Source organism: Nocardiopsis prasina DSM 43845 (genome assembly GCF_000341265.1).
Taxonomy (GTDB): Bacteria; Actinomycetota; Actinomycetes; order Streptosporangiales; family Streptosporangiaceae; genus Nocardiopsis; species Nocardiopsis prasina.
The window spans coordinates 11,277-68,468 of record NZ_ANAE01000151.1 but is presented as its reverse complement, the minus strand read 5'-3'; the positions used below and the strand labels follow the sequence as shown (position 1 = coordinate 68,468).

At 70.6% G+C, this 57,192-nt stretch carries 47 protein-coding genes, 3 tRNA genes and 1 pseudogene (1 of these 51 cut by a window edge); 23 read left to right on the top strand and 28 right to left on the bottom strand.

All coding sequences use genetic code 11. The annotated features are described in order from the left end of the window. The 3 genes from D452_RS0117405 to D452_RS0117395 all read left to right on the top strand — a co-directional run. Positions 1-270, top strand: the 3' end of a protein-coding gene (locus D452_RS0117405; RefSeq protein WP_017545424.1) for an NAD(P)-dependent oxidoreductase. The gene continues 669 nt to the left of window position 1, outside the view; only the last 270 of its 939 coding nucleotides appear in the window; its start codon lies beyond the left edge, outside the window; its stop codon occupies positions 268-270. A 4-nt stretch (positions 271-274) separates the two neighbouring features. Beyond that, positions 275-1,738 carry a GntP family transporter gene (locus D452_RS0117400; protein ID WP_017545423.1) on the top strand — a complete coding sequence of 488 codons (1,464 nt, stop codon included), beginning with the start codon at positions 275-277 and terminating at the stop codon, positions 1,736-1,738. Between the two features lie 94 nt (positions 1,739-1,832). Then, positions 1,833-2,627 carry an SDR family NAD(P)-dependent oxidoreductase gene (locus tag D452_RS0117395; protein WP_017545422.1) on the top strand — a complete coding sequence of 265 codons (795 nt, stop codon included), beginning with the start codon at positions 1,833-1,835 and terminating at the stop codon, positions 2,625-2,627. Positions 2,628-2,649: 22 nt separating this feature from the next. On the opposite strand, the gene D452_RS0117390 is transcribed toward D452_RS0117395, so the two are convergent. Continuing rightward, on the bottom strand, positions 2,650-3,414 hold the full coding sequence (locus D452_RS0117390; protein WP_017545421.1) for an enoyl-CoA hydratase/isomerase family protein: 765 nt from the start codon (positions 3,412-3,414) through the stop codon (positions 2,650-2,652). Positions 3,415-3,601: 187 nt separating this feature from the next. On the opposite strand from D452_RS0117390, the gene D452_RS0117385 reads away from it, so the two are divergent. After that, positions 3,602-3,943, top strand: coding sequence for a UBP-type zinc finger domain-containing protein (locus tag D452_RS0117385; RefSeq protein WP_017545420.1), 342 nt, complete (start codon positions 3,602-3,604; stop codon positions 3,941-3,943). Positions 3,944-4,001: 58 nt separating this feature from the next. On the opposite strand, the gene D452_RS28490 is transcribed toward D452_RS0117385, so the two are convergent. Then, positions 4,002-4,658, bottom strand: a complete 657-nt coding sequence (locus tag D452_RS28490) for a PadR family transcriptional regulator (protein WP_083927547.1) — start codon at positions 4,656-4,658, stop codon at positions 4,002-4,004. A 276-nt stretch (positions 4,659-4,934) separates the two neighbouring features. Between D452_RS28490 and D452_RS0117375 the strand changes: the two genes are divergently transcribed. Next, entirely contained in the window at positions 4,935-6,176 is a 1,242-nt protein-coding gene (locus D452_RS0117375) for a cytochrome P450 (protein WP_017545418.1), read from the top strand. 61 nt (positions 6,177-6,237) lie between these two features. Here the strand turns inward: D452_RS0117375 and D452_RS0117370 are convergent, their stop codons facing one another. From D452_RS0117370 to D452_RS0117340, 8 genes and pseudogenes are all read right to left on the bottom strand, one after another. Further along, on the bottom strand, positions 6,238-7,524 hold the full coding sequence (locus tag D452_RS0117370; protein ID WP_017545417.1) for a cytochrome P450: 1,287 nt from the start codon (positions 7,522-7,524) through the stop codon (positions 6,238-6,240). Beyond that, positions 7,521-8,135, bottom strand: coding sequence for a GTP-binding protein (locus tag D452_RS0117365; RefSeq protein ID WP_017545416.1), 615 nt, complete (start codon positions 8,133-8,135; stop codon positions 7,521-7,523). Before D452_RS0117365 ends, D452_RS0117370 begins: the two co-directional genes overlap by 4 nt. Positions 8,136-8,172: 37 nt before the next feature. Then, complete coding sequence (locus D452_RS0117360; RefSeq protein WP_017545415.1) at positions 8,173-8,574, bottom strand: DUF742 domain-containing protein; 402 nt, start codon at positions 8,572-8,574, stop codon at positions 8,173-8,175. A gap of 4 nt (positions 8,575-8,578) precedes the next feature. Further along, positions 8,579-8,977, bottom strand: a pseudogene (locus D452_RS29730) (roadblock/LC7 domain-containing protein); the annotation flags it as partial. Positions 8,978-9,072: 95 nt separating this feature from the next. Beyond that, positions 9,073-11,061 carry an ATP-binding protein gene (locus tag D452_RS31735; protein ID WP_026129414.1) on the bottom strand — a complete coding sequence of 663 codons (1,989 nt, stop codon included), beginning with the start codon at positions 11,059-11,061 and terminating at the stop codon, positions 9,073-9,075. A gap of 337 nt (positions 11,062-11,398) precedes the next feature. Continuing rightward, positions 11,399-11,776, bottom strand: coding sequence for a hypothetical protein (locus tag D452_RS0117350; RefSeq protein ID WP_017545414.1), 378 nt, complete (start codon positions 11,774-11,776; stop codon positions 11,399-11,401). Further along, complete coding sequence (locus D452_RS0117345) at positions 11,773-12,843, bottom strand: serine hydrolase domain-containing protein (protein WP_017545413.1); 1,071 nt, start codon at positions 12,841-12,843, stop codon at positions 11,773-11,775. Before D452_RS0117345 ends, D452_RS0117350 begins: the two co-directional genes overlap by 4 nt. A 29-nt stretch (positions 12,844-12,872) precedes the next feature. After that, the gene (locus D452_RS0117340; protein ID WP_017545412.1) at positions 12,873-13,424 is read right to left on the bottom strand and encodes an ArsR/SmtB family transcription factor; all 552 of its coding nucleotides are present in this window, start codon (positions 13,422-13,424) and stop codon (positions 12,873-12,875) included. 213 nt (positions 13,425-13,637) lie between these two features. On the opposite strand from D452_RS0117340, the gene D452_RS0117335 reads away from it, so the two are divergent. Beyond that, a complete protein-coding gene (locus D452_RS0117335; protein ID WP_017545411.1) occupies positions 13,638-14,144 on the top strand; it encodes a DUF7144 family membrane protein in 507 nt (168 codons plus the stop codon). 312 nt (positions 14,145-14,456) lie between these two features. Then, the gene (locus D452_RS0117330; RefSeq protein WP_083927546.1) at positions 14,457-15,584 is read left to right on the top strand and encodes a hypothetical protein; all 1,128 of its coding nucleotides are present in this window, start codon (positions 14,457-14,459) and stop codon (positions 15,582-15,584) included. Positions 15,585-16,029: 445 nt separating this feature from the next. On the opposite strand, the gene D452_RS0117325 is transcribed toward D452_RS0117330, so the two are convergent. Continuing rightward, positions 16,030-16,476 (bottom strand): carboxymuconolactone decarboxylase family protein, encoded by a 447-nt coding sequence (locus D452_RS0117325; RefSeq protein WP_017545409.1) that lies wholly within the window; start codon positions 16,474-16,476, stop codon positions 16,030-16,032. A 97-nt stretch (positions 16,477-16,573) separates the two neighbouring features. Between D452_RS0117325 and D452_RS0117320 the strand changes: the two genes are divergently transcribed. Continuing rightward, the gene (locus D452_RS0117320; protein ID WP_017545408.1) at positions 16,574-17,968 is read left to right on the top strand and encodes an MATE family efflux transporter; all 1,395 of its coding nucleotides are present in this window, start codon (positions 16,574-16,576) and stop codon (positions 17,966-17,968) included. A 3-nt stretch (positions 17,969-17,971) separates the two neighbouring features. On the opposite strand, the gene D452_RS0117315 is transcribed toward D452_RS0117320, so the two are convergent. Next, positions 17,972-19,444 carry an FAD-dependent oxidoreductase gene (locus D452_RS0117315; protein WP_017545407.1) on the bottom strand — a complete coding sequence of 491 codons (1,473 nt, stop codon included), beginning with the start codon at positions 19,442-19,444 and terminating at the stop codon, positions 17,972-17,974. A 101-nt stretch (positions 19,445-19,545) separates the two neighbouring features. On the opposite strand from D452_RS0117315, the gene D452_RS0117310 reads away from it, so the two are divergent. Next, positions 19,546-20,121, top strand: a complete 576-nt coding sequence (locus tag D452_RS0117310) for a TetR/AcrR family transcriptional regulator (protein WP_017545406.1) — start codon at positions 19,546-19,548, stop codon at positions 20,119-20,121. A 22-nt stretch (positions 20,122-20,143) separates the two neighbouring features. Here the strand turns inward: D452_RS0117310 and D452_RS0117305 are convergent, their stop codons facing one another. Further along, positions 20,144-20,857, bottom strand: a complete 714-nt coding sequence (locus tag D452_RS0117305) for a response regulator transcription factor (protein ID WP_017545405.1) — start codon at positions 20,855-20,857, stop codon at positions 20,144-20,146. Then, entirely contained in the window at positions 20,857-22,095 is a 1,239-nt protein-coding gene (locus D452_RS0117300; protein ID WP_017545404.1) for a sensor histidine kinase, read from the bottom strand. The genes D452_RS0117305 and D452_RS0117300 overlap by 1 nt, the downstream gene beginning before the upstream one ends. A gap of 169 nt (positions 22,096-22,264) precedes the next feature. On the opposite strand from D452_RS0117300, the gene D452_RS0117295 reads away from it, so the two are divergent. The 4 genes from D452_RS0117295 to D452_RS0117280 all read left to right on the top strand — a co-directional run bounded on the left by D452_RS0117295 (position 22,265) and on the right by D452_RS0117280 (position 27,002). Next, positions 22,265-23,041 carry an ABC transporter ATP-binding protein gene (locus tag D452_RS0117295; RefSeq protein ID WP_017545403.1) on the top strand — a complete coding sequence of 259 codons (777 nt, stop codon included), beginning with the start codon at positions 22,265-22,267 and terminating at the stop codon, positions 23,039-23,041. Beyond that, entirely contained in the window at positions 23,026-24,684 is a 1,659-nt protein-coding gene (locus D452_RS0117290) for a hypothetical protein (protein ID WP_017545402.1), read from the top strand. The genes D452_RS0117295 and D452_RS0117290 overlap by 16 nt, the downstream gene beginning before the upstream one ends. Positions 24,685-25,348: 664 nt before the next feature. Further along, a complete protein-coding gene (locus D452_RS0117285; RefSeq protein WP_017545401.1) occupies positions 25,349-26,311 on the top strand; it encodes an SDR family NAD(P)-dependent oxidoreductase in 963 nt (320 codons plus the stop codon). A gap of 112 nt (positions 26,312-26,423) precedes the next feature. Then, entirely contained in the window at positions 26,424-27,002 is a 579-nt protein-coding gene (locus tag D452_RS0117280; protein ID WP_017545400.1) for a TetR/AcrR family transcriptional regulator, read from the top strand. Between the two features lie 7 nt (positions 27,003-27,009). Here the strand turns inward: D452_RS0117280 and D452_RS0117275 are convergent, their stop codons facing one another. Beyond that, positions 27,010-27,651 (bottom strand): TetR/AcrR family transcriptional regulator C-terminal domain-containing protein, encoded by a 642-nt coding sequence (locus D452_RS0117275; RefSeq protein WP_017545399.1) that lies wholly within the window; start codon positions 27,649-27,651, stop codon positions 27,010-27,012. Positions 27,652-27,852: 201 nt separating this feature from the next. Here D452_RS0117275 and D452_RS0117270 point away from each other — a divergent pair, with 201 nt between their 5' ends. Next, complete coding sequence (locus tag D452_RS0117270) at positions 27,853-29,028, top strand: acyl-CoA dehydrogenase family protein (protein ID WP_017545398.1); 1,176 nt, start codon at positions 27,853-27,855, stop codon at positions 29,026-29,028. Positions 29,029-29,184: 156 nt separating this feature from the next. Here the strand turns inward: D452_RS0117270 and D452_RS0117265 are convergent, their stop codons facing one another. The 3 genes from D452_RS0117265 to manA all read right to left on the bottom strand — a co-directional run bounded on the left by D452_RS0117265 (position 29,185) and on the right by manA (position 31,456). Continuing rightward, a complete protein-coding gene (locus D452_RS0117265) occupies positions 29,185-29,559 on the bottom strand; it encodes an FKBP-type peptidyl-prolyl cis-trans isomerase (RefSeq protein ID WP_017545397.1) in 375 nt (124 codons plus the stop codon). A gap of 244 nt (positions 29,560-29,803) precedes the next feature. Continuing rightward, complete coding sequence (locus D452_RS0117260) at positions 29,804-30,187, bottom strand: VOC family protein (protein WP_026129412.1); 384 nt, start codon at positions 30,185-30,187, stop codon at positions 29,804-29,806. 69 nt (positions 30,188-30,256) lie between these two features. Beyond that, positions 30,257-31,456 (bottom strand): mannose-6-phosphate isomerase, class I, encoded by a 1,200-nt coding sequence (manA, locus tag D452_RS0117255; RefSeq protein WP_017545395.1) that lies wholly within the window; start codon positions 31,454-31,456, stop codon positions 30,257-30,259. 513 nt (positions 31,457-31,969) lie between these two features. Between manA and D452_RS0117250 the strand changes: the two genes are divergently transcribed. After that, positions 31,970-32,467, top strand: a complete 498-nt coding sequence (locus tag D452_RS0117250) for a GNAT family N-acetyltransferase (protein WP_017545394.1) — start codon at positions 31,970-31,972, stop codon at positions 32,465-32,467. A gap of 31 nt (positions 32,468-32,498) precedes the next feature. Here D452_RS0117250 and D452_RS0117245 read toward each other — a convergent pair whose 3' ends face one another. Beyond that, entirely contained in the window at positions 32,499-33,050 is a 552-nt protein-coding gene (locus D452_RS0117245; protein WP_026129411.1) for a TetR/AcrR family transcriptional regulator, read from the bottom strand. Between the two features lie 194 nt (positions 33,051-33,244). Here D452_RS0117245 and D452_RS28485 point away from each other — a divergent pair, with 194 nt between their 5' ends. Continuing rightward, positions 33,245-34,921, top strand: coding sequence for an MFS transporter (locus D452_RS28485; protein WP_017545392.1), 1,677 nt, complete (start codon positions 33,245-33,247; stop codon positions 34,919-34,921). A gap of 71 nt (positions 34,922-34,992) precedes the next feature. On the opposite strand, the gene D452_RS0117235 is transcribed toward D452_RS28485, so the two are convergent. Continuing rightward, positions 34,993-36,186: a molybdopterin molybdotransferase MoeA gene (locus D452_RS0117235; RefSeq protein WP_017545391.1), complete on the bottom strand. Its 1,194-nt coding sequence runs from the start codon at positions 36,184-36,186 to the stop codon at positions 34,993-34,995. A 201-nt stretch (positions 36,187-36,387) separates the two neighbouring features. Between D452_RS0117235 and D452_RS0117230 the strand changes: the two genes are divergently transcribed. From D452_RS0117230 to D452_RS0117220, 3 genes are all read left to right on the top strand, one after another. Continuing rightward, positions 36,388-36,460: transfer RNA gene (locus D452_RS0117230), tRNA-Gly, on the top strand. A gap of 40 nt (positions 36,461-36,500) precedes the next feature. Beyond that, a tRNA-Cys gene (locus D452_RS0117225) sits at positions 36,501-36,571 on the top strand. Between the two features lie 13 nt (positions 36,572-36,584). Continuing rightward, positions 36,585-36,658 (top strand) — tRNA-Val (locus tag D452_RS0117220). Positions 36,659-37,180: 522 nt separating this feature from the next. Here the strand turns inward: D452_RS0117220 and D452_RS28480 are convergent. Continuing rightward, the gene (locus tag D452_RS28480) at positions 37,181-37,879 is read right to left on the bottom strand and encodes a response regulator transcription factor (RefSeq protein ID WP_040694097.1); all 699 of its coding nucleotides are present in this window, start codon (positions 37,877-37,879) and stop codon (positions 37,181-37,183) included. A 259-nt stretch (positions 37,880-38,138) separates the two neighbouring features. After that, complete coding sequence (locus D452_RS0117210; protein ID WP_017545389.1) at positions 38,139-39,011, bottom strand: NmrA family NAD(P)-binding protein; 873 nt, start codon at positions 39,009-39,011, stop codon at positions 38,139-38,141. A gap of 410 nt (positions 39,012-39,421) precedes the next feature. On the opposite strand from D452_RS0117210, the gene D452_RS0117205 reads away from it, so the two are divergent. Then, positions 39,422-40,906: an FAD-binding protein gene (locus tag D452_RS0117205; RefSeq protein WP_083927545.1), complete on the top strand. Its 1,485-nt coding sequence runs from the start codon at positions 39,422-39,424 to the stop codon at positions 40,904-40,906. 3 nt (positions 40,907-40,909) lie between these two features. Further along, entirely contained in the window at positions 40,910-42,712 is a 1,803-nt protein-coding gene (locus D452_RS0117200) for a gamma-glutamyltransferase family protein (RefSeq protein WP_017545387.1), read from the top strand. Between the two features lie 126 nt (positions 42,713-42,838). Here D452_RS0117200 and D452_RS0117195 read toward each other — a convergent pair whose 3' ends face one another. Then, positions 42,839-43,771, bottom strand: coding sequence for an SAM-dependent methyltransferase (locus D452_RS0117195; RefSeq protein ID WP_199560531.1), 933 nt, complete (start codon positions 43,769-43,771; stop codon positions 42,839-42,841). Positions 43,772-44,224: 453 nt separating this feature from the next. On the opposite strand from D452_RS0117195, the gene D452_RS0117190 reads away from it, so the two are divergent. Both D452_RS0117190 and rfbB read left to right on the top strand, forming a co-directional pair. Then, the gene (locus D452_RS0117190; protein ID WP_026129409.1) at positions 44,225-45,289 is read left to right on the top strand and encodes a glucose-1-phosphate thymidylyltransferase; all 1,065 of its coding nucleotides are present in this window, start codon (positions 44,225-44,227) and stop codon (positions 45,287-45,289) included. A gap of 71 nt (positions 45,290-45,360) precedes the next feature. Continuing rightward, entirely contained in the window at positions 45,361-46,338 is a 978-nt protein-coding gene (gene rfbB, locus D452_RS0117185; protein ID WP_017545384.1) for a dTDP-glucose 4,6-dehydratase, read from the top strand. 74 nt (positions 46,339-46,412) lie between these two features. Here rfbB and D452_RS28475 read toward each other — a convergent pair whose 3' ends face one another. The 5 genes from D452_RS28475 to D452_RS31435 all read right to left on the bottom strand — a co-directional run bounded on the left by D452_RS28475 (position 46,413) and on the right by D452_RS31435 (position 57,178). Then, positions 46,413-47,798 carry an FAD-dependent oxidoreductase gene (locus D452_RS28475; protein ID WP_040694094.1) on the bottom strand — a complete coding sequence of 462 codons (1,386 nt, stop codon included), beginning with the start codon at positions 47,796-47,798 and terminating at the stop codon, positions 46,413-46,415. Next, positions 47,791-52,203 carry a non-ribosomal peptide synthetase gene (locus D452_RS0117175; RefSeq protein WP_017545382.1) on the bottom strand — a complete coding sequence of 1,471 codons (4,413 nt, stop codon included), beginning with the start codon at positions 52,201-52,203 and terminating at the stop codon, positions 47,791-47,793. Before D452_RS0117175 ends, D452_RS28475 begins: the two co-directional genes overlap by 8 nt. Beyond that, positions 52,200-54,008, bottom strand: coding sequence for an amino acid adenylation domain-containing protein (locus D452_RS0117170; protein WP_017545381.1), 1,809 nt, complete (start codon positions 54,006-54,008; stop codon positions 52,200-52,202). Before D452_RS0117170 ends, D452_RS0117175 begins: the two co-directional genes overlap by 4 nt. Positions 54,009-54,051: 43 nt before the next feature. After that, complete coding sequence (locus tag D452_RS0117165; protein ID WP_017545380.1) at positions 54,052-56,355, bottom strand: ATP-binding cassette domain-containing protein; 2,304 nt, start codon at positions 56,353-56,355, stop codon at positions 54,052-54,054. Between the two features lie 97 nt (positions 56,356-56,452). Next, the gene (locus D452_RS31435; protein ID WP_017545379.1) at positions 56,453-57,178 is read right to left on the bottom strand and encodes an FAD-dependent monooxygenase; all 726 of its coding nucleotides are present in this window, start codon (positions 57,176-57,178) and stop codon (positions 56,453-56,455) included. Positions 57,179-57,192: the final 14 nt, after the last annotated feature.

Here is a 57,192-nt window from a genome sequence, read left to right as displayed (position 1 = left end):
GGCGCGGCCGGCTCGTTCATGCTGGGCAACCGCGGGCCGCGCATGCTCCAGGCCTACGAGGAGGAGGGCGCCGAGGTGCTCAGCCGGCTCGACATCTTCGTCAAGGACATGGGCATCGTGACCTCCGCGAGCCGCTCCGCCGGACTGGCGACTCCGCTGGCGGCCACCGCCGAGCAGCTGTACCTGCTGGGACAGGGACAGGGCCTGGGCGCCGCCGACGACTCCGCCGTGATCCGTGTCGTGGCACCCGAACCCACCAGCAAGGAGTAGTCGCATGGGCGCCCTCACCCTTCTGGGCATCGCGGCGGGCGGCATCGCCCTGCTGCTGGTGCTGATCATCCGCTTCAAGGTCCACGCCTTCGTGGCCCTGCTCCTGGTGAGCATCCTCGTCGGCTTGGTCTCGGGCATGCCGCTGGTCACCGTTCCGGCCACCGGCGACGCACCCGAACAGCTCGGCATCATCGCCACGATCACCGCCGGCATGGGCGGGACCCTGGGGTCGGTGGCGCTGCTCGTCGCCCTGGGCGCCATGCTCGGCCGCATGATCGAGGTGTCCGGCGGCGCCGAGAGCCTGGCCGGGCGCTTCACCGGCTGGCTGGGACCCAAACGGGTCTCGGCGGCCCTCACCGGGGCCGCGCTGATCCTCGCCGTCCCCGTGTTCTTCGACGTCGGCTTCATCATCCTCGTGCCGATCATCTACGGGTTCGCGAAGGCCGCCGGGGTCGATCCGGTGAGGTTCGGCCTGCCGGTGGCCGGGATCATGCTTGCGGTCCATGTCTCCGTGCCGCCCCACCCGGGGATCGTCGGCGGGGCCGCGCTGCTTGAGGGCGACATCGGTTGGATCCTGATTCTGGGCCTGATCGTGTGCGCGCCGCTGGCCGTGATCGCGCACTACGTGTCCAAGCGGCTCACCCGCCGCGAGATCCCCATGCTGGCCGCGACCCGCGCGCAGTTCGAGGAGTTCGGCGGCGCGGGAGAGGGCGGTTCGGGGCCGGAGGGCTCCGGCGACACCGGGGGCGGCGCGTCCGGCGGTTCCACCGGCACGTCGGACCGGACCGAGACGCCGCCCAGCGTCTGGACCATCCTCGGGCTCATCCTCACGCCGCTGGCGTTCATCATGGTCGGCACGACCTCGGCGACGGTCCTACCCGAGGACCACCCGCTGCTGCCCGTGCTGTCGTTCGTGGGCGCCCCGGTCTTCGCGCTGCTCGTCGCGCTGGTGCTCGCCTACTTCCTGCTCGGGGTACGGCGCGGGTGGTCCACCTCCCACATCGGTGAGGTCATGGAGGCCGCGCTGCCTCCCGTGGCCATCGTCGTCCTGGTCACCGGGGCGGGCGGAGTGTTCGCCAGCGTGCTCACCGAGAGCGGTGTGGGCGAGGCGCTCGCCAACACACTCGCCGGGACCGGCCTGCCCATCCTGCTGCTGGGCTTCGTGCTCTCGCTGGCACTGCGCGCCTCGCAGGGGTCGGCGACGGTCGCGATCCTGACCACCTCCGGTCTGCTCGCCGACATGACGTTGGGCGGGGACCTCTCCTCGATCCAGGTGGCGCTCATCGCGCTGGCCATCGCCTTCGGCGCGCTCGGGCTGTCGCACGTCAACGACTCCGGTTTCTGGGTGGTGACCCGCTACCTGGGGTTGTCGGTCTCGGACGGCCTGCGGACGTGGACCGTCCTGACCACGGTGTTGGGCGTGTCGGGCTTCCTGTTCGTCAGTCTGCTGTGGCTGGTGCTCGGCTGACCCTTGCGCCCGGCGCCCGCGGTGGGGGCCGACCCTGACGACACACCCCGGACGGGGCGGACCTGGTCCGCCCCGTCCTTCTAGTGTGGGTCCCATGCGCATCGATCTGTCTGGGAGTACCGCACTGGTCACCGGGTCGACCCAGGGGATCGGGATGGCCGTCGCCGCCGCGCTCGCGGACGCTGGGGCCCGCGTCGCGATCAACGGTCGCCGCCCGGAGAGGGTGGCCGAGGCGATCGGCTCACTGAGGGACCGCGTCCCGGAGCGGGAGCTGGTCGCCGCCCCGGGCGACGTCACCACCGAGCGCGGCGCGGCGGCCGTGCTCTCCGCCGCCGCCGAGGTGGACGTCCTGGTCAACAGCCTGGGCCTGTTCGGAAGCGCCCCGGCGCTGGAGATCAGCGACGAGGAGTGGCGGCGCTACTTCGACACCAACGTGCTCTCCGCCGTACGGCTGATCCGCGCCACCCTGCCCGGCATGATCCGTCGCGGTTGGGGACGCGTGCTCAACATCGCCAGTGACTCGGCGCTGGCGATCCCCGCCGAGATGATCCACTACGGCGCCTCGAAGACCGCGCTGCTCGCCGTCACACGGGGCTTCGCCAAGGAGGCGGCCGGGTCCGGGGTGACCGTCAACTCGGTGGTCGCCGGACCCACCCACACCCGCGGGGTGGAGGACTTCGTGTACGAACTGGTCGACCGTGACCTGCCGTGGGACGAGGCCCAGCACGAGTTCATGATCCGGCACCGTCCGATGTCGCTGCTCCAACGCCTGATCGAGCCCGAGGAGATCGCCAACATGGTGGCCTACCTGAGCTCCCCGCTGGCCTCGGCGACGACCGGCGCCGCCGTCCGGGTGGACGGCGGCTACGTCGACTCCATAGTTCCCTGAGCCGGGCGGGGCCCGGCCCGGTTCACTCCCCTGTGAAGACCGGACGCGTGCGGTCGAGGGACGCGGTGATCCCGACCGCGTTGTCCCTGGTCTCGAGCAGCCTCGTCTGTTCGATGATCTCCCGTTCCAGGGCGGAGGGGAGTTCGCTGAGCAGGCCCGCGCGGAGGGTGGCCTTCATGGAGCGCACCGCGAGCGGGGCGGACTCGGCGATCCGTCGCGCCTGGCGCACGGCCTCCTCTCGCAGGTGCTCCTCGTCCACGAGGTGGTCGGCCAGGCCGATGGCGTGGGCCTCGGTACCGGTGATCCGGCGCGCCGTGTAGAGCATGTCGGCGGCCTTCTGCCGACCCACGATGCGGGGCAGGGAGACGCTCAGGCCGAACCCCTGGTGCAGGCCCAACAGGCCGAAGTTGGCATGGAACCGGGAGGAGGCCGCGGCCACGCGGAAGTCGGCCGCGCACGCCAGACCGAGCCCGCCGCCCACCGCCGCGCCCTGGACGGCGGCGATCACGGGGACCGGCAGTGAGTACAGGCGCAGCCCCTGGCCGTAGATGGCGCTGAGCGTGCGGACCGGGGAGTCGCCGACCCCGCCGGAGGCGAAGTCCACCCCGGCGCAGAAGTTCCTGCCCTCCGAGCAGAGCACGAGCGCCCGGCATCCCCCGGCGGCCAGCTCCTCCGCGGCGTCGGCCAGTGCGGTGAGGACGTCGAGGTCGAAGTGGTTGTTCGGTGGGCGGTGGATCTCCAGGACACCGACGTGACCGTCGACGCCTACGGACAGCTCCTCGCTCATGGAGTGCCTTCCAGGTAGTGCGGGCCCGGGCTTCGGGTCCGTTGTTCGGGGCGACCGGCGACGAGGGTATCGGGAGTGCGCGTCACCGGCAGCGGGAGGGCACGCTGACCGCTGTCCCCGTCTCCGGAGTGGGTCGTGCCGCGCGTTGTTCATCGTCCGGGACGGTTCCAGTGGTTAGCGTGACGTCATGAGCAACGAGATCGACCCGACCGCGCCGCCCAGCGGCACCGGCTGCCAGGAGTGTCTCGCCGGGGGTGGCTGGTGGGTGCACCTGCGCCGGTGCGCGGCCTGCGGACACGTGGGCTGCTGCGACAGCTCTCCGTCCCAGCACGGCACTCGTCACTTCGAGGCCACCGGCCACCCGATCATGCAGAGCTTCGAGCCGGGTGAGGACTGGTTCTACGACTTCCGCACCCAACAGGTCAGCGAGGGCCCGGAGCTGACGGCGCCGACCTCGCACCCCCTGGACCAGACGGTGCCCGGCCCGGCCGACCGGTTGCCGTCCGACTGGCAGAGGCACGTCAACTAGCCGGGCGCGACCACGGGCGACCGGGTGCGGTCCGACGGCGGCGAGGGGACCTCGGCGGTCATGACGAGGGGCCGACCCCGGCGCCCGGTGCCCGTGCGGACCGGCCGCCGTCGTCCCGGCCCCCGTCGTCCTCGACCCGCTCGTTGCGCACCCGGACCCTGTCGTCGCGGCGGCGTTCGAGGATGGCCAGGGTGGCGGCGCCCCAGCGCAGGTTCTCCTGTTCGTGTGAGCGTCCGCGCTGGAGGGTGAGGTAGGGGCCGACCCGGTCGGCCTCGCGCAGGAAGCGCTCCTCGTCGCGACCGTCGAGCATGCGGGCCGCGATGCGGTCGTAGCGTTCGAGCTTGGCGCGGCTGAGCTCCATGCGCTCCTCGACGGCGCCGATCACCGCGTCCATGTCGGTCTCGTCCACGGCCTGGAGCCGGACGAGCAGGTCGTCACGGATCGCGGTCGGCCGGGCGGGCCGCTGGCTGAAGGAGCGCAGCGCCTCGCGTCCGGCCTCGGTGACGGTGAACAGCCGCTTGTCGGGCCTGCGGTCCTGCCGCACGACCCGGGCACTGAGCAGGCCCTCCCCCTCCAGGCGTTCGAGTTCGCGGTAGAGCTGCTGCGGGGTGGCCGACCAGAAGTTCGCGACCCCCGCGTCGAACCGTTTGGCCAGGTCGTAGCCGGAGGCTTCCCCCTCCAGCAGCGCCGCCAGGACCGCCTCTCCCAATGCCATTGGGACAAATTAGCACCCTGACCCCAAAACCGACGTGGAGGCGGCGGCACGGCCGGGTCCCCACCAACACGGAATCTCGTACGGGCACGCCCCACGCCCGACACGGACAACCGAATCTCCGCTCTTCGGACGCGTTTCGGACATCAGAAAAGCGGACCTCTCTCTCCTTTCGCCTGGAAATCGTGTCTCGGCCAGGTCAGGGGGTGGATTCGTGCCGGAACCCCTACCTACTGTGAGGATTCCTCTGGCCTCCGCCACCGCTGGGAGCGTGACCACTTGTCCAACGCACACGGCATCCCCGACCTCCTCTCCCCCGCGTTCGCCGACGACCCCTACAGCGCCTACTCCCTGCTGCGTGATCACGAGCCCCTGCTGTGGCACGAACCCACCTCCAGCTACGTCCTCTCCCGATACGAGGACGTGCGGCGGGTCTTCCAGGACCGCGAGCGCGCCTTCTCCACGGACAACTACGGCTGGCAGCTGGAGCCGGTGCACGGCCGGACCATCCTCCAGCTGGACGGGCGCGAACACGCGACCCGTCGGGCCCTCGTCGCGCCCGCGTTCCGGGGCCGCGAACTCCAGGACCGCTTCCTGCCGGTGATCGAGCGCAACAGCCGCGCCCTCATCGACGCGTTCCGGGACGAGGGCCGGGTCGACCTCGTCTCCCAGTACGCGACCCGGTTCCCGATCAACGTCATCGTGGACATGCTCGGCCTGGACCAGGGCCACCACGACCGCTTCCACGACTGGTACTCGGCGATCATCGCCTTCCTCGGCAACCTCGCCCAGGACCCGCGGGTCACCGAGGACGGGCTCCGCACGAGGGACGAGTTCGCGGAGTACATGCTCCCGATCATCGCCGAACGCAGGGAACGGCCCGGAGACGACCTGCTCTCCCGCCTGTGCCAGGCCGAGGTCGACGGCACCCGGATGACCGACGAGGAGGTCAAGGCCTTTTGCAGCCTCCTCCTGGCGGCGGGCGGGGAGACCACGGACAAGGCGCTGGCCAGCCTGTTCGCCAACCTGATCACCCACCCGGAGCAGCTGGAGGCGGTCCGCGCGGACCGTTCCCTGATCCCGCGCGCCTTCGTGGAGTCGCTGCGCCTCACCCCGCCCGTGCAGATGATCATGCGCCAGGCCAGCCGTGACGTGGAGGTCGGCGGTGGAACGGTGCCCGCGGGAGCCACGGTCACCTGCCTGATCGGGGCGGCCAACCGCGACCCCGACCGGTACGCCGACCCGGACCGTTTCGACATCTCCCGCCCGGAGCTGTCCGGGGCCACGTCCTTCTCGGCCGCCGCCGACCACCTGGCCTTCGCGCTCGGCCGCCACTTCTGTGTGGGGGCGCTGCTGGCCGAGGCCGAGGTGCGGGTGGCGGTCAACGACCTGCTCGACGCCATGCCGAACGTGCGACTGGCAACAGGAGCCACTCTGGTCGAGCAGGGCCTGTTCACCAGGGGCCTGAGAGAACTGCCCCTGGAGTTCTCACCGGCTCCCGGCCCCCGGACCGTCCCCTGACTCCCGGCCCCGACCCGCGCACGACAGCCGCCGACCGTGTCCACCGGTGTCGACCGGCGGGCTACACCACCTGGCGCCGACACCGGCCGACGATCGGGCTGTACAGGGCGGGGAGTTCGTAGAGTCCGCGCATCCACACCGAGGGCCGCCACCGCAACTGGTCCGGTGACACTCCCATCCGCACGTCCGGCAGCCGGTCCAGGAGGGTCTCCACAGCGGCGCGGGCGATCACCTCCGCCACCTCGGGCGCGGGGAACGGGCAGCCGTGTTCCCCGTGCCCGAACGACATCTGCGCCCGGTTGCTGCCGAAGATTCCCAGGTCACCGGTATTGAGGCGGGGATCGGTGTTGGCCGCGGCCATCCCCAGCACCAGGAGGTCGCCGCGCCTGATCCGGCGCCCGCCCAGCTCACAGGCCTGCACCGCCCACCGCCCGATGAAGTTCTGCGTGGGGGTGTTCTTCCACAGCACCTCGTTGAGCGCCTCACCGGAACTGCTGCGGCCGCCCTGGAGCGTGAGTGAGAAGTGGTCGTCCAGCAGCATGAGCCGCAGCGTGTTCCCGATCCAGTTGCCAGTGGGGGCCTGGGCCGCCGACATGATCACCAACAGGTCGATGACCACCTCGTCGTCGGTGAGCCCGGCCGGGTGCAGGAGCAGCCGCGAGGGGATGTCGTCACGCGGGTGGGCCCTGCGTTCGCTGACGATGCGCCGCATGCGCTCCTGGACCCGGTGGTGGGCCTGCCCCGCGTCGGCGGTGACGTCGAGGGAGACGAGGATGTCGCGCACCAGGTCGGGGACCTCCTGCTGGGGCAGGCCGTACAGCCGGGCGATCACCCCCGCCGGGATGTGGTGGGCGTACTGGCTGACGAGGTCGGCCTCACCGTCCCCGGCGAAGTGGTCGATCAGGTCGTCCGAGACCTGCTCGCACAGGGTGCGCAGGTCGGCGCGGTCCGTGGCGTCCAGGGCGTCACCGATGGCCCCCGCGCGCCGCTGGTGCTCGGCACCCTCGGCGAACATAACCGAGGGGGTCCACATCACGTACGGCATCAGCGGCCAGGCGTCGTCGATGTGGTCCCACATGTTCCAGCGCCGGCAGTCCCGGGCGAACCACTCGGGCCGGTCGGAGACGTGGTGCAGCTCCCGGTAGCCGAGGACGAACCACGCGGGGATGTCACCGTCGAGGAGGATGGGGGCGACGGGGCCGTAGTGACGGCGCATCTCCTCGTAGAGGGGCACCGGGTCGCAGGCGATGTCGGGCCCGTAGAAGCGCATGGCGTGCTCGTGGTCGGGCGACAGGGGTGCGGGCCTCCTGGGGACGACGGTCCCCGGGGCTCCGACGTTGTTGTTCACGATGACCTCTCCGGTGCGGACTCGGGCGGGCGGTACCGGGACAGATGGCGGACGAGGGAGATCAGGACGTCGCGGCTGGACTCGCGGCTGCGGGCGTCGCACTCCAGCAGGGGGACGTCGTTGGACAGGTCCAGGGCGTTGCGCACGTCGTGCAGGCTCGGCCCCGGGGCGAACCGGTTGACCGCGACGACGAACGGGGTGTGGTGGTGTTCGAGCCGGTCGATGGCGTACCAGGAGTCCTCCACCCGGGCGGTGTCGACGAGGACGACCGCGCCGAGGCTGCCGGTGAAGATCTGCTCCCAGAGGAACCAGAAGCGCTTCTGGCCCGGGGCTCCGAAGAGGTACAGGACCCGGGTGGCGTCGATGGTGATCCGGCCGAAGTCGAAGGCGGCCGTCGTGGTGCGCTTGTCCCGGACCCCGCTGAGGTCGTCGACCCCGTCGCTGGCCTGGGTCATGACCTCCTCGGTGCTCAGGGGGCGCATCTCGCTCACCGATCCGACCAGGGTCGTCTTCCCCACGCCGAAGCCGCCGACGATGACGATCTTCAGCGCCTGGCTCGCGGTGCTGGCCAGCGGGGGGCGTCCCGGGGCCGGCGCGGTGGTCGCGTCCACCGGCGCCGGGGGTGTGGAGACCGTCGGTACGTGTGCGTCAGAGTCGTTGAAGGGCAATGAGCACCTGCTTCAGGGTCTCGGGATCGTGCCGGGGTCCTCCTCGCGCGGGGAAGGACCGAACGGGCACGGGGTGCCGGGCGGCCACCGCTCCCGTGTCGAGCAGGTCGGTGAGCAGCACCTTGACGACGCTCACCGGGGCCCTGAGTTCAGCGGAGAGCTCCACCACGGCGGTGGGCCGGGCGCACAGCCGGAGGATGCTGGCGTGTTCTGACTGCATGTCGGGGGCGGGGCCGGACTCCGCGACGACGAGGGTGACGGCGTCCATGGCGGGATCGTCGGCGTCGCCGCGCCCCGAGGTGACCGTGTAGAACCGGTCCGGTACCTCGGATCCGGAGGGGGCGCCCTGGGCGGCGGTACCGCGACGGGGGTCCGTGTTCATCGGGACGGGTCCACCTCGTGGNNNNGGCGGTGAGGTCCCCGCCGATCTGGTCGACGAGCTGGTTCATGTGGCGGGCGACCACCCCCACCTTCGCCTCGAATCCCGCGATGACGGCCAGGTGGGCGCCCTCGCCCGCGCCCATGATGAGCAGGAGCCCTCCGCCGTACTCCAGCATGGCCTGGCCCGACCCGGTGCCGTCGCCGAACTCGGCCGAGGCGCTCAGGGACAGGCTCTGGACGCCGGCGGAGATGGCGGCGAGCTGGTCGGCGCGGTCCACGTCCAGTTCCCGGGTGTGGCACATCTTGAGGCCGTCCCTGGACAGCACCAGGACGTGGCGGATGCCCGGTGTCCTGTGTCGCAGGTCCTCCAGCAGCCAGTCGAGACTGGCGTCCGTGGTCGTCATGGGGGTAGTGGGGCGGTCGTCCGGCCGCGGCGCCGGGTGCCCCTCCCTCCGTTCCTCTTCGTCGGGTGTGTCGTGGTGCGGGGCGGAGGCGGTGTTCACCGACCGTCCTCCCAGAGGGTGCCCGGTCCGTTCACCTGGTCGTCGTCCTCGTCGTCGTCGCGAAAGGCGGCGAGCCGGCTGGGGAGTTCCCTGCGCGTGTCGGGGTCGAAGTCACGGCGCATGGAGGGAAAGAGCTGTTCCGGGTTCTCCCGCACCGCCTGGGCCAGGGTGAGGCCCCGGAACCGCTGCGGCAGGTCGAAGACCGGCTCGGGCCCGGCGTCCCCGTCGGATCGGGTCGCGGGCCCGGTGCCCCGCGCGGACCCGGTGACGGGCTCGTCGGCGACGTCTGCGAGGGGATCGGCCTTGGCCGCGGCTCGGCGGCCGCCGTCCCGCCTGGCCAACGGCGGGCGGGAGGGAGTGGGTTCGGCCCGGGTCCACGGCCTGGAGGAGGCGGAGGGCGCACCGGCCACCGGGATTCCGGACGAGGGAGTGCCGGTGGCCGGGGTGTCCCCGGCCAGGACGTCGACGCCCGGGTCACTCGGGGCGGGGTCCCCAGCGGTGAACGCGGGCGGTGCCGGGGGCTGGGGCTCCTGGTCGAGTGCGGACGCGTCGACGGCGGGGGCGCCGGGGCCGGGAGTCCGGGTCGCGGCGGCCCGCTCCGCCAGCTCTGCCTCCCTCGCGAGCTCCTCGTCCCTCTCCTTCTGGAGTCGGGGAGGCAGCGGCATCTCGTACGCGGTGATGAGGTTGGGCGGGATGAGCACGACCACCCCGGTGCCGCCCCGCGCCGAGGGCCGGAAGCTCACCTGGAGGTCGTACTTGTCCGCCAGGGCTCCCACCACGGCCAGCCCCATGCGCAGGCCCGGGAGCGTGGCCAGGGTGCGGGGCTCCTCGATGTAGTTCTCCGCCGCCCGGCGCTCCCGCTGGCGCAGGCCCCGGCCGCTGTCCTCGACGGTGACGGTGACCCCGCTGTCCTCCTCCTGGGCGTAGACGTTGACGTCGGTGCCGTTCGCGGAGAAGTTGGCCGCGTTGTCCATGAGTTCGGCGAGCACCTGGATGACCCCCTCCGCCGCGTAGCCGACCACCGCCGAACGGTGCGTGTAGTGCAGGCGGACCCGGCGGTAGGCGGTGATGCGGCCCTGGGCGCCGCGCAGGATGCTCTCCATGCCGATGGGGCGGTTCCAGCGTCGCCCGGAGCGGCCTCGGGCGAGGGTGACGAACGCGTCCGCGAGGCGGCCGGTGCGGGAGACGTTGTGGTCGACCAGCAGGAGGTCGTTGAAGACGTCCGAGCGGTCGCCGTAGCGGAACTCCAGGTCGCGGAGCTGGGCGAGCAGGGTGGTGAGGTGCGCCTGGACGCGCCCGCCGATGTTGGCTGCCGAGATCAGCGCGGTGGCGCTGCGGCGTTCGGCGGTCACCAGTTCCTCGATCACGCGGGTGCGCAGGTGGGCCACGGCCGGGTGGACCTCCCGGAGCTCCTGGGCGAGGACCTCCTCGGCGATGGTGCGGTCCTGGCGGACGCGGTGCACGATGAACGGCAGGGTGGTGTCGGCCAGGTCGGTGACCTCGTTCTCGATCTCCGTGCGCGCCGTACGGGCCTCGGTGGCCCGGCGCTCGGCGTCGGCGAGCTGGGTCGTGAGGGCGTGCGCGAGCCGGTCGACCGTGGGGTGGGTGGGCCGGGGGTGGTCGGCGAGCACGCGCTGGAGGGGCCGCCCCTCACGGGCGGCGTGGGAGAGGGCTGGCAGGAGGGCGTCGACGACCCGCCCCGTCTCCTCCTCCAGGGTGCGCGCCCCCGCGCTGACCCTGGTGCCGTGGGCTCGGGTGATGCGCGCGACGGCCGCGTGGTGGGCGGCGGTGGCCACGGCGGCGCACAGCAGCAGTGCGACCACGCCGCCGAGGAGGGCGATGACCGGTCGGGCCGGTTCGGGGGTCTCGATCACCGCCCACGACCATGCCGGAGCGGCCACGGCGGAGGCAACCAGGAGGGCGACGAGTGCCTGTTGGCCGGGGCGCGGGTGCGGGCGTTTCCGGTCGGACAGGTGTACTGCCATGTAGGGGTTCCTCGCGGCTTTCCGTGCGGATGGCGGATTCGTTGCCGTTGCACCCGCCCGTGTCACGTGCGGTCTGGATTACACCCCGAAAGACCCGAAGCGTGGGCTCGGGGGCGGATGGATTTCACGTTAGACCACCCCCCTGGGAGTGCGGGGAGTTTTCCACAAGCGGGCCCCCTGGCAGGGAGAAGACCGGCGGCGCGCCCGCCGGACAATGTCACTTTGATGGACATTTCGGCATTGCCGGTGTTTTCCGAAAAGGGGGCTTTCACGGCTTTTATCGATTCCTCGTCTCGGAAACCGAGGAGGGCGACCGCCGAAGAAGGGTTCTGGCCCCTCAGAGGGTCAGGAAGAGGACCAGGGCGACGGTCAGGCCCACGACGAGCAGGGCCCCGATCCAGCGCCCGCGGCCTCCGCCGCCCTCCGACCTCCAGGGCAGGACCCGCCAGCGGACGGCTCCCGCGCCCAGGGCCGTCGCGGTCAGGACGGCGTTGACCCACCACAGGGCCGCCGGAACGTACAGCCATCCCACGGCGAGCAGGGTGTACGCCGTGGCCAGGACCACGAACGCGGACCTCCGGACCACGGTCCAGCGGTCAGGGAAGGCGTGGTCGCCCTCCCGGCTTCGCGCGGACCGCACCATCTCCCAGGTCAGGGTGGTGGCGCAGACCGTCAGCACCGCCCACACGGTGAGGTTGACCAGGGTGTCGTTCACGCCTTCTCCAGCAGCAGGTCGAGGGCGACGGAGTCCACGGCGACGGCGCTGTCCGCCAGCACGAGGACCGCGCGCCCGCCCTCGCGGTCCAGGGCGACCATGGCCGCGAATCCACCGGTCATGCCGTTGTGCCAGGTCACCTCGGTGCCGTCGTGGTCGGTGACGAACCAGCCCAGGCCGATCCCGCTCCCCCGCCCGTCGTCCCAGCGCGGCTCCAGGGCCTCCACGCCGGGTACCTCCCCCTCCAGCAGGGCGCGGACGAGGAGTCCCATGTCGCCGCCGGTGGAGTACACCCCGCCCATGGGCGCCCAGGCGGCGTTGGCCGAGGGAGAGAAGGGGCGACCGTTGGTGCCGTACCCCACGGCCGCCTCAGCGGGTACGTCGTCGGGAGCGGCTGGGACGACCGTGCTCTCCATCCCGAGCGGGACGAGCACGCGCTGGCGGAGGAGCGTCTCGTAGTCGGTTCCGGCGGACGCCGCCAGGGCCTGGCCCAGCAGGGCGGCGCCGAGGTTGGAGTAGGCGAACTCACCCCGGTCCGTGAGGTCGGCCCCGGCGGCACTGTCGAGCAGGGTGTCGAGGTCGCCGGTGTAGGGGTCGCGGTTGCGCAGGTTGTCCAGGAGCATGGTGACCGAGTTCGCCGCGCCCGGCGGGTTCCTGGGGAGCCCGGACCGGTGGGAGGAGAGCTCGGCGAGCGTGACCGTCGAGGCGGGGGCGCCCTTCAGGTCGAGCAGGGCACCGAGTTCGGTGTCCTCCTCCACCTCGCCGCGCTCGATCGCCTCGGCCAGCAGGAGCCCGGTCAGGGACTTGGAGACGGAACCGATCTCGTAGAGGGTCGTCTCGTCCGCGCCGAAGTAGGCCTCCCGGACGCTGTCGCCGTCGACCTCCACGACGGCCGCCGTCGCGCGGGGGCCGTCCTCCAGTAGGGGGAGGGCGCGTTCGGCCAGACCGGTGTCGCCGGTGACCTCCGCCGACAGGTCCGGGGGCGCGGGCCGCACGACGAACCCGGCGGCCAGGACGGCGACGGCCACGACCACCGCCGTCACCCCGGTCCGCGTGTCTCTCCGCATGCGTGCCCCCTCGTTCCTCGTTTCGTTGCTCAGCCCCGTGCGGCGGTGAGGATCACCAACAGCGGGACCAGTCGCTCCGGCGGGATGACGTAACGGCCGCGTTTGCGGGTGACCAGCCAGCCCGCCGCGACCAGCAGGTTGACGTGGTGGTAGATCTGGCCGCTGGTGCCGAACTCCGCGCGTTCCTTCAGCTCGGCGACGGTGGAGACTCCGGAGTGGACCGCGTGCAGGATGCTGAGCCGGACCGGGTGGCCGAGGGCGTCCAGGTTCCCGGCCAGCACGGACCAGTCGAGGTTCTCGATGTCCTCGACGGATCTGCCGTACTGCCACTGGACCGGCTCCGGTGCGCCCTCGACCGGGACGACGCCCGCGAAGACGACCGAGCCGTCGTCGGGGGCGCGCTCCTTGAGGGCCTCCAGGACGAAGAAGTGTCCGGCGTAGGTGTTCTCGGCGGGCCCGGCCTTCGCGGGGTCCGGCCGCTCCAGCTCGGCGACCCGGGCCTCCAGGTCGGCGAGGCGTTGCTCCGTGCTGGCGTGGGGGGCGGGTTCCGCGGTTGGTTCTGCCACGCGCCCACGGTACATGATTCTACGTTGTTACGTAAAAACGAAACTTTCCCGGATGTGTCGGAGTCCCGGCGAGGCCCCCGCCCGGCTTTGCCCGATCCGGGGGAACAGGTTCCGTGCCACTTACGCACCGTCGTCGATGATGAGGGGGCGGAGTCGGTATCCGCCTGCTCGTGACACCAGAGAGGTCGCCCCCGTCAGTACTCCTGGGCGACCGGCAGAGGAGCACCCATGCGGACACAGGCCAACGGTTGGCAGTACTTCGTCGCGACGCTGCTCATCGTCACCGGAGTCATCAACGTGATCCAGGGCCTCGCGGCGATCTTCACCCCGGGCTTCTTCGTCGCCACGGAGACCCAGATGCTCATCCTGGAGTACGGCGCCTGGGGCGTCCTGCTCGGACTCTGGGGTGTGGTGCTGGTCGCCGCCGGTCTGGCGGTCCTGTCCGGCAGCGCCTGGGCTCGGGTCCTCGCCATCGTCCTGTCCGCGCTGAACGCCGTCGCCCAACTGGCCTTCCTGATCGCGATGCCGCTGTGGTCGGTGGTGGTCATCGCCCTCGACATCCTGGTCATCTACGGTCTGACCGCCGGGTGGCCCATCGCGGTCGGCGACGACGACTCCGAGCGCTCCCGCGAGGCCAGCTACCAGGCCGGCTACCGGGCGGCCCACGATCGGCCGCGCGCCGCGCCCCGGCCGACCTCGTCCCCGGAACACGGCCACCAGCAGTCGCCCAACTGAGCCTGCGCCCCCTTGCGCCGCCCCCGCACCGTACGCTCGGGGCGGGGGCGCGCGCATGTCACCGGGCCGGGGCGCGCACAGCGTCCGCGATCCGGGCACCCAGACGGGCCGCCCCGGTGGAGGCACATGTGGGGGCGTCTTTCGCGGAGGAGCCGAGGAACAAACCTGACTATACAGGTAGGGAATTAGGAGTTAAGGCCGGAGGGTCCCCGAACCCGCGCCCGTTCGCAAGACGCGAGCGGGTGCGGAAGGACTCTCCCGCCGACCGGGAGGCCTGTGGACAACCGGGATCCCGGGCTTTCGGAACCTAGGATGGAAGGCATGCGTACCCCCCGTCCGCGTCTGCCGCGAATCCGTGTGTCCGCCTCCGTGATGTCCCATCCCCGCCGAGCCGAGTCCGCGAGGAGGGTCGCCGAACACACCGGCCTGCCCCTCACCGGGCTGGCCCTGGACCCCGACCCGACCGGCCCGCCCACCGCCCTGCGCAGCGCCACAGTGGCCTTCGGCGCCGCCGAGCGGTACGACACCACCCACCACCTGGTCCTCCAGGACGACGTGCGGCTCGCGGAGGGCTTCGCGGGAACCGTGGAACGGTACCTGGACGCCCACCCGGAGGCCGCGGTCTCGTTCTTCGTCGAGTGGGGGTCGCGTACCGCGACCCTGGCCCGGTGGGCGGTGTTCACCGGAGCCGGAGCGGTTCCGGTGGTCAACCCCTACGTGCCCACGGTCGCCCTGGCGCTGCCCTCGGGGCTCTCCGCCGACCTGGCCGGGTTCCTGGCGGCCGAGGGCAGGGAGGAGGAGCCCGACGACCGGGAGGTGCTGCGGTTCGTCCGGCGCACCGGGACCCGCGCGCTGGTCGCGGTGCCGACCCCGGTGGAACACGAGGAGCTGCCCAGCCTGGTCGGCAACTCCGGCCACGGGGCGCGGCGTTCGGTGTGCTTCGCGGCTGAGCCCGTGACGGACCCCGACACCTCGGTCCTGGAACCGCCGCGCCCGCTCCCCCACCTGAACTGGACCACCGGGGAGGCCGTGCTCGTGGACCTCGACCACGACGTACCGGAGTCCCACGTGCCGCTCGCCCGCGCCCTGTCCGCCTGGGGAGCCGACGGGGGACGCATGTCGGCCGCGCTCGCCGCCAGTGCCGGAGCTGGCCCGGTGGCCGGGTCGGTTCCCCCTCCGCACCTGTCGGCGGTCTGGCACACGGCGGTGGCCAACGGCGCCGTGCTGGAGGGCCGCTGGCCGGGGGTGGTCGGCGGGCTACGGAACCGGCGCGGGGAAAGAGCGGTGGAAGGTGCGCTGGCCACGCTGGTACCGGGGGCCCTACGCACCGTGGTCGACGTCGACGTCCTGGAGGAGCACCGGTCGGCGGTGGTCTCGCTGACCCTGGACGCCCTGGAGTTCGGCGCGGAGCACTGCCCCGCCCCCAAGGAGGCCCTGTGACCGGCGACGTGCGCGTCTCCCGCGCGGTGACGACGCACCGGCGCCGAGCCGGGGCGCCCGCGCGCTGGCGCGAGCCCTGGCCGGGCTCGCGCCCACCGTGGTCACGGACCCCGCACCCGAGGGGCCGCCGTCCACCCTGGGCACCTCACGCGCGGCCTGGTCCGCCATGCCCGGCCGGGCCACCCGACACCTGGTTCTCCAGGACGACGCCCGACCGGGCCTGCACGAGGCGCTGTCGACGCTGCTCGCCGCCTCCACACCACGTGGCGGGGAGCCACACCGGGCACGCCTCAGGGCGGCTCGGGAGTGGCCGCACCGCTCCACGAACACACACCCGTGCCCGGGGCTGACACCGCCCCCGGTACACCGGACGGGGACACCCACCGGCACCCGCAGACCATTCCGCACCGGGGGCCTACCCCCGGCGCGGGAACGGCGGAGCGTCCTAGCGCTCCTTGGGGTGCAGCTGGCTGGTGACCGCGAGCCTGTTGTAGAGGTTGATCATCGCGATGGCGGACATCAGGGCCGCGAGTTCGGTCTCGTCGAAGAACTCGGCAGCCGACTCGTAGGCCTCGTCGGAGACCCCGGTGCCGCCGAGCTCGGTCATCTCGTCGGTGAGGGCGAGGGCGGCGCGCTCGCGCTCGGTGAACCGCTCACCGGCCTCGTACCAGGTGGAGACCAGGAAGAGTCGCTGCTGGGACTCGCCCTCCTTGAGCGCCTTCTGGGTATGAAGGTCCACGCAGAAGGCGCAGCCGTTGAGGACGGAGGCCCGGAGTTTGATCAGTTCGAGCAGCTTGACGTCCAGGTGGTCGGCGATGACCACGTCGATCTCGTCGAGCTTCTTGTAGACCTCCGGCAGCTTCTTCGCCCACACCACGCGCTTCTCGGCCATGAGAACCGTCCTCTCTCGTCGAAGACCCTGTCGAGCCAGATGCTACGGCCCCGTCCTTCCGGGAAACGCCCAACCCCCCGAGGAGTCATCCCCGAGCATGTCAACACGCACCGACCGGACCCCCGTGTCCGAACCCCCGTCCACCGCCGACCTGCCCGAGCGCGCGGGAGTGATCGCCTGGAGGATCGCGGGCCAGGCCGCGCCGCTCTTCCTGTCCATGCTGTCCACCCTCATCGGGAGCGCGGTCACCGCGGCGGTCCTGGGCAACTCCGGCACCGTGCAGCTGGCCGCGTACGCGCTGGTGATCGCCGTGTTCAACCCGATGATCATGGTCGTGCACGGCACCCTGCGCGGCTCCCTGCCCTTCTTCACGGAGAACGAGGGGTCACCCCGTGCGCTGGCACCGGTCCTGCGTGACGGACTGTGGCTCGGTCTGCTCCTGGGGATCGTGGGCGGGCTGATGATCCTCGCCGTTCCCCCGGGTGCGCGGTGGATCGGTGTGGCCGAACCCACGGTGGCCGCCCTCGGGCTCTACCCCCTGTTCATGGCCGGGTACGTGGTGCTGGCGGCGGTCAAGAACGCGACCACCGTGCTGCTGGTCGGGTTGGGCCACACCAGGGCGGTGCTGGCGTTGTCCCTGGCCGCCGTGGCCTTCTCTCTGGTTTCGACCCCGACCCTGGTGCTCGGGCTCGGCCCCTTCCCGGCTCTGGGGCTGCTCGGCGCGGGGGTCTCCATGCTCGCGATGAACGTGATCACCGTGGGCCTGAACTTCGCGGTGGTCCGACGCGGCACGATCCTGCGCGGGCACCGGATCGGGTTCGGGGCGCCCCGGTGGGCGGGGATCGGCAGGATGGCGAAGGTGGGGCTGCCCACGGGTTCCACGCTGTTGATCAAGTCGGGGTCGTTGAGCGTCCTGGCCGTGGTGGTCGCCCGGATCGGCCCGGAGGAGGCCGCCATGCACCAGGTCGCCGTGGTGCTCGTGGGGATGGCCTTCATCTCCTTCGTCAGCGTGGGGCAGGCCACCGTCCCGTTCACCGTGCGCGCGGCCCTGGTCCGGGACCGGGCGCTGGTGGTGCGCACCGTGGTGGCGAGCTACCTGGTGTCGATCCCGGTGGTGCTGGTCAGCGGCGCGCTGTTGTGGTGGGCGGCGGACCCCGTGGTGGGGCTGTTCACCGACGACCCCGGCGTGCGCGCGGGGGTGGTCGCGCTCGTCCCGCTGCTGTGCCTGGTGGGCGCGTTCGACGCCCTCCAGTCGGCACCCAACTCGGGGTTGCTCGGGCTCAAGGACACCCGGCCCGCCATGTACGCCTTCGCTCTCGGGTACGGGGTCCTCGTGCTGTCCTCGGTGCCGCTCGTGGAACGGGGAGGACTGGCCGACCTGTGGTCGGCCTACGCCGCCGCCACGGCGTTCCTGGTGGTGGCGCAGTGGTTCTCGTTCCTCCGGATGTCCCGCCGTGTCGTGCGGGAGACACCCCCGGCGCCCTCCGTCTGAGGGTCAGGGGGCGCCGGTCCACTCGGCGAGGACCTGGCGGACCTGACCGGGGGCGGGGCGTTCGCCGCTCCAGGCGACGTACCCGTCGGGCCGGACGAGGAGCACGTCCGCGCCCTCGGGGAGGTCGCCCCGGACACGCACGGACAGGACACGGTCCTCCCAGGGCTGGGCGGCCTCGGCTGCGCTCCCCTGCGCGGTGGTGTCGAGCAGGGTGAACCGGGCGGGGTCCACCAGCTCGTACAGCCGGGTCGGCTCCCCCGCGCGGACCAACGGCAGATCGTCCACGCGGCGGCCCACCGACGGCGAGTCCTCCACCTCGCGGGGCCGGTCGTAGCGCACACCCAGACCGGAGATCAGCCTGCGCATCGCCGCGGTGAACCTGCGGACGCGGAGGAGCCTCGGGACCACGTGGGGTCGGATGGCACGGATCGGCGCGGGCGCCACCGCCATGCGCTGGACGAAGTCGGTGACACGCAGGGCCTGACGGCCCACCGGATGGCGTTCCCCCTCGTAGGTGTCGAGCAACCAGGTCGGGGCCCGCCCCCGTTCCTGCGCGGCCAGCTTCCAGGCCAGGTTGGCGGCGTCCTGGATGCCGGTGTTCATACCCATGGCGCCCATCGGCGAGTGCACGTGGGCGGCGTCACCGGCGAGCAGGACCCGCCCGACCCGGTAGCGGTCGGCCTGACGGCGTTCGCTGAGGAAACGGGTGGACCAGCTCATCTCGGCGACGCTGACCCGTCCGCCGGTGATCCGCCGCAGGGAGTCGTTGAGCTCGTCCAGGCTGACCGGGTGGTCGAGGGGTACGTCCTGTCGGCTGCGGTCCCAGACGATGGCGCGGAACCAGCCGTCCCCGTAGGGCGGCAGCAGGGCGACACCGTCCGCTCCCATGTACGGGTTGATCGCGGGAGGCAGTTCCTGGTCCGGGCGCACGTCGGCGAGGATGATGTGGGTGTCGTAGCTGCGTCCGCTGAACCCCACTCCCAGCAACCTGCGGACGACGCTGTGCGCCCCGTCCGCACCCACCACGTAGGAGGCGCGTTCGGTGTGCGCTCCGTCCCGGGTTCGGACGCTGAGGGTGACCCCGTCACCGTCCTGTTCGAGCCCCACCACCTCGGCTCCCCTGCGGATCCGCACGCCCAGGTCCTCGGCCCGGCGTTGGAGGAGTGTCTCGGTGCGCGCCTGCGCGACGGTCAGCACGTACTTGAACCGGCTTTCGGGGTGGTCCAGGTCCAGGGCCGTCTCCCCACCTCCCAGGTCCACGCGGACCCCGGACACCTCGAAGCCCTGGTCGACGATCTCGTCGGCGATACCGCGCATGTCGAAGAGTTCGAGGGTGCGGGCGTGCAGGGCGAAGGCACGGGTCAGGTTGGATTCCTCGGCCCGCTTCTCCAGGAGGGTGACGTCCGCCCCGGCCTCCGCGAGGTCCCCCGCGAGCATGAGACCGGTGGGCCCGGCCCCGACGATGATGACGCTCATGCCGTTTCTCCTTACGGCGATTCAACGGTACTCTCAATACCGGTACTCGTAGTATCGATACTACGAGTACCAGAATCACTGTCAAGAATCCGGGAGAGGTAATGCGCAAGGGACGCGGTGGCCGCCGCCCCGATCCCGCCGTGGACGAGGCCATCCGGCGGGCCACGGTGGGGCTGCTCCGGGAACGCGGGTTCGAGCTGACCTTCGACGAGGTCGCCGAACGCGCGGGGGTCGGCCGGACCAGCGTGTTCCGGCGATACGCCACCAAGGAGGAACTTCTCCTGGCCGCCGCCGAGCAGATCACGATCGACCGGATCGAGGTCCCCGACACCGGCTCCCTCACCGGCGACCTGACCGCCGCCGTCCGCGCCGTGTACCGGGTGTTCGAGGAGCAGGCCACGCAGACGCTGGCCAGACACGCCCTCGTGGCGGCGCTGCGGGAACAACCGGGCGCGGTGATCATCCGCGGGCTCCTCAACCGACGTCTGGAGCTGGTCACCGCGCTGCTGGAGCGCGCGGTGGAGCGCGGTGAGATCCCCGGAACGGAGCGGGCCCGGCTCGTCGCCGACCTGCTCTCCGGAATGATCATGGCGCGTCTGGCCACCGACCTTCCGCTGCCCGGCGAGGAGGAGTCCGCCGCCCTGGCCGCCGCGATGGCCACCGCCGCCGCGGCCTGAAGGCGCCGAGAGAACCGGCCGCTCAGCCCTCGAGGTCCCGAGCGTCATGAGTGAGCAGGGCCAACTGGATGCGGCCCGACAGGTCCAGCTTGGTCAGCGCACTGGACACGTGTGCCTTGACGGTGCCCATGGACATGAACAGGCGATCCGCGATCTCCGCGTTGGAGAGCCCCTCGGTCACTGCCTCGGCCACATCCCGTTCCCTCTCGGTGAGCAGCGCCAACCGGGCCCGGGCGCGATCACGGCGCGTGGGAGCCTCGGAACGCTCCACCTGGTCGATCCCGGCCACCCGGTCCATCAGCGCGCGGGCCACGCTCGGTGACAGCACCGGTTCGCCCAGCGCGGCGCGGCGCACGGCCTCGACGATCCGCGCCGGGTCCGTGTGCTTGAGCAGGTATCCGGCGGCGCCCGCGCGCAGGGCCCGCACGACGGTGGCGTCGGCGTCGAAGGTGGTCAGCACCAGCACCTGCGGTCCCGGGAACCGGGGCGTTCCATCCGACAGCCCCGTTCTCAGCTGCTCGGTGGCGGCGATACCGTCGACCCCCGGCATGCGCACGTCCATGAGGACCACGTCCGGACGGTGCTCGGCCACGGCGGCCGCCACCTGGGAGCCGTCGTCGGCCTCGCCCACGACCTCGATGTCGCCGCCTCCGGAGAGCATCAGGCGCAGACCGGCGCGTACCAGGGCGTCGTCGTCCACGAGCAGGACCCGGACCGGAGCGTTCACGGGCTCCACTATGACACCTTCCGGCCACGGTCATCGGCGGGCCTCGTGGGCTGGTCCACGTGCCAGGGCAGCACGGCGGTCAACCGGAAGCGGCCACGGGAGGGACCGTGTCTCAAGCGCCCTCCGTCCAGGTGCACCCGTTCGGCCAGCCCCGCCAGTCCGGCCCCGGCGCCGGGGATCTCGCTCTCGGCCCTGCCGATCGGTAGTACGTTGCTGACCACGATCACCAGTTCACGGCCCGGGGCGCCGGTCACCGTGACCGAGACCTTGGCCCCCGGGGCGTGTTTGCGGGTGTTGGTCAGCCCCTCCTGCACCACCCGGTAGGCGGTGCGCCTGACCTGGTCCCGGGGTTCGACGCCCTCGGGCAGGTCAGAGGTGTAGGAGACCTTCTCCCCCGCGTCGACGGCCTCCGCCACCAGCCGTGCGACGTCCGTGAGCCGGGGCTGGTGGGTGCCCTCGTCCTCCCCGGACAGGTCACCCGAGCGCAGCACGGTGAGGATGTCGCCGAGTTCGTCCAGGACCCGGTGCGCGTTGTCGCGGATGACCCGGACCGCGGAGCCCACCTCCGCGGCCTTGAGCGGCTCCGCCTCCCCGGTCTCCGCCCGTTCGGTGCGGAAGGCCAGCGCCCCGGCGTGCACGGACAGCAGGGACATGCGGTGGGCGACCACGTCGTGCATCTCGCGGGCGATCCTGCGACGTTCGTCCACCCGGGCGGCGGCCAACCGTTCCTCCCTCAGTTCGCGTTCGCGGCGCACGTCCTCCCGCAACCGCTCGACCAGTCGCCTGCGGGAGCGGATGGCCGCACCCCACGCCACGTAGGCGCTCATCAACACCAGGATGACGATCGCGGTGACGACGGAGTCGCCGGTGGTGTCGGGCACCAGCGCGACCCAGGGCAGGCCGAGGACCACGGCCAGGAAGGCCCCCAGCACCGCCTGTGGCAGGGGGCGGTAGACGGCCAGCCCGATGATGGACACCGTCAGCGCGCCGATCACCGAGGTGGAGAACGAGGCGAGCAGGACGATGACCAGCGCCACGGCCAGCGGGCGGTCCCGCCGCCACCACAGGGCCAGGCAGCCCAGCGGGAGGCAGGCCAGGTCCAGCCAGAGGACCCACGCGGGTACCCGGTCGGTCGGGTGCAGGTCCGCCGCGTAGCCCGCGTAGGACACCAGCCCGAACACGCCCGCGAACACCACGAGGAGGATGTCCACCACGAGGTCGCGGCGGCTGCGGCGACTCGGCTCCATGCACCCCTCCCCACTGTCACGTCCTGGCCGGATTCCAGCCTAGAACGACGTGTCCGCCGGGCACCTCGATCACCAGGCCAGGTGTGGCGTGCTCATGCTGGCCACCCGGCCAGCGGGTCTGTCCGGTTGACCGATGCGAACCGGACGGCGTTCCCGGAGTATGGGCAGCATGACTAGCGACGACGTTCCAGCCCTCGAACTGGACGGACTCACCAAGACCTTCAACGAGACGCGGGCGGCTGACGACGTCAGCATCGCCGTCCCGCGCGGCGCCACGCTGGGCCTGGTCGGCCCCAACGGCGCGGGCAAGACCACCTCGTTGTCGATGGCCGTAGGTCTGCTGCGCCCGGACTCCGGCACCGCCAGGGTCCTCGGCGTGGACGTGTGGCGGGACCCGGTCGAGGCCAAGCAACGGATGGGCGTGCTTCCGGACGGCCTCTCCCTGCCGGAACGGCTCACCGGAGGCGAACTGCTCGACTACTGGGGGCGGCTGCGCGGCCTGCCCCGCGACGTCACCCGGACCCGCGCGGAGGAACTGCTCCAGGTCCTCGAACTGGACGGCGCGGAGCGCGACGGCGTGCTGGTCGCTGAGTTCTCCACCGGTATGCGCAAGAAGATCGGCCTGGCCACCGCGCTGCTGCACGCCCCGGACGTGCTGGTCCTGGACGAGCCGTACGAGGCGGTGGACCCGGTCTCGGCGCGGGTGCTGACGGCGATCCTGCGCCGGTTCACCGACGGTGGCGGCACCGTGGTGATCTCCAGCCACGTGATGGCCCTGGTGGAGCAGCTCACCGACCGGGTGGCGATCATCGCGGAGGGGCGCGTGCTGGCGGACGGCACGCTCGGTGAGGTCCGGGGCGCGGACGCGACCCTGGAGGACACCTTCGTCCGTCTGGTCGGGGCCCGCGAGGTCGGGGAGGGGGATCTGGCGTGGTTGAACTCCTGATTCGCCTCAAGATCACCCTGGGACGGCACAGCTCCGTCGGCACGAGGTTCCTCTCCCTGGTGATGATCGCCCTGGGGGTCGCACTGACCTGGTACCTGGCGGTGGCGGCCACCTCCGACCAGGTCCGGTCGGGACTGCTCATGCTGGCCCTCGCGGTCTGGGCCGGCGGATGGCTGCTCGGCCCCACGATCACCAACGGGGTGGGGGTGCTGAGAGCGCAGTACTTCACCCTGCTTCCCCTGGACCGGAACCGGGTGGGTGCCGGGCTGCTGGCGACGGCGTTCGTCGGCACGGGCCCACTGCTCACCCTGGTGGCCACGGCGACGGTCGCCTGGCACGCGTGGGCCTCGGATCCGGCCGCGCTGTTCCTGGGACTGCTCGGCATGCTGGCGCTGCTGGTGCTCATGGTGTCGCTGTCGCGCCTGGTGTTCCGGGCGTTGGGCGCGGCCATGCACAGCCGGATCGGGATGGAGATCGCCTCCCTGCAATGGGGCCTGATCCTGGCCGGACTCTTCTTCGGGTGGATGGTGGTCCAGCCAGCGTTCTCGGCCGTGTCGAGCCTGTCCCGGGAAGGGCTCCAGGGCACGGTCCTGACCGTGCTGTCCGTGGTGCCGACCTCCTGGCCGGTGCTGGCGGTGGACGCGGCCGCCGCGGGGTCGTGGGGGGCGGCCTTCGGTTGGCTGGGCGCACTCGGCGCGCTGACCCTGGTGACGGTGCTGGTCACCGTGCGCTTGCTGGCTCCGAGCGTGGCCCCCCGCGGTGTGCGGAGACGGTCGCGGCCGCTGGGCTCGCGGGTACTGCTCGGCGGTCGTTCGTTCCTGCCGGACACCCCGCTGGGCGCGGTGGTCGGCAAGGAGCTGCGTCAGTGGTGGCGGGACCCGTGGCGCGGCCTGGAACTCCGCGCCGCCCTGTGGACGGGTCTGATCATCGGGGTGTTCGGGCTGATCGGTCCCCTGCCACAGATCGCTCCCTTCGCGGGTGTGGCGGCCCTCCTCGTGATCGGCTTGGGAGGCGCCAACATGTACGGGCACGACGGCACCGCCCTGTGGCTGACCGTGGTCGGCCAGGGACGCGACACCCTCCGCGCCGACGTGCGGGGCAGACAGATCGCGTTCGCCCTGCTCGCGGGCCCGTCATCGGCGGCGTTGAGCCTGGTGGCCGTGGTCGCCTCCGGAGCGTACTGGGCAGTTCCGTACGTGGTGTCGGGCCTGGTGGTGTTCCTGGGGGTGACCGCCGGGCTGACGCTCCTGCTGTCGGTGGTGGCTGTCACCCCGGGGGTGGACCCGCACCTGCGGGTGGACGCCAACGACGCCGGTGACAACCAGATCCAGGTGTGGATCAGCCTGGTCGCCCTGCCGTTGCTGTCGGCCCCCGCCCTCGGAACCCTCGTGTGGGCGGGTGTCCAGGGCGTGCCCTGGCTGGCCGTTCCGGTGGCGCTGGCCAACGGGGCTCTGGCCGCCTGGCTGCTGGGCAGGTCCGCCCACCAACGTCTGGAGAAGCGGCTGCCCGAGACCTTCACCCGCATCCGCTACGGCAAGGCAGTCGCGGCTCAGGCCGCTGCCGGGTCCGGCGGAGGCCTGCTGGACCAACTGGAGCGCGGGGCGCTGGCCACCAACGTGGACATCAAACCCACCGGCTCCTGACCCGGCCGACCGGACGGCCCAAGGACGGGCCCAAGGACGAGCCACCCAAGAAGGCCACTGGTCAGGACGGGCTGTCCACTCCCAAGGGAAACCCTTCCCCCATCGCTTCAGGCCGACCACACATCGGGCCGTCCCCCTCAGCAGGTGGCTCCTGCTCTCCCTCTTCGGGAGGACCACTGCCGAAGGGGCGCGATCGGCCGCGACTCCGGCCAGGGGCCTGAGACCGACCTCCCGACCGGGCGGAGGTTCACAGGACTACTCATGGAAGAGCGGCGCCGGTGGTGGCCCCAGGTCACCGCCGGCGTACTTCCGTCGGGGCCCCGCTCCACCGCACCCGCCCATCCCGGCTTCCGGGCCCGCCCCCGTATCCACCGCCAGAGCTGTTCCCACGTCCACCGCACCGCCTGCCACACCCCGCACCACCCCCTGGATCGCTCTCCACCTTCGATCCTCCGGGAGCCCGCGACCCGCCACAAGCCCTGGGTCCGGGCCTGTGGACAACCTCCGGACCCGCTGGGCCCTTCCGGCTTCCCGGGAACCGCACGCGCACCGGGCAGGGTTCCTCCCGGGCGCGGCTCCCAAGCACATCGGGGTGGCGGCCCGGCGCGGGTGTCGGCGCGTGAGATTTGACCTGGAGTGCGCTCCAGGTCCTAGCGTGAGCCGCATGACCACGAAACAGAGCAGGATCGGGTCCGGATTCGGCATGCGAAGCACCGCGGCCGACGTCCTCGACGGCATCGACCTCACCGGACGGGTCGCACTGGTGACCGGTGGCTACTCGGGAATCGGCCTGGAGACCACGCGGGCCCTCGCGGGGGCGGGCGCCCGCGTGGTCGTCCCGGCGCGCAGGCCCGAACTCTCCCAGGAGGCCCTGGCGACGATCCCCGGCGCCGAGACCGCCGCGCTGGACCTGGCCGACCTGGACAGCGTGCGGGCCTTCGCCGCCTCCTTCCCGCACGACCGGATCGACCTGGTGATCAACAGCGCCGGAATCATGGCCAGCCCGCACACTGTGGTCGGGCCCGGCTGGGAGGCCCAGTTCGCCGTCAACCACCTGGGGCACTTCGCCCTGGTCAACCATCTGTGGGACCGGCTCACCGACGGAACCCGGGTGGTCTCGGTGTCCTCCGCCGCACACCACGCCTCCGGCATCCGCTGGGACGATCCGTGGTTCGAGCGGGGCTACGACCGCTGGCTGGCCTATGGCCAGGCCAAGACCGCCAACGCCCTCTTCGCCATGCACCTGGACCGGCTCGGCAGTGCGCATGGGGTGCGGGCCTTCTCCCTGCACCCGGGCGCCATCCTCACCCCGCTCCAGCGGCACATGACCGCCCAGGAGCAGGTGGACCGGGGGTGGATCGATGAGGAGGGCAACATCGTCGACCCCGTCTTCAAGTCTCCCGAGCAGGGCGCCGCCACCCAGGTGTGGGCGGCCACCTCCCCGCGGCTCACGGACCTGGGCGGGGTGTACTGCGAGAACTGCGACATCGCCGAACCTCCCGAGTCCGCCGACACCAAGCAGGGAGAGGCCGGGGTGGCCGCCCACGCCCGCGATCCCGAGCAGGCCGAACGGCTCTGGGCGTGGTCGGCCGAGCTCACCGGCGTGGACGCGCTCGCCCGCTCCTGACCCCGTGAACCCGCGCGGGGCGCCCCGTCCGACGAGGGCGCCCCGCAAGCGGCGTCGGCCACCCCGCCGCCTGTGCCAGAGTTGGATCCGGGAGGACCAGCAGGAGGTACAGATGGCTCGGAAGGCCGACCCCGCGAGGCGACGCGAGGTCCTGGACGCCGTGATCGAACAGCTCGCGGAAACCGGGATCAGCGGGTTCACGCTGCGCGGTCTCGCCCAGGGACTGGGGCAGAGCACCCGCGTGTTCACCCATCACTTCGCCGACCGCGAGGACCTGCTCTCGGCGGTCCTGTCCCGCCTGGACGAGCGTCAGCACCGGTCGCTGCTGGCCACCAAGGGGTGGGAGGACCCGGCGGTCCCGGTCAGCGACATCGTCCGCGACTCCTGGGAGCGCAACCTCGGCCCGGAACTCCCCATGACCCGGCTCATCCGCGAGATCGAGGGTCTGGCCTCGGCGGGACGCTTACCCGCGTCCAGCGCCGGGTTCCTGCGCGGGCGGGCGGAGTTCGTCGCCTCCTGCCTGACCCTGCGCGGCGCCTCGCCAGACCGCGCCCTCAGCCAGGCCACGCTGCTCAACGCGGCCTTCTCCGGCCTGGAGGCCGACTACCTGTCCACCGGCGACCTGGGCCGCGCCGAGGCCGGACTGGACCTCCTGTGCGAGTGGATCGACGCCACCACGCCACCGCGCTGACTCGGGTCTACTCGCCGGTCCGCACGCGCACCCTCTCGTAGACCGGCACCAGGCCGTCGAGGAAGGCCGTCAACGCCAGCTCGAAGCTGTCCTCGTCGATCTCGGCCGCGACCTCCGCCAGCCGGTGGGCCTGCGACAGGTTCGGGTAGCGGTCCTGGTAGACCCACACGTCGTCGTCGAAGCCGCCCGCGAAGGAGTGGGTCGCCGCACCCACCACCAGGTACTTGGTGGAGGCACCGATCATGGTCGCGTACCGGGGCGGCCAGCCCGCGCCCACGAGCCCTCCGTGCACGGCGTCGGCCCGGCGCAGCGCCTCCTCACGACGGCCCGGACCGGCCGCGATCACCGGCAGCAGGTTGCGGTGTTGGGCCAAGGCGGCGCGGTAGGAACGCGCCCACACGGCCAGGCCCCGGCGCCAGTCGCGGTTTCCGAAGGCCGAGACGTCGATGTGTCTGGTGGCCTCCTCCGCGACCTCGCTGAGCAGCTCCTCCTTGGTCCGGTAGTGGCTGTACAGCGAGGCGGCCTGTACGGCGAGTTCCTGGGCGAGCTTGCGCATGGAGAGCTTCTCCAGCCCGTCCCGGTCGATGAGCGCGAGCGCGGCTTCACGGATGGCCGGTTTGCTCAGGATCGGTGTCTTGGGTCGGGCCACGGCGGGGCTCCCCTTCCGCGCTGCTCTTGAGCGCCGGGCCGTCCGGCGTCAGCGCTGATCATCGCACGGTGGCGCCCCGACTCCCGTCGAACGCCCCTGGTTCGGTCGCGTCCCCGACCGTACGGCCGACCCCTTGCGTGAGTTGACGGGCGCGACGTACTCTCGAATAACCGAACAGCGTTAGGTTATTTGGGAGCAGCCGTGATTGATTTCTCACTGAGCGAAGAGCAGCGCGCCATCCAGAGCTGGGTGCGGACCTTCGTCGAGCGGGAGCTCATGCCTCTGGAGAACGAAGCGCTGCGCCGCGAACGTGAGGGCCACCCGCCCGGGCTGACCCACGAGGAGAAGACCCGGCTGCGCGCGCTGGCCCGCAGGTCCGACTTCTGGGGTGTGGGCACGCCGGAGGAGTACGGCGGCATGGGCCTGGACGCCGTCACGGAGGCTCTCATCGAGACCGAACTCGGCCGCACCTTCCTCACGTTCAAGTTCGGCGGCGAGGCCGACAACATCCTGTTCCATGCCAACGAGGAGCAAAAGCGCGCCTACCTGCTCCCCACCATCGAGGGCGAGCGCAGGTCCTGCTTCGCCATCACCGAACCCGGAGCCGGGTCCGACGCCAAGGCCATCCGCACACGGGCCGTCCGCGACGGTGACGAGTGGGTGATCAACGGCGAGAAGACCTTCATCACCGGCGGTGAGGAGGCCGACTTCGCCCTGGTCTTCGCGGTCACCGACCCCGAGAGGGGTGCTGACGGCGGCGTGACCTGCTTCCTTGTCGACCGCGACATGGGCTGGACCTCCGAGCCCATCGACACCATGGGCGAGCGCCGCCCGGCGTCCCTGGTCTTCCAGGACGTGCGCGTCCCCCACGAGAACATCCTCGGTGAGGAGGGGAGGGGCTTCGCCCTGGCCATGAAGTGGATCGGCCGGGGCCGCTACCTGCTGCCCGCCCGCGCCCTCGGCGGCTGCGAACGCCTGCTCGACATGGGCATCGTGTACGCGAAGACCCGGGAGACCTTCGGGGCGCCCATCGCGGACCGGCAGGCCATCCAGTGGATGATCGCCGACTCCCAGACCGAGATCGAGGCTCTGCGGCTGCTGGTGCTGCACGCCGCCTGGCAGGTCTCGCAGGGCGTGGACTCACGGCACGCGCAGTCGATCGCCAAGCTGTTCGGCGGCGTGAAGGCCAACGAGATCGTCGACCGCGTCATGCAGATCCACGGCGGTATGGGCTACACGCGGGAACTGCCCGTCGAACGCTTCTACCGTGACCTGCGGCTCCTGCGCATCTTCGAGGGAACCGACGAGATCCAGCGCCGCACCATCGCCCGCGACCTGCTCAAGGGCCACGTGAAGGTGGGCGCGACCCTCAGGTAGGGCTCGCGCGCCGGACGGGGCCCGTTCCTCGCACCAAGGTGGGCCTCGCGACCGAACCGGGGCCCGCTCCGCGCTCGAAGACGCCTCACGGACCCCGGTTCGTCCGCCCACCGCTCGGCCTCGGGGACCCCTGGCCGGGCGGCGGAGCGGAGTGTCCTAGTTGACGTCGACCAGGTCGACGACGAACACCAGGGTCTCCCCCGGCTTGATGAGGCCACCGGCGCCGCGGTCGCCGTAGGCGAGGCCCGGCGGGATGACCAGCTGACGGCGGCCGCCGACGCGCATGCCCAGGACACCCTGGTCCCAGCCGGGGATGACCTGACGGGCGCCCAGCTTGAAACGCAGGGGCTCGCCGCGGTTCCAGCTGGCGTCGAACTCCTCACCGGTGGAGTGCGAGACACCGACGTACTGCACGCTGACGGTGCTGCCGTGCCCGGCCTGGTCGCCCTCGCCGACGGTGATGTCGGTGATCTGGAGGTCCGCGGGCGGCGGGCCTTCGATGAAGTCGATCTCGGGACGCTCAAGCGCCATGGTAGGTCCCCTCGGTTGAAGACGTGAACAGAGAGGCCCAGGCTATCGGTGGTGACCGATGGTGCCGGACAGAGTTCGCAAAAGGGCCGGAAGTCGGGGTTCACGATCCGGGAATCCGGGGACTCGGGGCACCGGCCTCCACGACGGGCCCGTCCCAGGGCGGAAGGCCCGGAGCACCCGGGGGTCGGGCCCGGGGCACAGGGGACTGGAGGCCCGGGGGCACAGGGGACCGGAGGCCCGGGGTTCAGGAACCCGTCGCGGCCCGGTCGGATGCGCTGCGGAGCACACAGAACTCGTTGCCCTCGGGGTCAGCGAGGACCACCCAGCCGGAGCCGTCCGCGTTGCGGTGGTCACCGACGAACGCGGCGCCGATCCCCAGCAGCCGCTCCACCTCCTGTTCCCGGGAGGTCTCCGGGCGCAGGCACAGGTGTAGGCGGTTCTTGACCGTCTTCGCGTCGGGTACCTGGTTGAAGTGCAGCACCGGCCCCTCCGCCAACATCACCTGGGTCTCCGGCTCACCCGGCCGGTCCTCCGGATGCAGGGGGCGCCCGGTCACCCCGCTCCAGAACCGGGCCAGCTCGTAGGCGTCCGCACAGTCGATCGCGATGTTCAGCACCGAGGAAGTCATGGACGCCAGCATGGTCGGCCGCCGCCCGGCGCGCCAGCGGATTTCGGCTCCGCGTCGGGAGCCCCGAGGTCACACCCGCACGCGCTCGTGGTCCCCGACCGTGGCGGCGATGACGTGGCCGTGGCCCTCGACCTTGATCGGGCCGCTGTCGGCCTGGACGAACACGGACTCGCCCCGGCCCAGGGTGACCCCCTCGCCGACCTCGGCGACCAGGTCCACGGTCCCATGCAGCGCCAGGACCACCGTGGGGCCGTCGCCCGGCAGGTGCGCGGTGATCCGGCCCGGGCCGATCTCGTGCAGAGCGAACTCCGGCGCCGCCGGGCGGAACTCCCGGCGGCCGTCGAGGAATCCCGGTTGGGCGTACGGGATGGGGAGCACCGAGAAGTCCACCACGTCGAGGAGTTCGGGCGCGTCCACGTGCTTGGCGGTCAGACCCGCCCGGAGCACGTTGTCGGAGCTGGCCATCACCTCCACGGCGGTGCCCTGGAGGTAGGCGTGCATGTTTCCCGCCGGGAGGAAGAGGGCCTGGCCCGGCCAGAGCGTGACCCGGTTGAGCAGCAGGGCGGCGACGGCGCCCGGGTCCCCGGGGTAACGGGCGGCCAGGTCGGTGACGATCTCCGCGTGGGGCCCGCGTCCGCCTCCACCGGACCACTCCCGGACGAACTCCTCGATCATCCGGCACCGGTCCGAGGCCGGGAGGGTCAGCAGGCGGGTGAGCGCAGCACGGAGCGCCGCATGGGTGTCGGAGTCGGACAGGTCATCGCGGAGCGCGGTGGCCAGGTCGTTGTCCAGCCCGATGAGGTCGGCGACGGTGGCGGCGGGTTCACGGAACCCGCACAGGGCCTCGAAGGGCTCCAGGGCGAGCAGGAGTTCCGGTTTGTGGTGGGGGTCGCGGTAGTTGCGGTGAGGGGCGTCGAGCGGGATGCCCGCGCGCTCCTCGGCCTCGAATCCGGCGCGGGCCCGCTCGGCGTCGGGGTGGACCTGGAGGGAGAGCGGCGCCTCGGCGGCGAGGTACTTGAGGAGGTAGGGCAGGCGCGAGCCGAAGCGTTCGGCGGTCCCGTGGCCGAGGACGCGGTGCGGGTCCGCGGAGATCAGATCGGGGAGGAGCCTGTCGCCGCCGTCGCAGTGCGCGGTGCTGGGGGCGCCGTGGTGGGCGCCCAGCCAGAGCTCGGCCTGGGGACTTCCGTCCGGCTCGGTACCCAGCAGACGAGGAATGGCAGCGCGTGCTCCCCAGGCGTACGGTCGTACCCGGTTGGTGAGCCTGTGCATCCGCTCCCCGCTTTCCCGTCGGCGTGTTCTCACCCCGAGGACGCTCCGGTGAGGTGGGAACAGTCTTGCCAAGAGAAGCCTCCCGGTCGACACGGCACGCCCCACATCTCGCGGTAGTGCACACTTCACCTCGCCAGTTGGGCAGGCACCCGGTGGACCCGGCGCCCGGTGACGGCAACGAAGTTACTGGGAAGTAAACCACGTTCGAGGACACGTGAACAGCACCACACTGTCACCTTCGAGAAGACGACCAACGGTGCCCTCCAGGGTGATTCATGATGCCATCCACATGACGAAGAGGCCCGCTTCGCACGGCCCCGCCCCCGCGCTGGATCGTGAAATCCGACACCCACCGATCACCGCGACCCACCAGCACGCCGAACACCGCCCCTCCGGTGACGGTGTCCCCGAGGACTCGGGCACGTGGGGGCACCGGAAAAGCAGATGCCGCCCGGGGATCCCGACCAGTAGGGTTCCCCGACCCGGGACAAGCGAGCACCAAGGAGCCAGCCCATGCGACTGCGTCAAGGCGGCGCGGACGACACCGCCGAACTCCTGCGGCTCTTCGACGAAGCGGTCGTGTGGCTCACCGAACGCGGCTCCGCCGAGCAGTGGGGCACCCGCCCCTGGTCGGAGATCCCCGAGAGGGTCGAGATGGTCCGCGGGCTGGCCTCGGAAGGTCTGTGGGTCGCCGAGAGCGACGGGACCACGGCGGGCGCCCTGGTCATCAGCGAGTCCGCCCTTGACTACGCGCCGCCGGTCGACGAGCGGGAGATCTACGTGCGCCTGCTGCTGACCGACCGGAGACACGCGGGTCGCGGTGTCGGCGGCCGACTCCTCGACCACGCCCGCACACAGGCCCGTGAACGCGGGATCTCCCTGGTCCGGGTGGACTGCTGGTCGGGCGGGGACGGCTCACTCATCCGCTACTACGAGCGCCAGGGGTTCACCCCGACCGTGCGCGTGCCGGTGAGGGACAAGGAGGTCCAGGTGTTCGAGGACCGCCTCTGACCAGGCTCGCCGAACCGCACGGGACCGGGCCTCAGCGGTCCCGGCGCACCTGGTCCGAGGCCTCGGCCAGGCGGTCGATCACCTGCTGGGTCAGCTCGGGGTCGGGGCTCCCCAGACCGGCGATCGAGGACATGTACATGCCGTCCCCGGCAAGGCGAATGGTCTCGGCCAGCACCGGGTCAGTGAGCTCGGCGTGCAGGAGTTCACCCCAGCGGGTGAACAACTCCTTCACCAGGACGCCCGCCTCCGGGGGGATGTCCTCCTTGCTGCGCAGCGCCGCGATGACCGCCCAGTAGAGCTCGCCCTCCACCGTGGTCTGCGGCAGCGACGTACGCAGGAAGTAGCGAACCACGCCCTCGTCACTCTCGACCGCCTCGCGGAACTCCTCCTCCGCCAGGGCGCGGACGCGCTCCATGAGGCCGACCATCATGGCCGACTTGGAGGGGAAGTGGTACAGCAGCCCGCCCTTGGAGACCTCGGCGGCGCGTGCGACCGCTTCCAGGGTCACCGAGGAATAACCTTCGGCGATCAGGATGTCTTGTAAAGCGTCGAGGATTCTGTCCCGCGTGTTCGATGTACTCACGATTGACACTGTACCGGCTGGACGGTACTGTACCGGCTGGACGGTTGAAGAGTCCCGGATCGTGCCCGCACCACCGTGCCGCACCCCGGTCGACCAGACTTCCCGTCCCACCAGCCCGGACGGCGCCAGCCACCCGCCGGGCCCGCGCCCTCACTCCGAAGGGCGCGCAACCCACAAGCGATGACGAGGGAAAGATGAGTTCCGCCAAGGCCGGAAACGGCGCCACCCACACGCACGGGGGCACCGGGTCCCCACCCGCACTCGCGGGCCCGCGCGAGTGGGCCGCACTCGCCGTCCTGGTCCTGCCCGTGGTACTGATCTCGGTCGACATGACCGTGCTCGGTTTCGCGGTCCCCGCCCTGAGCGAGGCACTGAGCCCCTCCTCCGGGCAGCTGCTGTGGATCATCGACATCTACGGCTTCATCCTGGCCGGACTGCTGATCACCATGGGTTCGCTCGGTGACCGGATCGGTCGGCGACGCCTGCTCATGATCGGTTCGGCGGCCTTCGGCGCGGCCTCCCTGCTGGCCGCCTTCGCACCCAACGCCGAGACACTGATCCTCGCCCGCGCCCTGCTGGGAGTGGCGGGGGCCTCGCTGATGCCCTCGACCCTGTCCCTGCTGCGCAACATCTTCCTGGACCCGCGCCAGCGCCTGCTCGCCATCGCGATCTGGGCGTCGGGCTTCTCCGGCGGAGCGGCCCTCGGCCCGATCCTGGGCGGCTGGCTCCTGGAGCACTTCTTCTGGGGCTCGGTCTTCCTGATCAACCTGCCCGTGATGGCGCTGATCCTCATCCTGGTGCCGCTGCTGGTCCGTGAGTCCCGCAACCCGGACTCCGGACGGATCGACATGCTCAGCGTCGTGCTGTCGCTGGGTGCCATGCTGCCCGTCGTCTTCGGGATCAAGAAGCTGGCCACCGGCGGGCTCGACCTCCTGCCGGTCGTCTCGCTGGTGTTCGGTCTGACCCTCGGCTACCTGTTCGTCCGCCGTCAGCGGGCGCTCAAGGACCCGCTGATCGACGTGCACCTGTTCCGTTCGCGCGTGTTCAGCGTGGCGGTGGTCACCAACCTGATGATCGTGTTCTCCCTGGTGGGGTCGTTGTTCTTCCTCACCCAGTACCTCCAGCTGGTGCTCGGCGTCTCGCCGATGCGCGCCGGCATGGTGCTGCTGCCCGGGCTGGTCCTGTCGATCGTCGCCGGTCTCGTGGCCGCGCGGGTGGCCCGCCACCTGAGCCTGTCCACCGTGATCGGGGTGTCCCTGATCGTGACGGCGGCCGGATTCGGCGCGCTGGTGTTGACCCCGGCCGACGACGTCACTCGTGGCGTCGGTCTCGTGATCACCGCCTTCGTGCTGATCTCGCTGGGCACCGGTTTCGCCGAGACGCTCACCAACGGCGCGATCATGTCGGCCGCGCCGCCCAAGCGCGCGGGCGCCGCGTCCGCGATCTCCGAGACCGCCTACGAGATGGGCGGTGCGCTGGGCGTCGCGGTGCTGGGCAGCGTGCTGACCGCCTTCTACCGAGGGCACCTCACCGAGGTGGACGGGGTGTCCGACTCCGCGACCGAGGCCGCCCGGGAGACCCTGGGCGGTGCCGCCAACACGGCCGCCGACCTGGGCGGGCCCGCCGGTGAGGCGCTGATGGACTCGGCTCGGTTGGCGTTCACCGACGGCATGCACCTCACCTCGGCCATCGCCGTGGTGATCGTGCTCGCCGCGGCGGCGCAGGCCTGGTTCCTGCTGCGCGGACACGGCAACCCGGCCGTGGACACCCCGGAGCCCGAGGCGTTCCACCAGGAGGCGTCTGAGGCCCCTGCGACGACCGGTGCCTCAGAGGCGCCCGTGGCCGTCGAGACCAACGAGCCCGCGAAGTAACAGGGATCGCAGTTCGGCCCCCGAGGGAGCTCCCTCGGGGGCCGACGTGTGCCCGGGGCCTGGGTCCGGGGTCAGGGCAGTCTCAGGAGTTCCACCGCGCCGCCCGCCCAGCCCGGGGGCACCACCGCGTAGGCGTCGGCCAGAGCGGCACCACGCAGACTGCCGGGGCGGTCGTGGCCCACCGGTTCGACGCGCCCCTCCCCCACCCGCACCGCGACCAGACGCGTGTCGTCGGGCCGGGAGGCCACCTCGCCGACCATGGTCGCCCCGGGGAGGCCACCAGACGGGTCAGGGCGGCCGGACATCGCGCTCAGCAGCGGGACTAGGAGGGTGAGTGACGCCACGAGCGCGGCGTTCGGGTTGCCGGGCAGGCCCACGAACACGGTTCCGCCCGTGTGCGCGAGCAGCTGCGGGTGTCCGGGGCGGCAGGCCACCCCGTCCACGACCACCTCGGCGTCCAGCTCCCGGAGCACCCCGCGCAGGTGGTCGGCGGGTCCCTTCGAGGAGGAGCCGCAGACCACCACCACGTCGGTCCCGGCCGTGGCCAACGCCTCACCCAGGTCCCCGAAGCCGTCCCCCAGCATCCGCACCCGCTCCAGGTGCGCGCCGGCCCAGGTGAGGACCCCGGGCAGCAACGGGCCGAGCGCGTCCCGCACCAAGCCCTCGCCGGGGAGGCCGTTGGCGGCGATCTCGTCCCCGGTGACCAGTACGGACACCGTGGGAAGACGCACTTCCAGACCGTCGTGGCCCAGGCTCGCCGCCAGCCCCAGCACCGCCGGGGTGACCTCGGTGCCCGCCTCCAGCACCCGCTCCCCCGGTGCGGTCTCCTCCCCCGACCAGCGCACGTGCCGCCCGCGCTGGGCCTCGCCGTGCACCCGGCCGTCCACCACTTCGGCGTGCTCGTAGGGCAGGACCGACTCCGTGCCCTTCGGCACCCGGGCGCCGGTGGCGATCTCCACAGCCTCACCTCGGCCCAGGGAGAGCCCGGCGACCGGTGCCCCGGCCAGCTGGGAGCCCACCAGGAGCCACGGCCCCTCCCCCGCCACGGCGAACCCGTCCATCGCCGACGCGTCGAAGGCGGGCAGGCCCACCAGGGCCCTCAGCTCGTCAGCGAGCACACCACCCAGCGCCCGGCCCAGAGGAAGTTCACGAGCGGGCGTGCGCAGGCGCGCCCCGAGCTCGCGGGCCCGCTCACGCGCCCGCGCCCAGGAGACGGCACCTCCGTGCCCTCCATACGCCGCACCGTCCGCCACGGGGATGTCCATGCCGCTCCGTCCACTTCACTGCTGGTGTGCCCCGAGTCTGCCCGGGACACCTGACGCGGACGCTACCGCCCCCGCGCACCCACCCAGGGGAGCGCCGCACCACCCGACCGGGCTCCGATTTGCCGTCTGTCGAATCTCCGCTAAAGTCTGTACCAGCAGCAAGGCGAGGCCAACGGAGACGAGGGCCGGACCGGGCAGCAAGCGGACGTGGCTCAGCTGGTAGAGCATCACCTTGCCAAGGTGAGGGTCGCGGGTTCGAATCCCGTCGTCCGCTCGGAGGAGACGCGGGGCGAGAGATCGCTCCACGTGTACTCGGTGGAGTGGCCGAGAGGCGAGGCAGCGGCCTGCAAAGCCGTCTACACGGGTTCAAATCCCGTCTCCACCTCCCAGTCTCACTGGGGCGATTAGCTCAGTTGGCTAGAGCACTACCTCGACACGGTAGGGGTCACAGGTTCGAGTCCTGTATCGCCCACAGAGTATGACCAGCGAAGGGCATGTTCCGGAGAGATCCGGCACATGCCCTTCGCTGTGTCTGACCGTCGCTTGACCGTGGCAGCGGACGCCACCAGACGGCCCCGACCGTTCGCGTCCGGCACCAGGCCAGACACACCTCAGGCTTCAGCGGACTCCGCCCGAATCTACTGGACGTAGATCAGCGGTTGAGACCCGGTACGGGACCCCCGATCTGCACCAGGAACTCCCCTGCGCGAGCAGGCACATGGGCGTCACCTCCCGGACCGAGAGGGTGACGCCGAGCTCGACGAGGCGTGGTCGACGTCGGGACCGGACCACGAACGCCGTCAGCGTGAGGGTGAGAGAGCGGCGGCACACTGTTCCGGCTGGCCGCGACGCCGTCCTGTGTCCCGGAGACAGGACGGTCTCGTGAGCGGGTCGTCCGGTGGGCGGCAGACGCGCCCCACACTCCGTCCGGAGCGTGAGTCACGGGCCCCGTGCTCCGAGTGGACGAAGGTCCCCCAGGTGCGACAGACGGGGCTCAGTGTGATTCGTGTGAAGCGTCGGGGTCGTTGAAGCGGAATCCCACACCGCGAACGGTGACGATCCAGTCCGGTGCGCCGAGCTTCTTGCGGAGGCTGCTCACGTGGGTGTCGATCGTTCGGCTGGCCAGGGGAGTGACCTCGTCCTGCACGACGTTGAACTGCCACACCCTGCGGAGGAGCTCCGCGCGGGAGAAGAGAGAGTCCGAGTGGGACGCCAGCAGGTGGAGCAGTTCGAACTCCTTGCGGGTCGCCTTGACCGACCGGTCGCCCACCCGCACCTCTCGTGTCGTGGGATGTATCGACAGCTCACCGAAGGCGAGCGCCGACGACGAGGAGACCCGAGAGCGTCTGAGCAGGGCACTGATGCGTGCCATGAACTCCCGGCTGGAATAAGGCTTGTCGATGCAGTCGTCGCACCCTCCCTCCAGCGCGAGGATCCGGTTCATCTCTGACGACGTGAACCCGATCATGGGGATGTCGCTCACCTTGCGCATCTCCCGACACAGGGTCAGGCCGTCGAAGTCCTCCAGGTCGAGGTCCACGAGAACGAGCTGGAACTCCTCGTATCTGGACATCGCCTCGGCGCCGGTCGAAACTAATTCCCCCAATAGGCCATGCCTTCGCAGGTCCCTGAGTATTTCGTCGGAGCCCTCACAGTCCGCGACCACCAGAACAGGAGGGCCTCCCCAGGTCATGCTGAAATTTCCTGTCATGAGAAACGACCACTCAGTTCAACTAAACCGATAGGACAAAGGATGAACTGACGACCTAGAGCGATTATTAACGGAAGATTCTTCACAATAAGCTACAAAAAGGCCAAGTCTCACATTTCTATCATGCATGAGGTTGTCTGTAAAGAGGCTGTTTTCGGTCGGCCCGTTACCAGGGCATCGCGACAATACCCCAGCTCAAAGGGTGCGCAGATCCGCTCGTCCTCGGCTTTTGCCGGATGAATTACGGAAGGGCCGGACGCAGGTACTCGTAGGCCCATGCCGCCAACGATCCTGGCGTCGTGGTGACCACGTCCCGTGACTGTTCGGGGACCAGGTCACGGGTACCCGCCGCCATGCCGACGATGCCCTCGACCGCACCGTCGCGCAGTCCGGCCGAGCGCAGCACTCCGCGCAGGTCGTCATCGCTCATGTGGCGCACCCCGATGTTCCGGCCGAGCACCTCGCTGAGGATCGCGGCGACACGCCGGTAACTCAGATCCTCCGGGCCGTGGACGGCCTGGACCCCGAGGCCCGACCACCCGTCGTTCAGCAGACGCGCGGCGGCGACGTCCCCGATGTCGCGGGGATCGACCCACGGCATGGGCCGGTCCGGATCGACCGTTGTGGTGAGCACACCACACGCGAGCGAGTCGGCGGCCGCCAGCAGATTGGTGAAGAAGTACCCACAGCGTAGATGGAACACGTCGGCCCCGGTGGCCTCGAAGAGTTCCTCGATCCGAGCGAGTCCGTCGATATGGCCGGCGCCGCCCCTCTTCTCGGCCCCCACGCTACTCAGCAGCACGATGCGGTCGACGTCTCCCGCCTCCGCGGCCCGCGCGAGCGCCTCGGCGGTCCGCAGCGAGACCGTGACCGGATCGGGGCACGTGTGCGGCGTGGGATCGACCCACAAGACAGTCCGGGCACCGGCCACCGCGGTACGGACGAAGGCGCCGTCGGTGAGGTCCCCCTGCTTGGCGTCGACCCGCCGACGGGTCTCCTCCCCGAGCCGCCCCTCGTCGCGGACCAGCAAGGTGGGCCGGACCCCGGCCTGTATCAGCAGCCGCACCACGCGCGAGCCGACATGCCCGGTCGGCGTCGTCACAACGATCGTCATACCAGTGAACTTCCTTTGAGAGTCAGCGGGGGATCCGCCCTCGCGACTGCCGGAAACGGACCGAGAGGCGTCCTCGTATCCGCCGGACGAACCCGTCGGCGGCGCGGAGACGTGGCCGACAGGGGGGGACGGGGCCGATCAGGACCTTACCGACTGACCTGCTGCTTCGCTGGGATATCGACGAAGTCGGGGTGCCCCGGGCCAGGGCCGGACCGGGCCGTCGTCAACACCGGCCCGAGGGGCTCCGTCGGGCCCGCGCCAAGTCGGCCGAGTGAGGGTTCGAGCGAGCGACGAGAGGCAGCGACAAGAGACTTTATAAACAATTTGAGAATACCTGAGTGCACTTAATCGACGCACCTGGATACGCTACACCGGGATCAGGGAATCAAGAATTTCTCGGAGGGGATTACATGCCCGAAAGAAACATCGAGTCGATCGATAAGGTCATCGGGTTCGATCCATTCGCTAAACAATGGATAACTGTCGAATCCGGAGAACCGCGCTCAGCGCTCGCCCCGATCCCTCCGCTGGACGGCGTTCTGGCGGTCGACGACGAGTCCCGTGACGCGGCAGCCGTGGATCTGGGAAACCTCTCCTCCGAGAAGCCGAGTGCGGTCCTGCGCCCCGGGTCGGCGCGCGACGTCGCCGCGATGGTCGCCTTCTGCCGGGAGCAGGGAATTCCGGTGTCCAGCCGCGGCCAGGCGCACACCACCTTCGGCCAGGGGCTCTCGCGGGGGTTGCTGATCGAGAACCGGCACCTCGCCCGTATCCATTCCCTTGGCCCGGACTTCGCAGAGGTCGACGCCGGTGTCCTGTGGAGGGACCTGACCAGAGCCGCCTACGACCAGTCGCCGCGGCTGACACCTCCGGTCCTCACCGGCTACACCGGGCTCACCGTGGGCGGAACCCTGTCCGTGGGCGGCGTCGGCGGAATCGTCGGCGGCCTGCGCACCGGACTCCAGGTGGACCACGTACGCGAACTGGAGGTCGTCACCGGAACCGGGGCCATCGAGCGCTGCTCCCCCACGCACAGGAGCGACCTCTTCCACGCCATGCTCGGTGGGCTCGGCCAGTGCGGCATCATCACGAAGGCGACCATCGACCTCGTCCCCGCCGCCGAACGGGCACGCACCTACGTCCTCGGCTACACCGACAGCGGGACCTTCTTCCGCGACCTGCGCACGGTCATCGACCGCGTCGGCGTCGACCATGTCTACGCCGAGTTCGTCGCACCCGGCGCGAACCCGACGTTCACGCTGCTCGCGACGTCGTTCTACGACTCCCCCAGCGCTCCGGACGACCAGGCGATCCTGGACGGCCTGGGAGCCTCGCCTGAGATCGAGGACCGGGGATACATGGACCACGTGCTCTCGATCGACAACCTCATCGATCCGTTGTGCGAGACCGAGGGATGGGACCGGCTCGTCAAACCGTGGTTCGACACCTGGCTCCCGGGTTCGAGGCTGGAGGACTTCTTCATCGACATCCACCCGACACTGACCCCCCAGGACATCGGCCCCTACGGAGCCGGGCTGATCTACCCGCAGCGACGCTCACACGCCACGCGCCCGCTGCCACGCGTCCCCGAACCGCACGGATCGGAGTGGATGTTCGTCGTGGACATCAACACCGTGTCGGAGACCCCGGACCCGGAACCGGGCTTCGCCGACTCCATGCTCGCGCGCAACGAGCGCCTGATGTCCCTGACCCGGGAGCGGCACGGCGGCGTGCTCTACCCCATCGGTTCGGTACGGATGACGGAACCGGAGTGGCGCGAGCACTACGGCGAGGCCTGGGACGACTTCCGCTCCGCGAAGGAACGTTACGACCCCGACCACGTCCTCACGCCCGGCCCCGGTGTCTTCGGGGCCCCCGGAACCGTCGGGGAGGCGTGAGCCATGGTCTCCCGACCGGAACTCATCGGAGACATCGGAGCGGTCTCCAGCACCTCACCCCTGGCGTCGGGCGCCGCGATGGCCGTCCTGGAGCAGGGCGGCAACGCCTTCGACGCCGCCGTCGCGGGTGGGCTGGTACTACAGGTGGTCGAGCCGCACTCCAACGGCCCCGGCGGCGACGTCGCCATCATCGCCCAGCGCTCCGGAGAGGAGGACGCCTCCGTCATCTGCGGGCAGGGGCCGATGCCCAGCGGCGCGGACATCACGCACTTCACCGGCCTGGGCCTACGCCAGATCCCCGGGTCCGGCCTCCTTCCCGCCGCCGTCCCCGGAGCCATGGGCGCCTGGCTGCGGTTGCTCGCCGACTTCGGTCGGCTCCCCCTGGAGACGGTGGCCGACCCGGCGATCGGATACGCCACGAACGGCTATCCGGTCATGCCCGACACCGCGAAGGCGATCGGCGCGCTCGTCCCGCTGTTCGAGGACGAGTGGGCCTCCTCCGGCAAGACGTACCTGGTCGGGGGCAGCGCCCCTGTGGCCGGGGACCGGCTGATCAACCCCGACCTGGCCGCCGTGCTGAGTCGGCTCGTCGCCGAGGGGCGGGCGGGGAGCACAGACCGGAAGACGCAGATCGAAAACGCCAGACGCGCGTTCTACGAAGGCTTCGTGGCGGACGCCATCGACGGGTTCGTCGCCTCGACCGCGGTTCTCGACGCCTCCGGGCGCCGGCACCGGGGGCTGCTCACCGGCGACGACCTCGCGACGTGGCGGGCCGACGTCGAGCCGGCGCTCCGCGGCGACTACCGCGGACTGACCGTCAACAAGCCGGGCCCCTGGTCCCAGGGGCCGGTCTTCCTCCAACAACTGGCCCTCCTCGAGGGTTACGACCTGCGTTCGCTGGCCCCGGACAGCCCCGAGTACGTCCACCTGCTCACGGAGGCGGCCAAACTCGCCTTCGCGGACAGGGAGGCGTGGTACGGGGACCCCGCCACCCGTCCCGACTCACCGCTCACGACTCTGCTCTCCACGGAGTACAACACGGCCCGGCGACGGCTCATCGAGGATCGGGCCAACCCGGACCCCGCTCCGGGGATTCTGGGCGGTCGAACCTCCGAGGTGCCCGTGATCGACCCGGACCCGGTTCCCGACTGGGGCGGGGACTGGATGGGACAGCTGCAGAGCGGGATGCCCACTGTCGTCCTGCGGGCCACGCTGGAGCCCAGCGACACCTGTGCGCTCGTGGTGGCCGACCGGTACGGGAACCTGGTGGCCGCGGTTCCCAGCGGAGGCTGGCTCAAGAGCTCCCCGGTCGTCCCCGGGCTGGGCTTCCCACTCGGCACACGGGGTCAGACCATGTGGTTGGTCGAAGGGCACCCGAACTCAGTAGCCGGGGGCAAACGTCCCCGCACGACGCTCAGCCCGACGCTGGTCTCCCAGGACGGACGGCCCCGCCTGGCCTTCGGCACCCCGGGGGGCGATCGGCAGGACCAGTGGACGCTGGCGACCTTCCTGGCCGCGGTCGAGTTCGACATGGACCTCCAGCGCAGCACCGAGGTTCCCCTGTTCCACACCGACCACTTCCCGTCGTCGTTCACCCCTCGTGGACGCCGGCACCGAACGATGGTGGCAGAGGCCGGGGTCGGCTCCGCGACCGTGGCCGAACTCCGACGCAGGGGGCACGTGGTCGACGTGGTTCCCGAGATGTCCATGGGTGCCAAGGCCTGCATCGTGGGCGTGGGCCGGGACGGGTTCCTGCGCGCGGGCGCGGGTCCGCGCGGCCGCCAGGCCTACGCGGTATGCCGATGAGGCCCCCGGTCTGATCCCCGGACGAGCGCACGAGGGACGGTGGTGGACGGTGTCGTCCGTCCACCACCGCCCCTCCATACGGGCGAAACCCACTTCTCCCGTGAGTCGGCTCCCCTGGGTCTGCGGCTAGCGCGCGGTCAGCTCGTAGAAGCAGGTGCGCGGCCCCGCGGCGGCATTGGTGATGACGCGTTCGCATCGCAGCCGCGACCTCCGGAACACGTCCAGCCACGCCGTCCGGTCCCGCGGTATGCCCTGGCCGGTCAGGACGTGCACGAGAAAGAAGTCGGAGTCGTTTTCCCGGTTGTCGTAGCGCAGCTCCGGCTCCCCGAGCAGGAACACCTTCCCCTCGGTCAGGACGTCGGCGAGGCGGTCGAGGACCGCGATCACCGCGTCCTCACCGTCCCGGAAGAGCTCGTGCATCACACCGACCCCGACGAGAACATCGGCCTCCGCCGCCTTCTCGGACCAGGTGTCCGGTGCGAAGGCGTCGGCGACCTCGAAATTCGTACGGTCGGCGAGCCCGCCCCGTTCGCTGTCCGCCCTGGCGTTGTCGACGGCGGCGCGGGAGATGTCGATTCCCGCGCCCGACAGCTCGGGAAGCCGTGCGCACAGCTGGAGGATCAGAGACCCGTCCCCACACCCGATGTCCAGGATCCGACGCGGCTGCCGATCCGAGAGGGCCTCCGCGACGAGTCCCACGTAGGACACCGTGGCGACGGTTCCGGAGTGACGGCTGAGCGCTCCGCCCGCCCGGGTCACGTCGCGCCCGTACTCGACCTTGTTCGTGATCAGGTCGGTCATCCTGGCGGTGACGGGTGCGTACGCCTCAAGATAGAAGCCGAGCCGGGCCAGCGAGATCTCACTGGTGAGGAGGGTCCCCTTCGGAGACAGCCGGTAGCACCCCTCCCTCCGGTCCAGGACGCCGCACACCCGCAGGTACCGAAGGAACCCCCGGCCGGTGTCAGTGTCCCCCTCGCCGAGGATCTCCACCGGAGACGCCCATTCCCTGGCGCGCAACCGTTCGAGGCATCCGGACTCGACGAAAGCATAGATCGACATGCACAGATGCATCGAGCTGATCAGTTCCGGCATACCGGAAATGTGATAGGAATGCCATGGGCCGATCTGCTCGTCATTCCAGACTTCCATGAGATCCGGCATATCCAATTCGAAACTCCTCGGGGTCTCCAGGGAACGCAAACCGAGCACTCCCCCTTTCGCCAACAACCATTGGCACCCAGGGTAACTTTCAACACAAAGGGGAACAAGCAGCTGACCGACAAATAAAACTCATCGGACCGTAAGAGACTCTTTCAGGGAACCGAGCCCGCCGCCGTCGCACCTTAGCAGCACGCGAGGCCGCCACCAGGCGACATCACGAGGGACCTGGCCGAATCACGGTAGAAGAAAGTCTTGAGAATATCTTCAGTTTCCTTGATGGAATCTCCCCGAACAGGAGGGAAAGGATAACCCTTAGACCACCCCTTCGACTCCTGAGGAGGCCCTCAGCCCATGAAGGCTCTGGTACTGGCTGGCGGGTCCGGGTCGCGGCTGCGCCCTATCACCCACACCTCCGCGAAACAACTCGTCCCCGTCGCCAACAAACCTGTACTGTTCTACGGCTTAGAGTCGATCTCCGCAGCCGGAGTGCGTGAAATCGGAATCGTGACCGGGGATACCGCCGCCGAGATCGAGGAGGCCGTCGGAGACGGCAGCCGTTTCGGCCTCGAAGTAACCTACCTGCGACAGGAGGCCCCGCTGGGGCTGGCGCACGGTGTCCTCATCGCTCGCGAGTACCTGGGCGACGACGACTTCGTCATGTACCTGGGCGACAACTTCATCGTCGGCGGCTTCGCCGACCTGGCCGCCCGCTTCCGCCGGCTCCGCCCCGCCGCCCAACTCATGCTGACCCACACCAGCACGCCCCAGGCGTTCGGCGTGGCCGAACTGGACGCCGCCGGCCAGGTGGTGGGACTGGAGGAGAAACCGACCCACCCCAAGAGCGACCTCGCGCTGGCCGGAGTGTACATGTTCACGCCCGCCGTCCACGGGATCGTCACGCACCTCAAACCCTCCGTTCGCGGCGAACTGGAGATCACCGACGCCATCCAGGGGCTGATCGACGCGGGCGAGCGGGTGGACTCCACCACCATCACCGGCTACTGGAAGGACACCGGGAACGTGGACGACATGTTGGAGGTGAACCGGAACGTCCTGGAGACGTTGGAGCCGCAGATCGCGGGCTCCGTCACCGAGAGCGACCTGGTCGGGCGCGTGGCCGTGGCCGAGGGCGCCCAGGTGGTCCGCTCGCGCATCGTCGGTCCCGTGACCGTGGGACCGGACGCGGTCATCCACGATTCCTACATCGGACCGTTCACGTCCATCGAGGGCGGCTGCCGGATCAACGCGAGCGAGATCGAGTACTCCATCGTGCTCCGCGGGGCCTCGATCGAGGGGATGCGCCGTATCGAGCGCTCCCTCATCGGTCGGGAGTCGCAGATCGTCCCCGCCCCTCCCACACCGCGGGCGCACCGACTCGTGCTCGGTGACCACAGCCAGGTGCGGATCAGCACCTGACCCCCCTCACCCGCCGCGTCCCACGCCGCCCGGCGGGGTTGCGCAAGGCATGGAAAGGCTCAGGACAAGCGATGAGAACTCTGGTCACGGGCGGTGCGGGCTTCATCGGCTCGCACTTCGTGCGCAAGCTGCTCGGCGAGCGCTCCGCGTCCCGTACTCGGGACCGGGTCACGGTACTCGACAAACTGACCTACGCGGGCAGGAAGTCGAACCTGGATGAGGTCGCCGATCGGATCGACTTCGTTCGCGGCGACGTCTGCGACGCCGACCTGCTCGCGCGGCTCCTTCCGGACCACGACGTGGTGGTCAACTTCGCCGCCGAGTCGCATGTGGACCGCTCCATCACGGACGGCACGGCGTTCGCCCGCACGAACGTGCTCGGCGTCCAGACCCTGATGCAGGCCTGCCTCGAATCCGGGGTCCGCAGAGTGGTCCAGGTCTCCACGGACGAGGTGTACGGGAGCATCGCGACGGGGAGCTGGAGCGAGGACGCCCCGCTGGACCCGCGCTCCCCCTACTCGGCCGCGAAGGCCGGAGGTGACCTCATCGCCTTGGCCTACGCCCGCACCCACGGGCTGCCGGTGTGCGTCACTCGCTGCGGCAACAACTACGGCCCCCGCCAGTATCCGGAGAAGGTCGTCCCGCTCTTCGTCACCAACCTGCTCCAGGGACGGTGCGTCCCGGTGTACGGGGACGGACGCAACGTTCGGGACTGGGTCCACGTGGACGACCACTGCCAGGGCGTTCGCGTCGTGATGGAGCATGGTGCGCCGGGCGAGGTGTACCACATCGGCGGCACCGCCGAGCTCACCAACCTCGAACTCACCCAGAGACTGCTCTCCGCCTTCGGTGTGGGGTGGGACCGAGTGGAGTGGGTCGCCGACCGCAAGGGCCACGACCAACGCTACTCCCTCGCGGACGACAAGCTGCGTGCACTCGGCTACACGCCGAGGGTCGACTTCGAGCGGGGGTTGACCGAGGTGATCGACTGGTACGGCGCCCACCCCTCGTGGTGGGAACCGCTGCGGTCGGCCATGGCGGCGTCGTAGGCCCTTCGCGCGTACCACGACGGCTTCGGAGCGCCGGTCAGGGACGGGCCGGGCGCATGGCTGCCGCGCGGCTGTCAGGTCGGGGTGCCGGACAGGCTCAGCCAGCCCTCACGGGCCCGGGCGAACTCGCCGATGATCTGCTCCCTTTCCCGGTGGAGATCCCGCCCCGCGCACAGCTTGTCCAGCACTGCGTTCGTCTCGCGGTACATGTGCCGGGCCTCGTTGTAGGGGACGGAGGTGAACGCCACCAACTGGTAGAGCGGTGTGTACAACTCCGGGTGCTCTTGGTGGAGCCGCCGCTCCAACGACCTACGGGCCAGGAAGGCCGAGTCGTCGACGTGGGCCGACAGCTCCCTCAGGTTGTCCAGGGACAGTTCGGCGAGCGCGTGCCCGGCCCTGACCCGCACGTCGCTGTACTCCCTGGCGACGAGCTCCGTGACCGCGCCGACCTCGCTCTCGTCGGTGAGGCGGAACTTCTCGAGGAGGGCGGCCAGGGTGGCGGCGTCCTCGAAACTGCAGTTGACCCCCTGGCCGTAGAAGGGGACGACCGTGTGCGCGGCGTCCCCCACGAGCACCACGCGGGCGTGGTGGTAGGGCGCGCAGTCGACCGTCCGGAGCCGCGTCGGCAGGCGGGCCATGAGACCGCTTCCGACCTGGGTCATCCGGTCGAACACGTCCGGGAACTCGGTCGAGCAGTAGTCGCGGACCGCGTCGGCCGAGTCGAGTCCGCGGAAGTGGGACCTTCGGTCGCGTCCGGCCATCGGCTTGAACAGGCTCGTGGTGAACGTCTGTTCGCGGTTGGGCTGTGCCTGGAGGAAGTGGTCGCCCCGCGGCCACAGGTGCAGACCGCTCGGATCGGCGTCCGCGTAGTCCATGGTGATCTCCGCGTGCCCGTGCGCGATGGACCTGCGGGTGACCCGCATGTGCGTCGGAGCGGAGGCGGCGATGGCGTCGCGGACCGCGCTGTTGGCGCCGTCGCAGCCGATGAGCAGGTCCCCCTGGAACCGGGCCCTGTGGCCGTCTCCGGAACGCACCGTCACCGCGGCCCGGGCCGCGTCCACTTCGACGCACTCGCGCTCGTAGTGGATCCGCGCCCCGGCGCGGACCGCCTGGTCGCGCAGCAGGTCCTGGAGGACGTTGCGGGGGATGGACAGCAGATGGTGGGTGTCCGCGGTCCCGTACGGCTGTGTGGAGACCGCGCCGTCCCGGTGGTGGATGATCCGTTTGGTCAGTACCGCTCCCTGGTGGTAGAGGCGGCGCCTGACCTCGTGGGGGAGAGCGGAGAGCCCGCGCGAGGTGAGCGTGAGGTTGAAGGAGTGGCCGCTGCCGACCGGACCGGACGCTGAGGTCCGTTCCAGGAGATCGACCTCGATCCCCTGGCCCCGGAGCAGCGTGGCCAGGGCGCACCCGACCGGCCCCGCGCCGACGATCACCGCTGAGTACCTGCGTTCTTCAGTCATGGCTCGCCTTCCGTCGCTCCTTCTCCGGCAAGGGGACCGCTCCGTGGGAGCGGAAGTACTCGAACATCCGGTCGATCCACCGCGTGTCCGCGGGTGGCAGCGGACACCCCAGTCCGGCGAGGGACCGCCGTGTCCTCTCGTTGTCGAAGGCGTGGTCGCCGAGCCGCATCACGCCCTCGCGCATGAACGGAACCAGGGGGCCAAGGCCCTCCCCCTGGGCGTCGGATTCGGCTCGCTTCTCCAGAGCGGCCATCCACTGGGCGCGGGAGGCCGGTTCGACTTCGTACCCGCGCTCGCGGATGGCCTCGATGATCGCGGGCCATGACAGCCCACGGTCGTGGAACAGGTGCCAGTTCGCGTCGTCGGGCCCAGCTGCCGAGAGGCGCACGATGGCCCTGGCCACGTAGTCCACGGGCAGCAGGTCGACGGGCGGTGCGTCCGTAATGTCATCCGGGTAGCGGCCCAGGAGCGTGAAACTCTTCATCTGGAGCCAGAAGAAGTCGTCGTGCCTGGAGGCCCCGGTGCCGTCATGGCCGCCGATCCGGCCGACCCGGTGCAGCGTGACCGGCAGTCCGGCCTGCCTGGTCTGAAGGGCGAGGTGTTCGGCCACCCACTTGCTCTGTGAGTATCCGATGCCCAGGGACGCGGGGTCGCCCGGAACCGCGTCCTCGGTCACGCGGTCCCCGGTCGAGTCAGGAGGAAAGACCCCCATCGTCGAGACCAGACGCAGCGGTGTCCGGTTGGCCGCGCAGAGGTCGAGCAGCACCCGCAGGCCGTCGACGTTGGCGCGCCGGACCGTGTGATAGGGAACGACGAAGTTGATGTGGGCGGCGGCGTGGTAGACCTCGGCCACGGACCTCGCCAGTCGCCTGTACTCCTCTCCCAGCCCGAGTTCGGGCTGGGAGAGGTCGCCCAGGACGACCTCGACCTCGTCGAGCACGGAGGGGTCCAGGGCGAACTTCTCGAACGCTCCCGCGAGGCGCCGCCGGGCCTGGTGTTCGGTGTCCGCGCGGACGAGGCAGCGGATCCGTCGACCGGCCCGCCGGAGCTCGTCGAGCAGATGGCTGCCCAGGAAGCCGGTCGCGCCGGTCAGCAGGACCGTTCCGTCTCCCGGTTCCCGCCTGGGAGAGACGGAGAAGTCGCGTAGCCGTGCGTCGTCGCGCAGCACCTGCGCCGTCGTCCCCTCCTCTGCGCCCTCTCCGCCCGCCAGGCACCCGGCCATCCCCCTCAGGGTGGGGGTGTTGAGCAGGGCCGACAGAGCTACATCGGTGTCGAAGCGCTGCCGGACGAGTCGGTGCAGGCGGGCGGCGAGCATCGAGTGGCCGCCGAGGAGGAAGAAATCGTCGTCGGGGCTCTGGGGGGAGGACCCGAGCAGCTCCGCCCACACTTCGGCCATGGCCAGCACGTACCGGGCTCCGGGCTCGTCCTGTCCGACCGCCTCCGCCAGGGACTGGTGCGGGCGATCGACGCCGGAGCCGTCGACGGTGGCGTCCCCGGCCCGCCCGACATGCCGGCACTCAAGCGCGCGGCGGTCCATCTTCCCGGTCGCGGTCAGAGGAATGCTGTCTACGCGGGTCAGCGTCGCCGGGATCATGTAGTCGGGGAGCAGGTCCGCGAGACGCGCCCGCCATTCGGGCCGTGGTTCGGCACCGGACTGCACGAACGCGTGCAACCGCAGTTCGCCCCCCGAGGCCCGGGCGATCACCGCGGCCATCTCCACGCCCAGCGCACGTTCGAGCGCGGACTCCACCTCGCCCGGCTCGACGCGGTAGCCCCGGATCTTGATCTGGTCGTCGATCCGGCCGCGGTAGTGCAGGCGTCCATCCGGCGCCAGGACGACCACGTCTCCGGTCCGATACATCCGCTGCCCGGGCGGTCCGAAGGGATCGGGCCGCATCGCCCTTGCGGTCCTCTCGGGCAGGTTCAGGTAGCCCGGAGAGATCACCGGCCCCGCGATGCAGAGTTCCCCCTCCACCCCGAAGGGCGCCAGGCGGTCGTCGTCGATGAGGACGCGGGCGTCCACGCCCGGGACGAGCGCGCCGATCGGCGGCATCGCGGGCCACGTGTCGGGATCGGCGGCCAGGGTCTCCGCCGTGCACCAGTGCGCTTCGGAGGGTCCGTAGGCGTTGATCAGACGAGCGTCGGGCAGTGCACGGAACATGGCGCGCAGGTCCTCGGTGACGACCAGTCGTTCTCCGGTGACGTACACCTCGCGCAGGTCCGGCAGCCGCACGGCGGAGGTCCGCAGGACCGCGGCGAGTTCGCGGAGCGCCACATACGGGAAGAACGCCCGCTCGATGCGCTGTTCGGCGAGCTGTGCGGCGAGGGCCTCGAAATCCGTTCGCGCGTGCGCGGGAGGGATGACCAGTGTCCCGCCCGTGCACAGGGAGCCGACGAGTTCCAGCGCGAAGACGTCGAAGGCGGGGGACATGTACTGGAGCGTGCGCATCCGGCGTCCGGACGAGATCCACTCCTGGCAGTGCGCGAGGTTGGCCAGCGTGGCCTCGGTGATCACCACACCCTTGGGCCGGCCGGTGGAGCCCGAGGTGTAGACGACGTAGGCGGTGTCGCCGGGCCCCTTGCGTCCGGGCTCGACAGGATCGGCCGGATCGCCGCCCAGGTCGTCGGGGGCGTGGACCTCCAGTCCCGGAGGCAGGTCCGCGCCGGACAGGTCGACGTCGGGGTCACGGACGAGGATGGTGGATCCGCTATCGCCGATGGCGAAGCCGAGCCGTTCCACCGGGTTGCCGGGATCAAGGGCGACGTAGCTCCCTCCGGCCCTCAGGATTCCGAGAACCGTGGCGACGAGGTCGGGGCCGGGGTGCAGCAGGACGGCGACCGGCGCGCCCGACCGTACCCCACGCGCGGCCAGGTCCACCGCCACGGACCGGACCCGCGCGTCGAGTTCGGCATACGTGGACTCGGCGCTGCCGGTGACCAGGGCGGGATGGTCGGGGGCCGCCTTGACGGCGGCCGTGAAGAGGTCGTCGGTCAGTTCGGTGCCCAGCTCACGGGCGTCCTCCTGCCGCGAGCAGGACTCGATGATCGCGGCCTCCTCGCGCGCACCCGTCCAGGGCAGCTCGCGGACCGGAGTGTCCGGTTCGGCGAGCACGCACTCGATGAGCTTCCGGAGCCGTTGGACGAGGTGTTCCGCGATGACGGCGCCGTCATCGGTGGTCGAGGCGTGCTCGACGATGAGCGTCCTGTGGTTCTTGGCCTCGTCGACGATGAGGGCCAGATCGTACTTGGCGCCGCCCGAGGTGTACTCCCAGGTAGCCACCCCCCAGTCGTGAAGATCGAGGCCCCGTGCGTGGGACGGCATCACGGTGATCATCGCGTTGAACAGCTCGCCGGTGCCGTCGCGGTGGTCACCGCTCTCGCGGAGGTCGGCGACCACGGTCTCCAGCGGGGCGTGCCGGTGCCGGAGCACGTCGAGCACCTCGCGTCTGACGTCCTGGAGCACGTCGTGGGCGGTGGCCCGGTCCGCCAGGCGGTGGCGTAGCACGACGGTGTTGGTCAGGTGTCCGACGACCTCGGCGTCCTCCCCGCCCTCGCGCACCGAGAGCGGCATGCCCAGCAGGACGTCGTCGTGACGGGTCTGTCGGTGCAGCAGCACGATGTACACGGCGATGAAGAACATGCTGGTGGTGATGCCCTGAGCGGCGCAGAACTCCTGCACCCGTGCGTTCAGCTCCGCGTCGAGGACCGTCTGGGCGGAGGTGCCTCGGGGCGCTCGATCCCCCGCCAACGAGACGGGCACGACCGCGGGCGCGCCGACGAGCTTCTCCCGCCAGTAGCCGAGCGTCCTCGAAGCCGCCCCTGGCTCTCCCGTGTCCGCCACACGCTCGCGCCACCGGGCGTAGGCCTCGAACGACTGCCGTGGGACGGGCCGCCCGGGCGCGTCGCCGCGTGCCAGGGCCGTGTAGGCCGCCTCGACGCGACGCAGGTAGGGCTTCCAGGACATGCCGTCGAAGACGGTGTGGTGGATGTTGAAGACCAGCAGACTCGTGTCCTCGGACAGGAGGCGCAGGTGACGGACGCGCGCGAGCGGTCCCGTCCCCAGGTCGAACACGGTCCGGGCGACCTCGTCCACCTGCTCGCCGATCCACGTTCGCGGGTCCCGCCCGCCGGAGTCCCGCAGCTCGACCACCGGGTCCAGGCGGTCGTGCACGATCTGCCGCAGGTCACCATCCGAGCCCATCTCGAACGTCGTGCGCAGGGCGGCCTGCTCGTGGTGGACCGTGCGTACCGCTGCCACGAAGCGGTCGTCGTCCAGCAGGACGGGGAGCCTGAGGACCAGGGGCTGGTTGTACGCCGTGGGATCCTCAGTGCCGTACGTGCTCGCGAACCACAAACCGGCCTGGACCGGTGACGGCGGGAACGCCTGTCCTCCGAGGCTCGTCATCTGGAATCACCTCCACGGCGCCGGGCCCGGATCAGAGCGGCGACACCGGTCACCGTGCCCGCGTCGAGAATGTCACTGGGGGACAACGAGACGCCCACCACGTCGTCGAGCCGGGAGCCAAGGTCGATCAGGTGCAGCGACGTGACCCCGGCCTCCAGGAGCGCCTCGTCGGCGCCCAGGCCCTGGCGGTCCATCACGGCGGCAAGCGTCGACCGGACGGTCTCGGCGAGTCGGTCCTTCGGAGGCCGTTCCCCGTTTCGCCCGGTCCCCTGTTCGACCGAAGCGAGCCGAGTGCGCAGCTCGCCCCGGTCGACCTTGCCGTTGGCGTTCAGGGGGAACGAGTCGAGGAGCGTCACGGTCGTCGGAACCATGTAGTCCGGCAGCCTCTCGCGCAGGTGGGTCATGAGGGCGTGCTCACTGACCTGGCTCCCCTCGGCCCCGGGATCGGCCGTGCACCACAGCACGAGTCGTTCCGAGGCCCCGTCGCCGACGGGCGCCTGGACTACGGCCCGGGCCACACCCGGGAAGGCCTCCGCGGTCACCTCCACGTGGCGGGGCTCCACCCGGTACCCCCGGACCTTCAGCATCTGGTCGCCGCGCCCGCCGAGCACGATCTCGCCCTCCTCGGTCCATTTGGCCAGGTCTCCGGTGCGCAGCAGCCGTCGGCCGCCGTGCCTCACGAACTTCTCCCCGGTGAGCTCCCGGTCGTTGAGGTAGCCCAGGGCCAGTCCCTCCCCGGCGATGCAGAACTCACCGATCCGACCCGGCGGGCACTCCTCGAAGTGCTCGTCCCGGACGGACAACTCCACCGTGGGCATCGGGCGGCCGACGGGGACGTCCCCCGTGGACAGGTCCGCGGCGGTGACCCGGTGGACCGCGGTGAGCGCGGAGTTCTCCGTACAGCCGAAGGCGTTGAACAACGCGCCCTCCATGACGCCGAGGGCCCGTTCCAGGTGCGCGGTGGACGGGAAGTCCCCGCTGACGATCACCCACCTGGCCCGTGCGACGGTCTCCGGATGGTGCTCGACCAGGAGGTTGAAGAGTCCGACGGGCAGGTTCAGCACCGTGGTCCGGTCACGGATGATCAGCTCGGCGAGCTCCCGAAGTGCGGGGACCTCCTGCGGGGCGACCATGAGCCTTCCGCCGCGTAGCAGGCAGGTCCAGATGTCGGTGGTCGACGCCGCGAAGCTCGGCTGTGCGAGTTGCAGGAACCTGTCGCCCGGCCCGGGGGTGTAGTCGGTCAGGTGCCGGGAGACCCTGGCGATGCCGCGGTGCGCGATCACGACCCCCTTGGGCACCCCGGTCGATCCGGAGGTGAACAGGACGAAGGCCGGGGCGTCCGGGCTCGGCTCGACCGAGGGCGGCCCGGCCGGAGCCGCGGCCGCCTCGGCCAGCAGGTCTGCGACCGGCAGGGCCTCCTCCCAGGGCGCTTCGGCCGGGCGGTCGCCGACCACCATGAGAGCGGGCTCGGCGGCCTCATACATCCGCGCCTTGTACTCGGGCGGATGGGCGGGGTTGAACGGGACGACGACGAGCCCGGCCTTGAGGATGCCGAGGAAGAGCTGGTAGGTGGCAAGGCTTCGGTCGAGGTGGACGCCCACGTGCTGCCCCGGCCGCAGCCCCCGGGCGGAGAGAGCCAGGGCGATCCGGTCGGTGCCCGCGTCAAGCTCCCCGTACGTCAGGGTCCGCAGGCCGTCCGTGATCGCCTCACAGTGCGCCTGGTCCCGTGCCGTCCTCGCGAACGCGCCGGTGATCGTCTCCGAGGTGACGACCTCCGGTCGTCCGAGTGTGGTCGTCGACAGCATTCCCACTCCTCCATCACAGCTCTGCTCGGGATCGCTCATGGGGTTAGACCAGCTCCTTGGCCAAGTACCTTCCGGTCAGACTGTCCTCATCAGTGGCCAGGTCCTCCGGCCGACCGGTGAAGACGACCCTGCCCCCCTCGTGTCCCGCGCCCGGCCCGAGATCGATCACCCAGTCGGAAAGCCGCACCACGTCGAGGTCGTGTTCGATGACGATCACCGTGTTGCCCGCGTCGATGATGCGGTGGAACAGGGCGACCAGGTTGCGCACGTCGGCCATGTGCAGTCCTGAGGTCGGTTCGTCGAAGACGAAGATCCGCCCGTTGTCGGTGAGCCGGCTCGCGAGCTTCACGCGCTGCCGCTCGCCACCGGAGAGTTCGGACAGCGAACGACCGAGGGTGAGGTAGCCCAACCCGACGTCCACGAAGGCCTTCAGCCGCTCCCTGACCGTTCCGCCGATCTGCTCGACGGCCTCCTCCACGGTCGTCTCCAGCAACTCGGTGACCGTACGGCCGTACAACCGGTACTGCAGCACGTCAGGGTGGAAACGCCCGCCACCGCACGTCTCGCACGTGACCGTGACGGGGTCGAGGTAGGCCATGTCACTGGTCACGCTCCCGCGCCCCTTGCAGGTCGGGCAGGCGCCCTCGGCGTTGAAGCTGAACAGGCCGGGTTTGACCCCGTGCACACGCGCGAACTCCTGGCGGATGTGGTCCCAGATCTTGGCGTAGGTCGCGGGGGTAGACCGGGGGTTGATGCCGACCGCGCTCTGGTCGATGACGACGACGCCGGGGTTCTGCTTGGGCAGCACCTGGGTGGTCAGCGAGCTCTTCCCCGAACCGGCGACTCCGGTCACAGCCGTGAGGACGCCCAGGGGGAAGTCGACGTCGACGTCGCGCAGGTTGTGCAGGTTGGCGGACCGGACCGGGAGGTGGGCGTCGAAGCGGCGCGCCCTGGAGGCCGGGAGCGGTTCGCGCAGCCCTGTGCCGGTGGCGGTGTCGCTCGCGGCGAGTTCGGCCGGGGTGCCCTCGAAGACGACCGTTCCGCCGTGCTTGCCAGCGCCGGGACCGATGTCGATCACGTGGTCGGCGGCCTCGATGACCGCTCGGTTGTGCTCGACGACGAGGACGATGTTTCCCTTGTCCCGCAGCTGGTACAGCAGCGCGATCAGCCGCTCGACGTCACGGGGGTGCAGGCCGGTGCTGGGCTCGTCGAACACGTAGATCATGCCGGTCAGGCTCGATCCGAGGTGGCGCACGGTCTTCAGGCGCTGCCCCTCGCCGCCGCTGAGGGTCAGGGAGGAACGGTCGAGGGAGAGGTAGCCGAGCCCGACCGTCTCCATGCGCCGCAACGCGGCGATCGGCTGCGCGAGGAGCGAGGCGTCGCCGATCGTGGCCTCCATCGCGACGAGCGTGTCCAAGAGCTCGGTCACCTGCATCGCCGAGAGGTCGGCGATGTTGCGTCCGTCGATGCGCGAGTCGAGGACGGCTCTGGAGAGCCGAGTGCCGCCGCAGGAGGAACAGGCCGCCATGTCGACGACCTTCTCGACGTACTTGCGTTCCTTGGCCTTCAGCGAGTCCAGGCCCGGCTTGACGTACCGCCGGGTGAACCGCTCCACGAGGCCTTCGTAGTCGTTCACCGAGACGTTGCCGAACTCGTCGGGCCGGGCGGTCTGGAAGCCGCCGCCGTGCAGCAGGAGTTCGAGCTTGTCCTCGGAGTAGTCCCTCAGCGGGAGGTCGGAGTCGAACAGTGGCTCGCCGAGGCGGGAACCGGACTGGTCGCCGTGGAAGTGGGCCGTCGCGTAGCGCTTCCAGTAGTTCGTGCCGACGGCGAAGTTGGGGTGCTGGATGGCGCCTTCGTTCAGCGACTTGGACCGGTCCAGCAACCGGTCGACGTCCAGGCTCAGCACTTGGCCCAGCCCCTCGCACTCCGGGCACATCCCCTCGGGCGCGTTGAACGAGTAGGCGGTCGACTCGCCAGCGCTCGGACTTCCGTGCCGGGAGAACAGGACGCGCAGCATCGGCTGGACCTCGGTGAGGGTGCCGACCGTGGAGCGCGCGTTGCGCCCCAGAGCGCGCTGGTCGACGACGATGGCCGGGGAGAGGTTCTCGATGTATTCGAAATCGGGGCGTTCGAACTTCGGGAGCCGGTTCCGAATGAAAAGCGGGAAGACCTCGTTGAGCTGCCGTTGTGATTCTTTGGCGATCGTCTCGAATATCAGTGACGACTTCCCTGATCCGGATACTCCGGTTACCACGGTCAGTGCGGGCGAGGGGACTCGCACGGTGACACCGTTCAGGTTGTTCGCACGGGCCCCGTGGATGATGAGTGCCGGCCTCGTACTGTTCACCGTGTTCTACCTTCTTTCATGGATTATTTCTGGTCATTCACGAGATCGGTGACTCCGGCGACTCCCTGGGGTCCGAGTACCGAGATCACGGCGGGGGTCACGTCCAGGCGTCACGCCCGAAGCTCCCCCCTCTGGTCAGGAGGCTGGCCGCGAACCGGCTCAACGGAAGATCGAACACGTCTTCCACCTGGGAAAACCATGCGGCGCTAGTTCTGCCCTGTTCCTGGAACCGCTCGACGACGGGTCGACGGGTCTCCTCATACACGGACAGCGCGCGGGGGAGGTGGTCAGCGACGGCAATGCTTTCCACCAGCACGAAAGCGTCTTCGAAAGCCAGGTGCGTACCGCTGCCGATCGAGTAATGAACGGTGTGCGCGGCGTCACCGACAAGTACGATGTTACTGCGGGACCACGGACGCACCGTCCGTTCTCGGAATCTACGCCATATCAGGTTCTCCCGAACCGGATCAGGGCGAACGGGGAGGCCGAAAAAGACGGAGAGATCGGCCGGTCCGAGCGCCCTGGCCCCTTCCACCAGAAAGGTACTGGCGGAGTCGCTGAACGGGTAGGCGTGCGCCATGTAACAGCCGTCGACCGCCGACACCCCGAGGAAGTTCAGTTCGCCGAGCGCCTGGTCGAGACCGAGCCAGGCATAGGGCGGGCCGACCTCCTCGACAGTCGTGGTGAAACCGGCCCGGTCCGCCATCGATCCCGCGCCGTCCGCGCAGACCACGAGGTCGTACGAGCTCGCGAGGGCGGAGAGCTTCGGCGCCTCGCGCTCTCGGAGGACCACGCCCTGCGCGCCGCAGGCCTCCCACAGCAACCGCTTCAGCGTGG

Excerpts from the sequence above, each read along its gene's own strand:
- D452_RS0117340 (WP_017545412.1), bottom strand. The coding sequence starts at position 13,424 with ATGTACCGTGGGCGCGTGGCAGAACCAACCGCGGAACCCGCCCCCCAC.
- D452_RS0117260 (WP_026129412.1), bottom strand. The coding sequence starts at position 30,187 with ATGACTTCCTCGGTGCTGAACATCGCGATCGACTGTGCGGACGCCTAC.
- D452_RS0117335 (WP_017545411.1), top strand. The coding sequence starts at position 13,638 with ATGCGGACACAGGCCAACGGTTGGCAGTACTTCGTCGCGACGCTGCTC.
- D452_RS0117320 (WP_017545408.1), top strand. The coding sequence starts at position 16,574 with ATGTCAACACGCACCGACCGGACCCCCGTGTCCGAACCCCCGTCCACC.
- D452_RS0117400 (WP_017545423.1), top strand. The coding sequence starts at position 275 with ATGGGCGCCCTCACCCTTCTGGGCATCGCGGCGGGCGGCATCGCCCTG.
- D452_RS0117200 (WP_017545387.1), top strand. The coding sequence starts at position 40,910 with ATGGTCTCCCGACCGGAACTCATCGGAGACATCGGAGCGGTCTCCAGC.
- D452_RS0117330 (WP_083927546.1), top strand. The coding sequence starts at position 14,457 with ATGGAAGGCATGCGTACCCCCCGTCCGCGTCTGCCGCGAATCCGTGTG.
- D452_RS0117345 (WP_017545413.1), bottom strand. The coding sequence starts at position 12,843 with ATGCGGAGAGACACGCGGACCGGGGTGACGGCGGTGGTCGTGGCCGTC.
- D452_RS0117285 (WP_017545401.1), top strand. The coding sequence starts at position 25,349 with ATGACCACGAAACAGAGCAGGATCGGGTCCGGATTCGGCATGCGAAGC.
- D452_RS0117205 (WP_083927545.1), top strand. The coding sequence starts at position 39,422 with ATGCCCGAAAGAAACATCGAGTCGATCGATAAGGTCATCGGGTTCGAT.
- D452_RS28475 (WP_040694094.1), bottom strand. The coding sequence starts at position 47,798 with ATGACTGAAGAACGCAGGTACTCAGCGGTGATCGTCGGCGCGGGGCCG.
- D452_RS0117390 (WP_017545421.1), bottom strand. The coding sequence starts at position 3,414 with ATGAGCGAGGAGCTGTCCGTAGGCGTCGACGGTCACGTCGGTGTCCTG.
- D452_RS28485 (WP_017545392.1), top strand. The coding sequence starts at position 33,245 with ATGAGTTCCGCCAAGGCCGGAAACGGCGCCACCCACACGCACGGGGGC.
- manA (WP_017545395.1), bottom strand. The coding sequence starts at position 31,456 with ATGCACAGGCTCACCAACCGGGTACGACCGTACGCCTGGGGAGCACGC.
- D452_RS0117210 (WP_017545389.1), bottom strand. The coding sequence starts at position 39,011 with ATGACGATCGTTGTGACGACGCCGACCGGGCATGTCGGCTCGCGCGTG.
- rfbB (WP_017545384.1), top strand. The coding sequence starts at position 45,361 with ATGAGAACTCTGGTCACGGGCGGTGCGGGCTTCATCGGCTCGCACTTC.
- D452_RS0117235 (WP_017545391.1), bottom strand. The coding sequence starts at position 36,186 with ATGGACATCCCCGTGGCGGACGGTGCGGCGTATGGAGGGCACGGAGGT.
- D452_RS0117175 (WP_017545382.1), bottom strand. The coding sequence starts at position 52,203 with ATGACGAGCCTCGGAGGACAGGCGTTCCCGCCGTCACCGGTCCAGGCC.
- D452_RS0117265 (WP_017545397.1), bottom strand. The coding sequence starts at position 29,559 with ATGGCGCTTGAGCGTCCCGAGATCGACTTCATCGAAGGCCCGCCGCCC.
- D452_RS28480 (WP_040694097.1), bottom strand. The coding sequence starts at position 37,879 with ATGACCTGGGGAGGCCCTCCTGTTCTGGTGGTCGCGGACTGTGAGGGC.
- D452_RS0117395 (WP_017545422.1), top strand. The coding sequence starts at position 1,833 with ATGCGCATCGATCTGTCTGGGAGTACCGCACTGGTCACCGGGTCGACC.
- D452_RS0117195 (WP_199560531.1), bottom strand. The coding sequence starts at position 43,771 with ATGTCGATCTATGCTTTCGTCGAGTCCGGATGCCTCGAACGGTTGCGC.
- D452_RS0117295 (WP_017545403.1), top strand. The coding sequence starts at position 22,265 with ATGACTAGCGACGACGTTCCAGCCCTCGAACTGGACGGACTCACCAAG.
- D452_RS28490 (WP_083927547.1), bottom strand. The coding sequence starts at position 4,658 with ATGGCATTGGGAGAGGCGGTCCTGGCGGCGCTGCTGGAGGGGGAAGCC.
- D452_RS0117385 (WP_017545420.1), top strand. The coding sequence starts at position 3,602 with ATGAGCAACGAGATCGACCCGACCGCGCCGCCCAGCGGCACCGGCTGC.
- D452_RS31735 (WP_026129414.1), bottom strand. The coding sequence starts at position 11,061 with ATGGCAGTACACCTGTCCGACCGGAAACGCCCGCACCCGCGCCCCGGC.
- D452_RS0117360 (WP_017545415.1), bottom strand. The coding sequence starts at position 8,574 with ATGAACACGGACCCCCGTCGCGGTACCGCCGCCCAGGGCGCCCCCTCC.
- D452_RS0117280 (WP_017545400.1), top strand. The coding sequence starts at position 26,424 with ATGGCTCGGAAGGCCGACCCCGCGAGGCGACGCGAGGTCCTGGACGCC.
- D452_RS0117170 (WP_017545381.1), bottom strand. The coding sequence starts at position 54,008 with ATGCTGTCGACGACCACACTCGGACGACCGGAGGTCGTCACCTCGGAG.
- D452_RS0117315 (WP_017545407.1), bottom strand. The coding sequence starts at position 19,444 with ATGAGCGTCATCATCGTCGGGGCCGGGCCCACCGGTCTCATGCTCGCG.
- D452_RS0117310 (WP_017545406.1), top strand. The coding sequence starts at position 19,546 with ATGCGCAAGGGACGCGGTGGCCGCCGCCCCGATCCCGCCGTGGACGAG.
- D452_RS0117325 (WP_017545409.1), bottom strand. The coding sequence starts at position 16,476 with ATGGCCGAGAAGCGCGTGGTGTGGGCGAAGAAGCTGCCGGAGGTCTAC.
- D452_RS0117300 (WP_017545404.1), bottom strand. The coding sequence starts at position 22,095 with ATGGAGCCGAGTCGCCGCAGCCGCCGCGACCTCGTGGTGGACATCCTC.
- D452_RS0117190 (WP_026129409.1), top strand. The coding sequence starts at position 44,225 with ATGAAGGCTCTGGTACTGGCTGGCGGGTCCGGGTCGCGGCTGCGCCCT.
- D452_RS0117250 (WP_017545394.1), top strand. The coding sequence starts at position 31,970 with ATGCGACTGCGTCAAGGCGGCGCGGACGACACCGCCGAACTCCTGCGG.